At 48.0% G+C, this 57,002-nt stretch carries 64 protein-coding genes (1 of these 64 running past the window's edge); 31 read left to right on the plus strand and 33 right to left on the minus strand.

All coding sequences use genetic code 11. From position 1 onward, the window contains the following. Window positions 1–910 precede the first annotated feature (910 nt). Window positions 911–1,057 carry a hypothetical protein gene (locus BMX44_RS16675; RefSeq protein WP_177167616.1) on the plus strand — a complete coding sequence of 49 codons (147 nt, stop codon included), beginning with the start codon at window positions 911–913 and terminating at the stop codon, window positions 1,055–1,057. 210 nt (window positions 1,058–1,267) lie between these two features. Here BMX44_RS16675 and bamC read toward each other — a convergent pair whose 3' ends face one another. The 4 genes from bamC to lplT form a co-directional block, all read right to left on the minus strand. Beyond that, window positions 1,268–2,413, minus strand: coding sequence for an outer membrane protein assembly factor BamC (bamC, locus tag BMX44_RS00005; protein WP_090626792.1), 1,146 nt, complete (start codon window positions 2,411–2,413; stop codon window positions 1,268–1,270). A 1-nt stretch (window position 2,414) separates the two neighbouring features. After that, a complete protein-coding gene (dapA, locus tag BMX44_RS00010; RefSeq protein ID WP_090626794.1) occupies window positions 2,415–3,302 on the minus strand; it encodes a 4-hydroxy-tetrahydrodipicolinate synthase in 888 nt (295 codons plus the stop codon). Between the two features lie 166 nt (window positions 3,303–3,468). Then, window positions 3,469–6,054: an ATP-dependent chaperone ClpB gene (clpB, locus tag BMX44_RS00015; RefSeq protein WP_090626796.1), complete on the minus strand. Its 2,586-nt coding sequence runs from the start codon at window positions 6,052–6,054 to the stop codon at window positions 3,469–3,471. 124 nt (window positions 6,055–6,178) lie between these two features. Beyond that, window positions 6,179–7,447 carry a lysophospholipid transporter LplT gene (gene lplT, locus BMX44_RS00020; RefSeq protein WP_090627206.1) on the minus strand — a complete coding sequence of 423 codons (1,269 nt, stop codon included), beginning with the start codon at window positions 7,445–7,447 and terminating at the stop codon, window positions 6,179–6,181. A gap of 370 nt (window positions 7,448–7,817) precedes the next feature. Here lplT and alr point away from each other — a divergent pair, with 370 nt between their 5' ends. Then, the gene (gene alr, locus BMX44_RS00025; protein WP_090626798.1) at window positions 7,818–8,939 is read left to right on the plus strand and encodes an alanine racemase; all 1,122 of its coding nucleotides are present in this window, start codon (window positions 7,818–7,820) and stop codon (window positions 8,937–8,939) included. 1 nt (window position 8,940) lies between these two features. Here the strand turns inward: alr and BMX44_RS00030 are convergent, their stop codons facing one another. From BMX44_RS00030 to BMX44_RS00055, 6 genes are all read right to left on the minus strand, one after another. Then, the gene (locus BMX44_RS00030; protein ID WP_090626800.1) at window positions 8,941–9,735 is read right to left on the minus strand and encodes a peptidylprolyl isomerase; all 795 of its coding nucleotides are present in this window, start codon (window positions 9,733–9,735) and stop codon (window positions 8,941–8,943) included. An 81-nt stretch (window positions 9,736–9,816) separates the two neighbouring features. Continuing rightward, on the minus strand, window positions 9,817–10,119 hold the full coding sequence (locus tag BMX44_RS00035) for a YciI family protein (RefSeq protein ID WP_090626802.1): 303 nt from the start codon (window positions 10,117–10,119) through the stop codon (window positions 9,817–9,819). 8 nt (window positions 10,120–10,127) lie between these two features. After that, window positions 10,128–10,733: a septation protein A gene (locus BMX44_RS00040; protein ID WP_090626804.1), complete on the minus strand. Its 606-nt coding sequence runs from the start codon at window positions 10,731–10,733 to the stop codon at window positions 10,128–10,130. 66 nt (window positions 10,734–10,799) lie between these two features. Then, the gene (locus BMX44_RS00045) at window positions 10,800–11,951 is read right to left on the minus strand and encodes an NAD(P)/FAD-dependent oxidoreductase (RefSeq protein WP_090626806.1); all 1,152 of its coding nucleotides are present in this window, start codon (window positions 11,949–11,951) and stop codon (window positions 10,800–10,802) included. A gap of 3 nt (window positions 11,952–11,954) precedes the next feature. Further along, window positions 11,955–12,119 (minus strand): rubredoxin, encoded by a 165-nt coding sequence (locus tag BMX44_RS00050; RefSeq protein ID WP_090627208.1) that lies wholly within the window; start codon window positions 12,117–12,119, stop codon window positions 11,955–11,957. 246 nt (window positions 12,120–12,365) lie between these two features. Further along, window positions 12,366–13,109 carry an MlaA family lipoprotein gene (locus BMX44_RS00055; protein WP_090626807.1) on the minus strand — a complete coding sequence of 248 codons (744 nt, stop codon included), beginning with the start codon at window positions 13,107–13,109 and terminating at the stop codon, window positions 12,366–12,368. Window positions 13,110–13,390: 281 nt separating this feature from the next. Here BMX44_RS00055 and BMX44_RS00060 point away from each other — a divergent pair, with 281 nt between their 5' ends. The 6 genes from BMX44_RS00060 (at window position 13,391) to dapD (ending at window position 19,624) form a co-directional block, all read left to right on the plus strand. Beyond that, window positions 13,391–13,978 carry a BON domain-containing protein gene (locus BMX44_RS00060; protein ID WP_245738760.1) on the plus strand — a complete coding sequence of 196 codons (588 nt, stop codon included), beginning with the start codon at window positions 13,391–13,393 and terminating at the stop codon, window positions 13,976–13,978. 73 nt (window positions 13,979–14,051) lie between these two features. Further along, window positions 14,052–15,419: an FAD-binding oxidoreductase gene (locus tag BMX44_RS00065; protein ID WP_090626809.1), complete on the plus strand. Its 1,368-nt coding sequence runs from the start codon at window positions 14,052–14,054 to the stop codon at window positions 15,417–15,419. 295 nt (window positions 15,420–15,714) lie between these two features. Further along, complete coding sequence (locus BMX44_RS00070) at window positions 15,715–15,984, plus strand: DUF211 domain-containing protein (protein WP_090626812.1); 270 nt, start codon at window positions 15,715–15,717, stop codon at window positions 15,982–15,984. Window positions 15,985–15,999: 15 nt separating this feature from the next. Beyond that, a complete protein-coding gene (locus BMX44_RS00075; protein ID WP_090626814.1) occupies window positions 16,000–16,584 on the plus strand; it encodes a VIT1/CCC1 transporter family protein in 585 nt (194 codons plus the stop codon). Between the two features lie 966 nt (window positions 16,585–17,550). Then, window positions 17,551–18,756: a succinyldiaminopimelate transaminase gene (gene dapC / locus BMX44_RS00080; protein ID WP_090626816.1), complete on the plus strand. Its 1,206-nt coding sequence runs from the start codon at window positions 17,551–17,553 to the stop codon at window positions 18,754–18,756. Window positions 18,757–18,802: 46 nt separating this feature from the next. Further along, window positions 18,803–19,624 carry a 2,3,4,5-tetrahydropyridine-2,6-dicarboxylate N-succinyltransferase gene (gene dapD / locus BMX44_RS00085; RefSeq protein ID WP_090626818.1) on the plus strand — a complete coding sequence of 274 codons (822 nt, stop codon included), beginning with the start codon at window positions 18,803–18,805 and terminating at the stop codon, window positions 19,622–19,624. A 137-nt stretch (window positions 19,625–19,761) separates the two neighbouring features. Here dapD and BMX44_RS00090 read toward each other — a convergent pair whose 3' ends face one another. Beyond that, the gene (locus tag BMX44_RS00090; RefSeq protein WP_090626820.1) at window positions 19,762–20,097 is read right to left on the minus strand and encodes a BON domain-containing protein; all 336 of its coding nucleotides are present in this window, start codon (window positions 20,095–20,097) and stop codon (window positions 19,762–19,764) included. A gap of 103 nt (window positions 20,098–20,200) precedes the next feature. Between BMX44_RS00090 and BMX44_RS16680 the strand changes: the two genes are divergently transcribed. Then, a complete protein-coding gene (locus BMX44_RS16680; protein WP_177167617.1) occupies window positions 20,201–20,353 on the plus strand; it encodes a hypothetical protein in 153 nt (50 codons plus the stop codon). Window positions 20,354–20,440: 87 nt separating this feature from the next. Here the strand turns inward: BMX44_RS16680 and BMX44_RS16685 are convergent, their stop codons facing one another. After that, window positions 20,441–20,602 (minus strand): hypothetical protein, encoded by a 162-nt coding sequence (locus tag BMX44_RS16685; RefSeq protein ID WP_177167618.1) that lies wholly within the window; start codon window positions 20,600–20,602, stop codon window positions 20,441–20,443. 138 nt (window positions 20,603–20,740) lie between these two features. Continuing rightward, on the minus strand, window positions 20,741–21,673 hold the full coding sequence (gene miaA / locus BMX44_RS00095; RefSeq protein WP_218143899.1) for a tRNA (adenosine(37)-N6)-dimethylallyltransferase MiaA: 933 nt from the start codon (window positions 21,671–21,673) through the stop codon (window positions 20,741–20,743). A gap of 165 nt (window positions 21,674–21,838) precedes the next feature. On the opposite strand from miaA, the gene BMX44_RS00100 reads away from it, so the two are divergent. After that, window positions 21,839–22,033: a DNA gyrase inhibitor YacG gene (locus BMX44_RS00100; protein WP_090626822.1), complete on the plus strand. Its 195-nt coding sequence runs from the start codon at window positions 21,839–21,841 to the stop codon at window positions 22,031–22,033. A 36-nt stretch (window positions 22,034–22,069) separates the two neighbouring features. Here the strand turns inward: BMX44_RS00100 and BMX44_RS00105 are convergent, their stop codons facing one another. The 7 genes from BMX44_RS00105 to BMX44_RS00135 form a co-directional block, all read right to left on the minus strand. Then, entirely contained in the window at window positions 22,070–23,026 is a 957-nt protein-coding gene (locus BMX44_RS00105) for a Nudix family hydrolase (protein ID WP_090626825.1), read from the minus strand. A gap of 10 nt (window positions 23,027–23,036) precedes the next feature. Then, entirely contained in the window at window positions 23,037–23,927 is an 891-nt protein-coding gene (locus tag BMX44_RS00110) for an ATP-binding protein (protein ID WP_090626827.1), read from the minus strand. A 17-nt stretch (window positions 23,928–23,944) separates the two neighbouring features. Then, a complete protein-coding gene (gene argJ, locus BMX44_RS00115; RefSeq protein WP_090626830.1) occupies window positions 23,945–25,171 on the minus strand; it encodes a bifunctional glutamate N-acetyltransferase/amino-acid acetyltransferase ArgJ in 1,227 nt (408 codons plus the stop codon). Window positions 25,172–25,258: 87 nt separating this feature from the next. Beyond that, window positions 25,259–26,473 (minus strand): alpha/beta hydrolase, encoded by a 1,215-nt coding sequence (locus tag BMX44_RS00120; protein ID WP_090626832.1) that lies wholly within the window; start codon window positions 26,471–26,473, stop codon window positions 25,259–25,261. A 196-nt stretch (window positions 26,474–26,669) separates the two neighbouring features. Then, window positions 26,670–27,209, minus strand: a complete 540-nt coding sequence (locus BMX44_RS00125; RefSeq protein ID WP_218143886.1) for a macro domain-containing protein — start codon at window positions 27,207–27,209, stop codon at window positions 26,670–26,672. Between the two features lie 127 nt (window positions 27,210–27,336). Continuing rightward, window positions 27,337–27,606: a hypothetical protein gene (locus tag BMX44_RS00130; RefSeq protein ID WP_090626835.1), complete on the minus strand. Its 270-nt coding sequence runs from the start codon at window positions 27,604–27,606 to the stop codon at window positions 27,337–27,339. 204 nt (window positions 27,607–27,810) lie between these two features. Beyond that, window positions 27,811–28,596 (minus strand): hypothetical protein, encoded by a 786-nt coding sequence (locus tag BMX44_RS00135; RefSeq protein ID WP_090626838.1) that lies wholly within the window; start codon window positions 28,594–28,596, stop codon window positions 27,811–27,813. 224 nt (window positions 28,597–28,820) lie between these two features. On the opposite strand from BMX44_RS00135, the gene BMX44_RS00140 reads away from it, so the two are divergent. Together BMX44_RS00140 and BMX44_RS00145 are read left to right on the plus strand one after the other, a co-directional pair. Then, window positions 28,821–29,219: a hypothetical protein gene (locus BMX44_RS00140; protein WP_090626840.1), complete on the plus strand. Its 399-nt coding sequence runs from the start codon at window positions 28,821–28,823 to the stop codon at window positions 29,217–29,219. Between the two features lie 30 nt (window positions 29,220–29,249). Next, window positions 29,250–29,927 carry a thiopurine S-methyltransferase gene (locus tag BMX44_RS00145; protein WP_090626843.1) on the plus strand — a complete coding sequence of 226 codons (678 nt, stop codon included), beginning with the start codon at window positions 29,250–29,252 and terminating at the stop codon, window positions 29,925–29,927. A gap of 8 nt (window positions 29,928–29,935) precedes the next feature. Here BMX44_RS00145 and BMX44_RS00150 read toward each other — a convergent pair whose 3' ends face one another. Continuing rightward, window positions 29,936–30,841, minus strand: a complete 906-nt coding sequence (locus tag BMX44_RS00150) for an ROK family protein (protein ID WP_090626845.1) — start codon at window positions 30,839–30,841, stop codon at window positions 29,936–29,938. A 12-nt stretch (window positions 30,842–30,853) separates the two neighbouring features. Then, window positions 30,854–31,961 (minus strand): peptide chain release factor 2 gene (prfB, locus tag BMX44_RS00155; RefSeq protein WP_143056863.1). Its coding sequence is split into 2 segments (ribosomal slippage): window positions 30,854–31,879 and window positions 31,881–31,961, totalling 1,107 coding nucleotides; the frame shifts between segments, so codons are not numbered across the junction. A gap of 178 nt (window positions 31,962–32,139) precedes the next feature. Between prfB and ispD the strand changes: the two genes are divergently transcribed. The 6 genes from ispD (at window position 32,140) to BMX44_RS00185 (ending at window position 36,029) form a co-directional block, all read left to right on the plus strand. Further along, entirely contained in the window at window positions 32,140–32,844 is a 705-nt protein-coding gene (gene ispD / locus BMX44_RS00160; RefSeq protein WP_090626850.1) for a 2-C-methyl-D-erythritol 4-phosphate cytidylyltransferase, read from the plus strand. After that, entirely contained in the window at window positions 32,841–33,341 is a 501-nt protein-coding gene (gene ispF / locus BMX44_RS00165) for a 2-C-methyl-D-erythritol 2,4-cyclodiphosphate synthase (protein ID WP_090626853.1), read from the plus strand. Before ispD ends, ispF begins: the two co-directional genes overlap by 4 nt. A gap of 1 nt (window position 33,342) precedes the next feature. Continuing rightward, the gene (gene thpR, locus BMX44_RS00170) at window positions 33,343–33,912 is read left to right on the plus strand and encodes an RNA 2',3'-cyclic phosphodiesterase (protein WP_090626856.1); all 570 of its coding nucleotides are present in this window, start codon (window positions 33,343–33,345) and stop codon (window positions 33,910–33,912) included. A 14-nt stretch (window positions 33,913–33,926) separates the two neighbouring features. Beyond that, on the plus strand, window positions 33,927–34,733 hold the full coding sequence (tsaB, locus tag BMX44_RS00175; RefSeq protein ID WP_342708007.1) for a tRNA (adenosine(37)-N6)-threonylcarbamoyltransferase complex dimerization subunit type 1 TsaB: 807 nt from the start codon (window positions 33,927–33,929) through the stop codon (window positions 34,731–34,733). Further along, window positions 34,730–35,200 (plus strand): ribosomal protein S18-alanine N-acetyltransferase, encoded by a 471-nt coding sequence (gene rimI / locus BMX44_RS00180; protein ID WP_090626858.1) that lies wholly within the window; start codon window positions 34,730–34,732, stop codon window positions 35,198–35,200. Before tsaB ends, rimI begins: the two co-directional genes overlap by 4 nt. Before the next feature lie 148 nt (window positions 35,201–35,348). After that, entirely contained in the window at window positions 35,349–36,029 is a 681-nt protein-coding gene (locus tag BMX44_RS00185; RefSeq protein ID WP_090626861.1) for a uracil-DNA glycosylase, read from the plus strand. Window positions 36,030–36,314: 285 nt separating this feature from the next. On the opposite strand, the gene BMX44_RS00190 is transcribed toward BMX44_RS00185, so the two are convergent. The 3 genes from BMX44_RS00190 to BMX44_RS00200 form a co-directional block, all read right to left on the minus strand. Then, complete coding sequence (locus BMX44_RS00190; protein ID WP_143056852.1) at window positions 36,315–37,061, minus strand: hypothetical protein; 747 nt, start codon at window positions 37,059–37,061, stop codon at window positions 36,315–36,317. Window positions 37,062–37,228: 167 nt separating this feature from the next. Beyond that, the gene (locus BMX44_RS00195; RefSeq protein ID WP_090627216.1) at window positions 37,229–38,386 is read right to left on the minus strand and encodes an MFS transporter; all 1,158 of its coding nucleotides are present in this window, start codon (window positions 38,384–38,386) and stop codon (window positions 37,229–37,231) included. A 180-nt stretch (window positions 38,387–38,566) separates the two neighbouring features. Beyond that, window positions 38,567–39,166: a urate hydroxylase PuuD gene (locus BMX44_RS00200; protein ID WP_090626866.1), complete on the minus strand. Its 600-nt coding sequence runs from the start codon at window positions 39,164–39,166 to the stop codon at window positions 38,567–38,569. Between the two features lie 541 nt (window positions 39,167–39,707). On the opposite strand from BMX44_RS00200, the gene BMX44_RS00205 reads away from it, so the two are divergent. Together BMX44_RS00205 and BMX44_RS00210 are read left to right on the plus strand one after the other, a co-directional pair. Further along, window positions 39,708–40,352: a PEP-CTERM sorting domain-containing protein gene (locus BMX44_RS00205; RefSeq protein ID WP_090626868.1), complete on the plus strand. Its 645-nt coding sequence runs from the start codon at window positions 39,708–39,710 to the stop codon at window positions 40,350–40,352. 523 nt (window positions 40,353–40,875) lie between these two features. Beyond that, window positions 40,876–41,079, plus strand: a complete 204-nt coding sequence (locus tag BMX44_RS00210) for a hypothetical protein (RefSeq protein ID WP_090626869.1) — start codon at window positions 40,876–40,878, stop codon at window positions 41,077–41,079. A 304-nt stretch (window positions 41,080–41,383) separates the two neighbouring features. On the opposite strand, the gene BMX44_RS00215 is transcribed toward BMX44_RS00210, so the two are convergent. Next, window positions 41,384–42,730 carry a DUF2254 domain-containing protein gene (locus BMX44_RS00215; RefSeq protein WP_218143887.1) on the minus strand — a complete coding sequence of 449 codons (1,347 nt, stop codon included), beginning with the start codon at window positions 42,728–42,730 and terminating at the stop codon, window positions 41,384–41,386. Window positions 42,731–43,406: 676 nt separating this feature from the next. On the opposite strand from BMX44_RS00215, the gene rpsP reads away from it, so the two are divergent. From rpsP to rplS, 4 genes are read left to right on the plus strand one after another with little or no spacing between them, the layout of a single operon-like run. Further along, on the plus strand, window positions 43,407–43,682 hold the full coding sequence (rpsP, locus tag BMX44_RS00220) for a 30S ribosomal protein S16 (protein WP_090626875.1): 276 nt from the start codon (window positions 43,407–43,409) through the stop codon (window positions 43,680–43,682). After that, window positions 43,639–44,256: a ribosome maturation factor RimM gene (gene rimM, locus BMX44_RS00225; RefSeq protein WP_342708008.1), complete on the plus strand. Its 618-nt coding sequence runs from the start codon at window positions 43,639–43,641 to the stop codon at window positions 44,254–44,256. Before rpsP ends, rimM begins: the two co-directional genes overlap by 44 nt. 21 nt (window positions 44,257–44,277) lie before the next feature. Further along, a complete protein-coding gene (gene trmD, locus BMX44_RS00230) occupies window positions 44,278–45,048 on the plus strand; it encodes a tRNA (guanosine(37)-N1)-methyltransferase TrmD (protein WP_090626880.1) in 771 nt (256 codons plus the stop codon). 25 nt (window positions 45,049–45,073) lie between these two features. Then, window positions 45,074–45,448, plus strand: coding sequence for a 50S ribosomal protein L19 (rplS, locus tag BMX44_RS00235; RefSeq protein WP_090626882.1), 375 nt, complete (start codon window positions 45,074–45,076; stop codon window positions 45,446–45,448). Window positions 45,449–45,543: 95 nt separating this feature from the next. Here rplS and arsC read toward each other — a convergent pair whose 3' ends face one another. The 7 genes from arsC to BMX44_RS00270 all read right to left on the minus strand — a co-directional run bounded on the left by arsC (window position 45,544) and on the right by BMX44_RS00270 (window position 51,307). After that, window positions 45,544–45,891, minus strand: a complete 348-nt coding sequence (gene arsC / locus BMX44_RS00240; protein WP_090626885.1) for an arsenate reductase (glutaredoxin) — start codon at window positions 45,889–45,891, stop codon at window positions 45,544–45,546. A gap of 112 nt (window positions 45,892–46,003) precedes the next feature. Further along, the gene (locus BMX44_RS00245; RefSeq protein ID WP_245738761.1) at window positions 46,004–46,531 is read right to left on the minus strand and encodes an invasion associated locus B family protein; all 528 of its coding nucleotides are present in this window, start codon (window positions 46,529–46,531) and stop codon (window positions 46,004–46,006) included. A gap of 97 nt (window positions 46,532–46,628) precedes the next feature. Next, the gene (locus BMX44_RS00250) at window positions 46,629–46,886 is read right to left on the minus strand and encodes a DUF2024 family protein (protein WP_090626889.1); all 258 of its coding nucleotides are present in this window, start codon (window positions 46,884–46,886) and stop codon (window positions 46,629–46,631) included. A gap of 348 nt (window positions 46,887–47,234) precedes the next feature. Beyond that, window positions 47,235–47,924, minus strand: a complete 690-nt coding sequence (locus BMX44_RS00255) for an O-methyltransferase (RefSeq protein WP_090626891.1) — start codon at window positions 47,922–47,924, stop codon at window positions 47,235–47,237. After that, complete coding sequence (locus BMX44_RS00260; protein WP_245738762.1) at window positions 47,917–49,200, minus strand: O-antigen ligase family protein; 1,284 nt, start codon at window positions 49,198–49,200, stop codon at window positions 47,917–47,919. The genes BMX44_RS00255 and BMX44_RS00260 overlap by 8 nt, the downstream gene beginning before the upstream one ends. Before the next feature lie 34 nt (window positions 49,201–49,234). Further along, entirely contained in the window at window positions 49,235–49,996 is a 762-nt protein-coding gene (locus tag BMX44_RS00265) for an FkbM family methyltransferase (RefSeq protein WP_090626895.1), read from the minus strand. 18 nt (window positions 49,997–50,014) lie between these two features. After that, complete coding sequence (locus tag BMX44_RS00270; RefSeq protein WP_090626897.1) at window positions 50,015–51,307, minus strand: hypothetical protein; 1,293 nt, start codon at window positions 51,305–51,307, stop codon at window positions 50,015–50,017. 348 nt (window positions 51,308–51,655) lie between these two features. Between BMX44_RS00270 and BMX44_RS00275 the strand changes: the two genes are divergently transcribed. The 7 genes from BMX44_RS00275 to BMX44_RS00305 form a co-directional block, all read left to right on the plus strand. Beyond that, a complete protein-coding gene (locus BMX44_RS00275) occupies window positions 51,656–52,405 on the plus strand; it encodes a 3-deoxy-manno-octulosonate cytidylyltransferase (RefSeq protein ID WP_090626898.1) in 750 nt (249 codons plus the stop codon). A 17-nt stretch (window positions 52,406–52,422) separates the two neighbouring features. Then, complete coding sequence (locus BMX44_RS00280) at window positions 52,423–53,193, plus strand: HpcH/HpaI aldolase family protein (protein WP_090627218.1); 771 nt, start codon at window positions 52,423–52,425, stop codon at window positions 53,191–53,193. Beyond that, window positions 53,190–54,128 carry a phosphoglycerate dehydrogenase gene (locus tag BMX44_RS00285; protein WP_090626900.1) on the plus strand — a complete coding sequence of 313 codons (939 nt, stop codon included), beginning with the start codon at window positions 53,190–53,192 and terminating at the stop codon, window positions 54,126–54,128. Before BMX44_RS00280 ends, BMX44_RS00285 begins: the two co-directional genes overlap by 4 nt. Beyond that, on the plus strand, window positions 54,118–55,080 hold the full coding sequence (locus tag BMX44_RS00290) for an NAD-dependent epimerase/dehydratase family protein (RefSeq protein ID WP_090626902.1): 963 nt from the start codon (window positions 54,118–54,120) through the stop codon (window positions 55,078–55,080). Before BMX44_RS00285 ends, BMX44_RS00290 begins: the two co-directional genes overlap by 11 nt. Window positions 55,081–55,085: 5 nt before the next feature. Then, window positions 55,086–55,730 (plus strand): HAD family hydrolase, encoded by a 645-nt coding sequence (locus BMX44_RS00295; RefSeq protein WP_177167619.1) that lies wholly within the window; start codon window positions 55,086–55,088, stop codon window positions 55,728–55,730. Between the two features lie 10 nt (window positions 55,731–55,740). Continuing rightward, entirely contained in the window at window positions 55,741–56,433 is a 693-nt protein-coding gene (gene pgl, locus BMX44_RS00300) for a 6-phosphogluconolactonase (RefSeq protein ID WP_245738763.1), read from the plus strand. A gap of 214 nt (window positions 56,434–56,647) precedes the next feature. After that, on the plus strand, window positions 56,648–57,002 hold the 5' end (the start) of the coding sequence (locus tag BMX44_RS00305) for a hypothetical protein (RefSeq protein ID WP_090626904.1). Its footprint extends 458 nt past the window's final position; only the first 355 of its 813 coding nucleotides appear in the window; its start codon is at window positions 56,648–56,650; the stop codon falls past the right edge of the window.

The following is a 57,002-nucleotide window of genomic DNA, read 5'->3' on the forward strand; positions in this document are numbered from 1 at the left end:
TTTTCCTCTTTTTATTGGTTGATCTGCCGAGATCTATACCAACAGGTTACACCGCTTTCTCTTCCCTTGTCATACACCAGAAATAATCATAGCTCCCGAATTGCTCTGTTTATTGCATTACCCCATCCAGTGACGCACAACACTGCCAGGCCCGATTCAACCGCTTTTGCCTGTGTAAAACTCCTTTCTTCCAATTTCCACAGGCTTAATTCAAATCCCACCTTCCACTTCTCTTGTTGTCACTCCGCCCGTCTCATCCGTAATCATCCCCGAGTTTCAGATCAGCCGGTCAGGTTATTTGCCACATGACTGGACAGTAATATTTGAATCTGATAACTAGTTTATAGTCCCTTGATATTCGGAGGGCAATAGAGCTGTTTAACAAAATTAATTGGTAAAAATTCTGGAATAGGAGATTATAAGTATGAAATACTCTTTATTGATAGCTGCCTTACTGGCGATGTTTTTAGTGGGTTGTAGTGATCCCAAACCTGGACAATATCCTCCAGGATTCATGGATGAACGCGGTTCAGAACCCGAGTAATGATCTTTTGCTGGTAATATCGAGAAGCCGCTCTGTTTTATGGGCGGTTTCTCTTTTTAAATCATCAAACTCTGTTTCAAACCCTGCTTCTTGTTTGAAACGACACTTTGTTTGAAACGACACTTCGACCGGGCCAAATAAATCACAGAATGGGTAGTATCTTGTTACTAAAAGATTTATACTTATGCCAGCAGCATGACTATATCGTTCAGTTTTTCCTCACAATAAATATATTAAAAATAATAAGTAGGTTTGACTCCGAGTTGAGCAGTTGAGTTTGACACTGTTGACATTACTTGGAGCGATGGTATAAGCTGCTTCGTTTTCGGACTTTAATTTTTATACATAAAATAGGGAAATTCAATAATGAAACAAGCTTTTCTAGTTTTGGTATTAGCATCTTTCTTTTTAGCAGCATGTGGTGGTAGACCAGGTCAGGCGTTACCTGAACAAGAGAAAGAGAATTTTGAAAGAATTCTTCAAGAAGAAGCTGCAAAAAACAACAACGAATAAGTATCAGCAGTTTCACAAGGGAAGGACGTCATATTTATTTTATGATGTTTCCATAAAAAAACCGCCAAATGGCGGTTTTTTTATTTTTTATCATTCATTCTTCAATTGCCGGTTCCGGCAACTATTTCCCATTTTATATTCAAACCGCTTCTGTCTGGATGGACAGTTAACAACAGATATCGGAACGATTTATCCGGTTTTTAAAAAACCTTACTTAAGCTGCTCGTGCAGCAGTTTGAGAATACCTCCTGCAACTGCCGAACGAACCGGTGTATTATCCTCGTTTAAAATAGTCACCGTACTCGTACGGGTACCGGTTTCCTTGACCATTATATGGTATCTGGCAGCCCTGGCATCTTTATCGTCTTTACTCTTCCAGAACATGAGACCAGACAGCAACCCATCATCGTCTCCTTTTTTATAACTGTCATCTTCAGGATCCACATAACGAACAAAATAAATGCCATCCACGCGATTACGATCTTCCACCGTAAACCCGATTCGATCCAACGCCAGACCGACGCGCCGCCAAGAGCGGTCAAATGCCTCATTGACAACCAGTACATTTCCTTTCTCCTTGTCAATATAGGCTTTCTCCTGCACGTTACCACTCGTGCTGGCCAATTCCATTCTGGCGCGTTCTTCCTCGACGCCAAAACGCATCATTAAACGCGCCAGCATTTCAGCTTCCAAATCCGGATCTGCCGTACGCGGCTGCCAGATTGTACGGTTTGCGCCACTAGTCTCCAGAATTTCATCCATACCGCGATGACTGATATACACTTCTGTGGTTCCCATTTCGGTACGTTCAAGCCGCGTACGGAATTTGTCACGCTCAGCCGATGAATAGAAACTATCAAGAAATGTGGAGAGTATGTTTCTGATAAAATCCTGGGGGATTTTTGCCCGGTTTTCCGCCCAGTCTGTTTCCATGATGCCCGCTTCCGGTATCTCCAGTTTGATGAGAAAACCCAGTTCCTGCCAGAACTCTTTCACAATCGGCCAGACTGCTTCGGGTGGCTGCGGCACAACCAGCCAGCGCTGCGTGCCTGCACGCTCAATATGAACACTCTGCACCGATATCGGCAGCAATGAAGAAGTGCCAGTACCGGGCTGAGCAATACGCTCATTACTGTATGAAGAAAATGTTGCACTGCCGGAAGTCCCTCCGGGTATGGAATAACGCTCATCTGTTGAAGGCGCGATCAAATCAGGCGGAACTTCAAGCGGTGGCAATTTACTCGCAGATTTATAGTCAATCTGTTTTTGCTCCGGAAAAATAGTACACCCGGAAAATATTATTGAAAGCACCATTACCATTGCAACAAGATATGTGTGCCACCGTTTACCTGACATGTTACTCCTTTGGAATTTGAATCTGCGCCTGGCTCATCGCTTTGCGAACACGCTGATGATATTTTTCAGATAGCGGGGTCAAAGGCAGGCGAATACCAGCCTCCATACGCCCCATCTGCGCAACCGCCCATTTAACCGGAATCGGATTTGCCTCTACAAACAAATCGGTATGCAGACCCATGAGTGTGTTATTCAGCGCGCGTGCTGTTTTAAGATCTCCTTTTGCAGCAGCACTGCACATGGCATGCATTTGTGCCGGCGCAACATTAGCTGTGACGGATATCACGCCGTGGCCACCAAGCAGCATCAAAGCCAGCGCGGAAACATCGTCCCCACTCCATATCCTGAAATCTTCTGGCGAATTACGTATCAAATCACTTCCTCGCGCCATATCGCCGGTAGCATCTTTTATCCCGATAATATTCGGAATCCGCGCCAGTCTCATACAGGTGTCATTGGCAATATCGGCTACAGTTCTACCCGGTACATTATAAAGAATGTGCGGAATATCCACAGCTTCAGCAATGGCCTTGAAATGCTGATACAACCCTTCCTGCGTCGGCTTATTGTAATAAGGTGCCACGGAAAGGCAGGCATCAACCCCGGAATCCTTTGCGTAAACTGACAAGTCAATCGCTTCACGCGTTGAATTCGCGCCTGTCCCGGCAATGACTGGAATACGTCCGGCAGCATGATCCACTGCGGTGCGCATCAACAAATGGTGTTCTTCAAAATCGACCGTTGGAGACTCACCGGTCGTTCCAACGACAACAATGCCGTCCGTACCCTGATCAATATGGAAATCAATCAGAGCCCGAAAACGCTCCAAGTCTAATTTGCCATCCTCATGCATTGGTGTAACGAGGGCAACCAAACTACCTTTAAACATGATTACTTTTCCATGTGCAAATTGTGTATTTTACCTGAACTGAACATACAAAAGTGATACCCCCGTTTAAACAGCCCAAATTTTGGAGGCACAACATTCTACTCACGTCTCGATCGCAGGTCGCCAATCATCGCAAGGAATGAATCTTCATTGTGATTTTTACCCGTTAAGCTTTGGTAAATTCCATATTGCCATCTTTGTAAACAACCAGTACGTTATCTTTAGCGGCAAAACGACCTTCAAGAATTTCCTTGGCCAGTGGATTTTCTATCTGCGCCTGAATAGCCCGCTTGAGTGGTCGGGCTCCAAAAACGGGATCAAACCCAACTTGAGACAATTCGGCAAGCGCCTCATCGCTGACTTGCAAATGCATTTCCATCGCAGCCATTCTTTTTTCCAGATATTGAAGCTGTATCCGTGCAATAGATTGAATATGTTTTTCGCTCAATGCATGAAATACAACCACCTCATCAATACGATTGACAAACTCTGGACGAAAATGTGTTTTTACCTCTCCCATGACCGAGTCTTTGATCGTCTGATAATCCTGTCCGTGCATTTCCTGAATCATATGCGAGCCCAGATTGGAGGTCATCACAACAACGGTATTTTTAAAATCAACCGTACGCCCCTGGCCATCTGTCATCCGTCCGTCATCCAGCACCTGCAGCAGGACATTAAAAACATCCGGATGCGCTTTTTCGACTTCATCCAGTAAAATTACTGCGTAAGGTTTTCTGCGCACGATTTCAGTCAGGTAGCCGCCTTCTTCATATCCCACATATCCAGGAGGTGCGCCTATTAGTCTCGCGACAGAATGCTTTTCCATAAACTCGGACATATCCACACGAACCAGATGCTCTTCCGAGTCGAACAAAAAGCCGGCCAGTGCCTTGCACAATTCTGTTTTGCCGACACCGGTCGGCCCCAGGAACAAAAAAGAACCGTAAGGTCGGTTTGGATCGGCCAGGCCCGCGCGGGAACGGCGAATTGCATCCGCAACCAGCCGTACTGCCTCGTCCTGTCCGACAACGCGCTCATGAAGCTTCTCTTCCATGAGCAACAATTTCTCACGCTCCCCCTGCATCATTTTGGCGACCGGTATACCGGTCGCCCGCGATACAACTTCTGCAATTTCTTCAGCGCCGACCTGGGTTCGCAACAGTTTAGGTTTTTCTGTGTCAATTTTCTGTACCGGGCTTTCCTGCGATTTCAGTTGGGACTCCAATTGAGGCAAACGTCCATACTGCAACTCGGATACTTTTTGCCAGTCACCTTTGCGTGTTGCGGCTTCAATCTCCAGTTTGATTTTCTCAATTTCCTCTTTCACATGTTGTGAACCCTGAATATGCGATTTCTCCGCCTTCCAGATTTCTTCAAGATCAGCATATTCACGCTCCTTGAGTGCAATTTCTTCCTCCAGCAATTGCAAGCGCTTTCGTGAAGCCTCGTCCTGCTCTTTCTTAATTGCTTCACGTTCGATCTTAAGTTGAATCAAACGGCGATCGAGTTTGTCCATCGCTTCCGGTTTGGAGTCGATTTCCATACGAATCCGTGCAGCAGCTTCGTCGATCAAATCAATCGCTTTATCAGGTAAGAACCGATCTGTAATGTAGCGGTGAGATAATTCAGCAGCAGCGACGATAGCCGGATCGGTGATGTCTACACCATGATGCACTTCGTATTTTTCCTGTAACCCGCGCAAAATCGCGATTGTCGCTTCCACATTCGGCTCTTCAACCAGCACCTTCTGAAATCTTCTCTCCAGTGCGGCATCTTTTTCAATGTATTTACGATACTCATCCAGTGTCGTCGCACCCACGCAATGCAACTCACCGCGCGCCAGCGCCGGCTTGAGCATGTTACCGGCATCCATCGCGCCCTCCGCTTTGCCGGCACCAACCATGGTATGCAGTTCGTCGATAAACACAATCGTGTTACCCTCATCCTGCGCCAGTTCTTTCAGCACGGACTTCAGACGCTCCTCGAACTCACCTCGATATTTTGCTCCGGCAAGCAAGGCGGCCATATCCAGAGACAATACACGCTTGCTTTTCAGATTTTCAGGTACCTCACCATTAACAATACGTTGTGCAAGACCTTCAACAATAGCAGTTTTGCCAACACCGGGTTCACCAATCAAAACGGGATTGTTTTTGGTTCGCCGTTGTAAAACCTGAATAGCACGCCGAATTTCATCGTCACGCCCAATAACCGGATCAAGCTTTCCTTGTCGTGCGCGCTCGGTCAGATCCAGCGTATATTTCTTCAAAGCTTCACGGCTGCTTTCAGCTTCTGCACTGTCAATCTGCTCGCCACCGCGCACAGCGGCTACCGCCTGTTCCAATGCTTCATAGGTAGCACCAAATTCCTTTAGCAGTGCAGCTGTTTCACTCTTGTCTTTCAACAATGCAAGCAGAAACATCTCTGAGGCAACAAACTGATCTCCACGTTTCTGTGCTTCCCTGTCCGCCATATTAAGTAGATTGGCGAGATTCCGCGACAGGTTGACTTCTCCACCCGTACCTTCAACCTTGGGCAGTCGTTGAATGTCGCGCTTTACGGCCTCACGCAACGGCGTAACATTGGCGCCACTCCGCTGCAATAACGACACAGTCGCGCCATCTTCCTGTTGTAATAAGGCGAGCAATAAGTGTCCGGGTTCAATATAGGCATGATCCTGCCCGACAGCGATACTTTGCGCATCGGCCAAAGCCTGCTGAAATTTCGTGGTTAATTTATCAAAACGCATTCATATCTCCCAAAAAGGTCACTGATCACTACGTGGGGGAGTCGAGTCAATATTTCAAGCTGACTTCCATGTTAAATGAACGACCGGTCAGTGCAGATTGAATGCAGTACTGAATGTAGCAACTTCAGTGTCTGTGAATCTTTCTTGTACCAATCAAATGCAGTGAATCCTCCTTGCTCTGGTTATACTTATGCCATTTGCGCACCAGGGCCATGATGATCGACATGAACAAACCAAATAACACAATGACCACATAGATATGCACCTCATAATAAATCAGCAGCGCATACAGCGACAGCATCATGAGTATGCTCAGATTTTCATTGAAATTCTGTACTGCGATTGAATGGCCCGCACCCATTAATATGTAGCCCCGATGCTGTAACAATGCATTCATGGGAACCACAAAAAAACCGGCCATACCGCCAATTACGATCAAAAATATCACCGCCAGCCAAAAGTTATGTACTAAAGCCATCAACATTACCACGAGGCCAGTAGCAAATCCGAGTGGAATGACAGACAAAGATTGCTTTAGTGAAACTGTGCGTGCTGCCATTACAGCGCCTATCGCAATACCAAGTGCGACGATGCCTTGTAATTGGGCCGCTTTGCTCAGCGGATAATCAAGCGCCGTTTCAGCCCATTTTATTACGATAAACTGCAGCGTTGCGCCTGCACCCCAAAATAGCGTCGTCACTGCCAGAGAAATCTGTCCAAGCTTATCCACCCATAGTAATTTCACACAATGAGAAAATTCATGAATGAGATACAGCGGGTTTTTCTGGGGCATACGATGATCAATACCGGTATTTGGAATAAACAAGTTAAAAATCGCGGCAATCACGTAAATTGCAGCCACCACGAAAATACTCATTTCCGTATCGGAATGTATAAAAGAAAGCTGAATAGCAAGCAGCATCTGGGATACAGCAGGCGTGATTAGAATTCCTCCCAACATGGTACCCAGCACTATTGAAGCAACTGTCAATCCCTCGATCCAGCCATTAGCAATCACCAGTTTTTCGGGAGGCAACAGTTCCGTCAATATGCCGTATTTTGCAGGTGAATAGGCCGCCGCACCCAATCCAACAACGGCATACGCGGCCAGGGCAGAAAACTGATGCATAGCAAAAAACAAGAGAGTACAGCCTAATACCTTGATGGTATTGCTGATAAACATTACCCTGCCTTTTGGCATTGAGTCAGCAAATGCACCCACGAATGGAGCAAGAATCACGTAAAACAGCACAAAAACGAATTTGAGTAGTGGTGTCAGAAAAGCCGGTGCATGCAATTCAATCAGTAATGCTATGGCCACAACAAGCAGCGCATTGTCAGCAAGAGAAGAGAAAAACTGCGCAGCCATAATGGTGTAAAAACCGCGATTCAAACGTCCCACCTCTCAGAATGTTATTGTTTTTTTGATACGCAATAGTTAATCAGTAATGGGGTTATACCATGAAACGCGAGAAATACACCACTCCCGCTCAAAATTGAAAAATGTTCCCAATTGACTGCAAATATAATAAGAAACGTCGATTTATCTGATAAAAGCAGGTACGAAACAAGTCAATTTACATTATCATAGTAGGCTTTTGTGTCACGGTCATTGCAAATAAATTCACACCAATCAACAGGCCATGCGACATGTGTACATTAGCCTCTTTAAAACACCACAACAAGCCAGGATCGGTATTTTCGCATTGATTGACGTAAATCCATCGTAATAGACATACTTTTTTCTGCAGCTAACAAACCCGATGCAACGTCCCATTAAAGCTTATATCGATCTGCCCGCATTAACACACAATCTATTGGTAACGCGTCACTATGTACCCGACGCAAAAATTATGGCTATCATCAAAGCCAATGCTTACGGGCACGGATTATTGCATACAGCGCACGCGTTAAGGAACGCGGACGGTTTTGGATTGCTCGAACTGGAAGCTGCAATTTGTCTGCGTGAGGCCGGTTTTCGACATCCTATTTTGTTGCTGGAAGGTTTTTTTTCGACACGCGAACTGGCATTACTGGAAAAGTACAGGTTGAGTACAGTCATACACCATGATGAACAGCTTGCTATGCTTTCAGGCTGCAACCATCGGGAATTGGATATTTTTTTAAAAATCAATACCGGCATGAACCGCCTGGGCATTGCATCTGAACGGTTCCCGTCCGTCATCAAGCAGTTATCAGGCAACCCGGCCGTTTCGCAGGTCACGCTGATGACGCATTTTGCAACCGCGGACGGCACTACTGATAACACACAGTTTCACAAACAGTTACAGGTTTTTGATCAAATCACCGGATCGACCCCAATGCCCTGTACACTCGCCAATTCAGCCGCGACTATCCGTTACCCGGAAGCACACCGTGATTGGGTCCGTCCGGGTCTGATGTTGTATGGCGCCTCTCCATTTGCTGCTCACAGGGGGGTGGATTTCAAATTGAAACCGGTGATGTCCCTAACCAGCAAAATCATTGCCATACAGCATTTAAAACAAGGCGATATTGTGGGCTATGGCGGCAGTTTCCAAACTGACAGACCAATGTGTATTGGAATTGTTGCCTGTGGTTATGCGGACGGATATCCACGGCATGCGCCAACAGGCACGCCGGTACTGGTTAACGGTTACAGAAGCCGTTTAATTGGCAAAGTTTCGATGGACATGCTCGCCGTTGATTTGACAGAATTACCCAACATACCGATCAACAGCACAGTGACACTTTGGGGAAACGGATTGCCCGTTGAAGATATTGCGCGCGCAGCTGATACCATCAGCTATGAACTGCTTTGCGCGCTGCCAACGCGGGTTGAACTGGAGATTCTGCAAGAAGAGTCTCAGAGCAGCACCACCCGCATTTGTGTAGAATCAAAATAGTTTATTCAACTTTGGCTTTGCTGCGCAACTCCTGCACATATGCAGCAAATTCGCGTTGCAAAACGCGTTGCCGAATGTTCTCCTTAACTTCATCGAAAGCCGGGACATCCATCGGTCGCGTATCGATCAGTTGTATAACGTGCCAGCCGAAATTGGTATGAACAGGGTTGTCTGTGAGCTTTCCTTTTTCCAGTTTAGCCAAAGCTTCTGAAAAAGGACGAACGTAAGCAGCAGCCGGACTCCAGTTCAGCTCCCCACCATTGACTTTGCTACCGTCATCAATGGATTTTTCTGCGGCAATTTTGGCAAAATCACCACCTTTTTTTAAATTTGCAATGATGTCGCGGGCTTCACTTTCATTTTCCACAAGTATATGGCGCGCCTTGTATTCCTTGTCACCCATTTGTACTTTCAACATATCATACTCGCGTTTCAGCGTGTCTTCACCTACCGCGTTGTTTTTGATGTAGTCAGCCTGAAGCGCGCGAATCAAAGCTGCCTGCCTTGCAATTTCAATTTGAGATACCACTTCAGGGTCTCTGTCCAGCCCTTTTTTGATCGCCTCCTGCGTCAGTATCTCTTCCGTTATCAAATTCTCTCTTAGCGCCTTTCTCAATTCCGGCCCGTCCTCCTGTCCCTGGGCACCGCTTGCCTTGACCATCAAATCAAGTCGCGATTGCGGAATCGCTACACCATTGACAGTAGCCATTGTCGAAGCAGACTGGGCATGAGCCGTCATGACCATGAAACCAAAAGAACCAACAATTAAATATTGCGACAATCTAGTCAAACGCATGAAATTTCCTTTCTGAAAAATTTGGATAGTATGGCGGCGGTAAGTATACGCTTCAATGTAACAAATACCAATGTAGCGGCGTCATTTCGGAAAAACTTTTTTAAAGGGTTTCACCGTTACGGCCTGATAAACACCTGCACTAACGTAAGGATCGGTATCAGCCCAATCTTTCGCTGCCTGCAACGACTCGAATTCAGCAACAATAAGGCTGCCGGAAAAACCGGCCGGACCCGGGTCAACTGAATCGATTGCTGGAAACGGTCCAGCCAGCAGCAATCGTCCTTTCTCCTGTAACTGTTGCAACCGTTCCAAATGTGCAGCACGTGCAGTCTTCCTGCGTTCGAGACTGTCAGGCACATCTTCCGCATAAATTACATAAAACATATCAGTCCTTACTTATCCTGTTCTCGATTTTCACCAGCTTCAGCGATACCTTTTTGGGTTGTATGTAAATCAGCCTTTACAAAATCTACGGAGCGCAGATACTTGTTTAGCAGCACAACCTGCAGTACAACAAAAAGCAACATCAATCCCATTACGCCAAACAGCTTGAATGTCACCCAGGTATCCACTGAAAAACCATATGCGACATATAGGTTAACACACCCCATAAACACGAAAAAAACAATCCAGCTTAAATTAAGTTTCTGCCACACCTGGGACGGCAGTACCAGCTGTTTTTCCAGCAATGCTTGAATAAGATTTTTGGAAAAAAACTGATTAGACACCAACAGTATCGATGCAAACAACCAATAAAGTACTGACGGCTTCCACTTAATAAACGTTTCATCCTGGAATGCCAGCGTCGCACCTCCAAACAACATTATAACGATCAAATTGATCCATAACATGTTATCTATCCGGTGATGACGGTATCTCACCCAACCGATTTGCATAACCGTTGCAAGCATAGCCACGCCGGTAGCGATATAGATATCATATGCCTTAAACGCTACAAAAAAAAGAATAACCGGGAATAAGTCGAAAAAAAATTTCATCGTCACACAACACTGGCGCACAGCCCATCGGATTATAAAAAACCGGTTGCGCGCCACGCCTTTTCATCAGTTTAAAATCGGAGGCAACTTCGTGGCCAATTCGTTTTTCATTGCAGTCGCTTGGCCCAGAAGCGCAAAACCAAGCAGATTTCCGGAATTATTCTGAAATACCGCTTTCACACCTTCTCCATTCGACTCGACGCGCCATTCGCCGGCATGACCCGACTCGGGGGGTGCAACAACCGTAGGACAGGCAGGTGTTTTCACTAGAACCGGCATAGCAGGGTAAACAACTGGTGTTGGCTTCCCGGCCAATGTTGCCGCCAGTGCCCGGGCTGCATGCGTGATTGGCATCACAAAAGGCAGCACCTTGCCTTCCACCTCGGCACAATCGCCCAGCGCAAATATGTTCTCATCGCTGGTCTGCAACAGTTGATTGACAACTATACCGCGATTGACAAGCAATCCGGCTTTCTTGGCCAGATTAATACGCGGCGTTAATCCGACAGAGGACAGTACAATATCGGTGTCGACTTTCTCGCCATTCGTCAGCTTCAGTTGCATCATTGTGTCGGATTGATCCACTGATTCCACCGTCATATTGAAATGAAAATTAACGCCGACAGCTTCCAGTTTCTTTTGCAAATAAGCGCCTGCTTCTGGCGGCAACAGCCGCCCGAGCGGTTGAGGCGAAATATCAATTACGTCGACCTGGTAGCCTGTCGCTGAAAGATCATTGGCAAATTCGCAACCAATCAGTCCTGCGCCAATGATAGCGACCCGCTTTTTATCTGCCAGTACGTCACGAAAGTATTTGTAATCATCAACATCATTGATTGTAAGAATTTTTGATACGCCACTTCCCTGCAACGGCAATCTTACCTGGTCCGCACCGATGGCCATCACAAGTGCGCTGTATGACAATCGCTCCCCATTTGACAATTCAATCGATTGATTGCTGGTGTCTACGGCCTCAACCCGAGTGTGTGAATGAATGGTAATATCAAGTTGCGCCGCCATTTTCTCGGCATCACCATTGATAATCGATTCCGGTGTTTTTCCAGTGGACAGTGCATTGGACAGCATTGGCTTGGAATAAAAACCACCATGATCAGCTGTTATCATCACAACGGCTTTGTCAGTCGTCAACCGCCGCAATTCCCGCGCCACCGCATAACCTGCAAGCCCGCTACCGACAATGACTATTGGCTGCGACATGACTTATATCTCCACCATCTCAAAATCAGCCTTATTCACCCCGCATTCCGGACAACTCCAGCTTTCCGGAATATCTTCCCAGCGCGTACCGGCTGCTATGCCGTGCGCGGGATCACCCAATAACTCGTCGTAAATAAATCCACAAATATTACATTGATATTTCTTCATCTGATAATACTGACCCGTCTGATTCTCTGGTAACACATAGCCCATAGATTTTTCAGCAGAAGAATTACTGTGAGCCGTTAGTTTAAACGGGATTAACATGTATTTAAGAAAAAAAACGCGAATCAATTAATCCTGTACTAAAAAACAACGCATCTCAAAACAGAGTGTTCCGAGCATACATTGTCATTAGCGATTCATAAGTTGAATAAAAAGGAAATAACTGCCAGAAAACATCAACCCATTTGCTTATTCAGCCAACTCAACATCTTCGTTATTCACCAGACTGTCTCGACGCTGCAGGTAAGCGTCGCGCACAAACTCATATTTATCCAGCGCAGCCTCTTCCAGCGTTTTATCCACATCCAGCAATTGCGCGCGCGCATCAAGCGCCATACCCATTGCTACCGGGGTCCGGATTGCAGCATCAAGGGTATTGATACTGTCAAGATAAACAATTGTTGTGACAGGATGCGCGACCAGACTGTCGACGCCAATGCCCACTGCATCTCTCACTGTACTCGGACCTAAAAAAGGAATGACAATGTATGGCCCCGTAGCAATACCATAATGACCCATTGTCTGGCCGAAATCCTCATTGCGCTTACTGATATTAAGATCGCTGGCTTCACTGATATCGCTGGCAATATCAATCGCACCAAACAGACCAAACGTGGTATTGATAACGAAACGCGTCGCACTCGCTGCAGCGCTTTCAAAATTCAGCTGCAAAATCGAGTTGGCCGTAACAACGACATCGTTTGCGTTTGAAAATGCATTGCCGACAACCAGACGAATTGGCTCAGGTACAAACCTTACATAATTTCTTGCTACCGGTTCGATGACGTTGTCATCGACTATCTCGTTGAACTCAAAAACAGCCCGGTTCATCGATTCTAATGGATCCTGCGGATTCTGTGTTGATGCGCAGCCAGATAGAAAACCGCCAAACGACAGCAGTAGAATAATTTTAGAATTTACAAGATATTTCATAGATTGAATTTATTTTTTTGATGTTTATTTCGCATGTTGCCATATTTACATATCAGGTTCAATAAAATATCAGTCAATTTCTTTTACACTGATAAACTAATACCATCAGGGTAATATCGACATGTACAGCTCATACTTCAATGTAACCGGCAGGCTGATCATCTGGGCACTCAGCACCAGCCACGCCAACACGATTGAATATAACCGACAGCGTCGAAATAAAGGCTGTAAATAATTCACTTAGAATACTATTAAACACCGAACATATCAGGAGACAAGCCATGCGGCCTATTTTCAATCAGTCATGTTTATCGATGATTTTCCCACTATTGCTGCTGACAGGCTGCGCGCCGATGGTTGCTGTAGGTGTTGGAGCCGGTGCCGGAACGGGCGCCATGGTAGCGGAAGACCGAAGAACCAGCGGCATTTTCATCGAAGATGAATCAATTGAGCTGAAAGGTTCAAAACGCCTGTATGAACAATTTGGCAACCAGGCTCACATCAACGTCACCAGCTTCAACCGAATCGTTCTGCTCACCGGCGAGGTGCCAACAGAAGCCATGAAAGAGGAAGCCAGCAAGCTGGTCAGAAGTATTGAAAACGTTCGCAATGTTATCAACGAAATCACCATTGGCGAAAAAAGCTCGCTAGGTTCGCGCAGCAACGATACATTTATCACATCAAAAGTCAAAAGCCGCTTTCTTGCATCGGGAAAATTTCAAATCAACCATATCAAAATCATAACTGAAAAAGGCGTTGTATTTTTACTCGGGGTTGTTAAACGGGCAGAAGCTGACAACGCCACAGAAATTGCGCGCTCGACATCGGGTGTTGTCAAAGTTGTTAAAGCGTTCGAGTATCTTGACTAAACGCAAGCATCTGTATCATTTTCAGTTGTCGATCATGAAATTGTTTATTTTATTGCAATAAATACCATTCTCTATGTTACCCGCTGAACTGGTATCCGCCTTAAACAATCTGTTGCCGCCAGATCGGTTGTACACCGATCCCGTAGAGTGCTACACCTACGCCTACGACAATAGCCGCAAAATATTTCCCCCGCATGCTGTCGCATTTCCGTTGACCACCGATGAAGTTCAAGCAATTGTAATATTATGCAATCAGCACAAAACGCCTGTGGTTCCGCGTGGACGCGGCACCGGCACATCCGGGGGAAGCCTGCCCGAACAGGGCGGTATAGCTCTGTCACTTGAGCGCATGCTAAATATTTTGTCTGTCGATGCAGCCAATCGCGTTATTGTTGCAGAACCCGGTGTGCTAAACCAGGCAGTCCAGGATGCCGCCAAACTTCACGGTTTTTTCTGGCCACCCGATCCCTCCAGCGCAACGTATTCCAGTATTGGCGGCAATATCGCTACCGGTGCAGGCGGGCCACATGCAGTAAAATATGGTACAACACGCGATCATGTTTTGGGCCTGAAAGCCGTAACTGGCGCAGGGGAAATCATTAAAACCGGTTGCTATACAACCAAGGGAGTCGTCGGATATGATTTGACACGCCTGTTAATAGGCTCTGAAGGTACACTGGCCGTCATCACGGAAGCGACACTAAAGCTTACCGCACTGCCAACCATGGTTGCTGGTATAACCGCGTATTTCAGTGACTCAGCCAGCTGCGCCGTTGCGATCAAACAAATTATGGCATTACCGCAACTACCCAGTGCGCTTGAATTTCTCGACGCCGGTTCGTTGAATCTGATCCGAAATCACCATCCCAAAATGCTGCCGAACGACGCTAATGCCATGCTGATGATCGAAGCAGACGGCACAGAGAATGAAATCAACGCAACTGTCTCTTCCATCCTGAAGGCCTGCAAAACAGACGGATTAATTGCAGCCAGCCAGGCCGAGAACATTGCGGCACTCTGGAAGGCGCGCAAAGCTCTGTCGCCGCTGTTGCGCGAAATTGCTCCCAAAAAAATCAATGAGGATGTCGTGGTTCCGGTAAGTTCTTTACCCGATTTCCTCAATTCACTCGAACAACTGAGCAGGCAGTATCAACTTGCCAACGTCAATTTTGGTCATGCCGGCAACGGTAATATTCATGTCAATCTGCTGATTGATCCAGACAACACAGAAGAAGCAGCCCGTGCTGAGGCGTGTTTGGACAGAATTTTCGATCTGGTAATTCGGCTGAACGGCACCTTATCGGGCGAACATGGCATCGGTAGCGAAAAACGAGCATTTATTCAGAAGGAAATCGATCAGCCAACGCTTTCACTTATGAAAAACATCAAATTGCTGTTTGATCCCAGCAATATCCTGAACCCCGGGAAACTCTTTCCATAATGGCACTTGTATTTTGCTTTCAGTTAAAAATCTGTTATTAATTGAAAAACAGTCATTTATGCAACAGAATCATTGTCATATGCTTTTCCTTATGGGTATGATTCCAGTTCACATTATGTTCAGCCAGTTTTCCGCATGCAGCTGGTTAGATTGCTTACCTGCCATGCGCCGAATGATCGGGTAAAATAACAGGCCTATTACTTAATAAGGCACTTGGCAAGAATCTGGAATTTTATATACCATGCAGTAATTGTCTGGCTGAAACACAACAGTATCTTTAAAAATCTATGTAACCATGGTTAGAGTCAAACATTTAATACTCGACGTACTGAAACCGCATCAGCCAAATGGACTGGCATTTGCCAGTGCCTTAGCAGAAAGATGCTCTAACTGCCATATTAAATATACGGTTGTGGAAGTGGATGAAAAAACAGAATCAATTATCCTTTCCATCGCTGGCGAAAATATTCGATTTGAAATTATCGAAGAAGCTATCAACACCATGGGGGCATCCATTCACAGTATTGATGAAGTTGAAGTCATTGGGTCAGACCCTGTGGCCTGATTATTCTTATCCTCCATGCGACTGATCAATCAGTTTTCATTTCTTTCAAAAATAACACGATCACACCTCATCGCAAGACGTTATTTTATCGTCAACGGTTTTGATGGTGCGCTCGCCATGTTAGGTCTTTTAATGGGATTTCATGTCAGCAATCAAACCGATTTGACTACCGTCATCAATGTTTGTCTGGGTGCGGCCGTTGCGCTGGGCATGAGTGGCATAACAAGCGCCTATATCAGCGAGGCTGCAGAAAAGCAGCAGGAGCTGAAAAACCTGGAAGAGGCCATGTTGTCGAATCTGAGTCAAACAGCACATGGTCGGGCAGCCAGAATCATGCCCTTAGTAGTTGCCGCCACCAATGGCTTAACACCATTTATCATAGCAATTATCATCATGCTGCCACTGATAATTGCTCACTGGATACCCGGACTTGTCGAGAACCCTCTGGAAATTGCCACCCTGCTCGCCTTCCTATTAATTTTTCTGCTTGGCGTTTTTCTCGGGCGGATTAGCGGCCATCTCTGGCTCTGGTCGGGAATTAAAACGTTACTTGTTGCCTTGATAACCACCCTGATCATTTATTTGTTAAGGCCACTTTAAATTGAGACCGGCAACTGCAACAATACAGTCGAAAGAAGCAACAGAGTCAGAATCAGACTCAGCCAGTGTCATCGTTTGCCACCATTACATCACTGATGTCGGCTTTCTCGTGTATTTACATAAATAAACAAATATCCGTTTGACCGAAACGCATCTGCGTCCTGAAAAGATCGCGCCCATATTTTTTGTGCAAATGATTTGATTCACAGTCTATCCAGGATCTTTTGGTGTCAATAACGACGTCCCAACCAACAAGCATGTGTTTTCGACCTAATTCTGCTTACGGCTGGCTTTATCCTTACTTGAAATAAACGTTAATGATAATTGTTTTTGTTTACAAATAAAGTAATTGTCCTGTATAATGCACTATCATTCTTTGCAGCCTTATCTGACGAAGCACTGCCACACCGATCAGCGCATTACCAGTACAGCACAACCGAATGATTGGATTTATTCAAGTTATACAGGGAAGTTAGCCGGCATATCACATCTCTAAATCGATTGCGGTATGCCGGTTTTTTTTACGCTTTATACACTTTGCAGCATTTACTCTATTCCAGCAAGTAAACTGAATGAAACTGGTGCAGAACTGCATACTTCAGCCAACAAAAACATAACGTGATGTAAATAAACATGTTTTAACAAAGGGGACAGAGCAGGAAAAATTTTTACTCGCCTCGCTGCTAATCTCCACCTGGAAGAACGGATTGATAGTTTGCGCTACCGAAGGCTTTTGCAAGGCCTTGCTTCCGGTTTAACCACCGAAGCAATTCCCGGAATAAAAAACTATACATCGAACCGGTTATTTCAAATATCGGAATGACGAACTGATTGCATGTTTGGATTGGCCATTCATGCACATACGCCTTATAATCAGGCAACAACAGGCAAAGTTACCGGTGTAGTCTACAACTCGGAATTGACCTTCCACACAAAACAGAATAATAGCGATAAATCCGCAACAACATGAATTCAAATCTTGATCTTCTGCAGCCCTATCCGTTCCAGAAACTACGTAAACTGTTTGAAAACCTCACACATAAAGCCGACTTAAGTCCAATCAATCTGCATATAGGTGAACCCAAACATGCAACACCGGATTTCATACGTCAGGCCATGGTCGACCATTTACACAGACTGTCAAATTATCCCACGACACAGGGCATGCCGGAATTACGTCAAAGCATCGCAGACTGGATCGTACGCCGTTTTAATGTGCCCGCAATCAATCCAGACACCGAAATTATTCCCGTAAACGGCAGCCGCGAAGCTTTGTTTTCTTTTGCTCAGGCTGTTATCGACACAGCTGCAACACCCGCACCTTATGTTGTGTGCCCAAATCCTTTTTACCAGATATACGAAGGCGCTGCACTTCTTGGCGGCGCCTCGCCACAGTATATCAATACTACCGCAGACAATGCTTTCAAGCTGGATTTTTCCCAACTTCACAATACTGCCTGGTCACGCACACAACTGATTTATGTCTGCAATCCGAACAACCCGACGGGTAGCGTCATGTCTCTGGATGAATGGCGTCAGCTGTTTGAGATATCAGACCGCTACGGCTGCATCATTGCTGCCGATGAGTGTTATTCTGAAATATATTTCAACGAAAACAGCCCGCCACTGGGCGCACTCACTGCTGCACATCAATTGGGACGCGCAGGATTTCCACGATTGGTGGTATTCAACAGTCTGTCAAAACGATCGAATGTACCGGGGCTACGTTCCGGTTTTGTTGCAGGCGACGCGCAAATTCTGGAAAAATATTTACTGTATCGTACCTATCATGGCTGCGCCATGAATCCTGCAGCACAGGCAGCCAGTATCGCTGCGTGGAGTGATGAAACTCACGTTGCAGAAAACCGGTGCTTATACACCCGGAAATTTTCCGAAGCAACGACAAGGTTGTCCGGTGCAACGGCTGCGCAAATGCCTGATGCGGGCTTTTATCTGTGGTACAAAACGCCGATCAGCGATACTGATTTCACCATGCAGCTGCGCCGCGACTATAATGTCACCGTGCTGCCGGGCAGTTATCTGGGCCGTGAAGTACACGGTGTCAATCCGGGTAAAAACTACGTGCGTATCGCGCTTGTAGCTCCGCTGGTTGAATGTATCGAAGCAATCGATCGAATCAAAAGCCTGCTGAACGATTTGAGCCGGGCTTAAATTCAGCAATCAAGAAAATTCTTACTAACAAAACCTAGGAAAAACTATGAAAGAACTGCAAACCACGATTGAAGAAGCATTTGACCGTCGCGCCGAAATCACACCGCGTAATGTCGGTGCCAACCTGAAAGAATCGATCGCGCAGGTATTGAATATGCTTGATAGCGGTAAACTGCGCGTTGCTGAAAAAAGCAATGGTGAATGGATCACTCATCAATGGATCAAAAAAGCCGTACTGCTGTCCTTCCGCATTGAAGACAACAGTTTTATTAAAGGCGGTTTTTCCAATTATTACGACAAAGTACCGTCAAAATTTGCTGATTATAGTTCGCGTGATTTTCGCGACGGCGGGTTCCGTGTTGTTCCACCGGCGGCAGTTCGTAAAGGCGCATTTATCGCCAGCAACGTGGTGCTAATGCCATCATACGTTAATATCGGTGCCTATGTTGATGAAGGCACGATGGTAGACACCTGGGCCACTGTCGGCTCATGCGCACAAATCGGTAAAAATGTACATTTATCCGGCGGCGTTGGTATAGGCGGTGTGTTGGAACCCGTCCAGGCCAATCCGACAATTATTGAAGATAACTGCTTTATCGGCGCACGTTCTGAAATTGTTGAAGGTGTTATTGTCGGTGAAAACTCGGTTATTTCAATGGGTGTATATATCGGCCAGAGCACTAAAATCTATCATCGCGAAACAGGCGAGGTCACCTATGGACACATCCCACCCGGCTCGGTCGTCGTTTCCGGCAGCCTGCCTTCAGCTAATAAGGAATACAACCTTTATTGTGCAGTAATCGTTAAACAGGTCGACGCCAAAACACGCTCTAAAACTGGAATTAATGAATTGCTGCGCGGGATTTAGCTCTTCACAATTTATCTTAAGTCAGCAATATCGCTGAAGTATCAATCGATTCGGTCATTCCCTGCTGAAACGCCCCTGCCAAATACCGGACAGGGGTTTTTTTCTTATCCGCCGCCTTTACGATCAACAATTCCCGGTTATCTGACGTTCAACTGGTTATCGACATCTTTGACGCCGTCAACCATCCAGGACAGCATATTGATTTTGGTAATTTGATGCTTATTTGCCACTGTTCCAGTCAGCAGTACGTTACCATCGTCGACTTTGAGTTCGACCTCGCTGCCTTCCAGGTCGGGGTCCGTATTGAGTGCATAGGAAATTTTAGCGTAAATGGTTGAATCATCATAGGTAATGCCAGACGGCTTTTCGACCCATGATTCATGCGTTCTTTCTGCATAATTTTCGCATCCACTCAGGCCGAATACCAATATGAACGCAACGATGGAAATTGTTAATGTATCACGACAAAACATAAATTCGCTTCCTATCAAGTTCTCAACAAAATGTTATTGCTCAACGGGTCTTATAATTCATTCTGAGGCGCAGTTCAACTGTTCTCATGTTTTTCAGTACGGCATGAATCCTACGCCCGATTATCCGCAAGATCGTCTATCAATCATAACCTTGCTGTATTATCGCCAACAAGACCATACTATATCAGTCAACTGGCATAAAACCGGAAAGCAGCGCATTATCCAGAAAACCCGCGGCATTGCTGCGGCGGGTTAAATAGGGTTGACAGTTTTTACAGATGAAGCAGAAAACATGACCAATAACATTCGTATGTTGTATTTCCCGTCATCTTAACATTCAGCGTTACTCATCATCTGATTCTCTTGGGCTGGTATCAAAATCAGCATCATCATAAGCAGATGGTGTCGGCTTATCCATCAGATGACCGTCAGGTGTTCTTCTCGGCTCACCGCATGCACTTAAGGCAAAAACTGCAATAACGAGTGCCAAAAAAGAATACTTCATACTTAATCTCCTTTTAAAATTATTTAAAAACCAAATAAGGTAAATGCTATCCCGCTACTTTTTGAAAATCTCACGAAATTGCGTCTTGCATCTTGACAATAATCAAAAAACAGCAATGTTTGCAACCTTCTCGCTTTGTCACTGCTTTGTTTCACTGACGATATGCGCAGCTTGTAAAAACCTGCAAACCTGAAGATGCACGTCATCTGCCAGGCAATCAAAAGCAATGATTTCATGTCCACGCATTATACTGCGTAACCAGGTCAGTTGTCGCTTGGCAAGTTGCCTCGTGGCAGCGATACCCTTGTCACGCAACGTCTCATGGTTGATTTTTTTCTCGAGAAACAGCCATGCCTGCCGGTAGCCAACACAACGCATCGATGGTAGATCCGGATTTAGCTCGAATTGCTGACGCAACAACGACAGTTCATCAATCAGCCCCCTTTGCAGCATACCTTCAAATCGCTCCGCAATCCGTTGATGCAACTGGCTGCGATCAGCAGGTAATAGTGCAAGCTTGATCAACCGAAAAGGCAATTCAGTATTCCGAGGCGCCTTGAGAATTTCCGACATAGGGCGGCCCGTGATCATACAGACCTCCAGCGCACGTTGTATACGCTGGCTGTCCGCAGGTTGAATCCGTGCAGCACTTTCGGCATCAATCGTGGCGAGCTTTTTGTGTAATGCTGGCCAACCGGAGATCTTTGCCTCGTTCTCAATTGCTGCACGCAGTTGGCTGTCGGCTTCCGGCAGCGTCGAAAGTCCATCCAGCAGTGCCTGAAAATACAACATGGTTCCGCCAGCCAATAGCGGAATCTTGCCACGCCGGACAATATCCTGCATCACGTCCAGTACATCCTGCCTGAACTGTGCAGCGGAATACTGTTCAACCGGATCTATCAGGTCAATTAAATGATGCGGTGTTTGAATCAGTATCTTCCGGTCTGGCTTGGCTGTACCGATGTTCATATACCGGTAAACCTGCGCGGAATCAACGCTGACAATTTCAACCGGAAACCGTTCTGCGATCTCCAGTGCTACCCGGCTTTTCCCACTCGCGGTCGGCCCCATCAATACAACAGCAATGGGCATTCGATTGTGCATATCCTGTTTGCGCAGAACGGCAGTATCGGCAGGCAATTTGTTGACTTTATCTCCAGGCATACAATGTGTCATCAATCAGTTCGGGCAACGCAATTTGAACTATCCTGTGAATATAACTTAGAATAACCAACTATGAAACAACGTACCGTCAATTGCCCGCAATGTGGTAAATCCGTGATCTGGAGCCAGGCAAACAGGTTTCGTCCTTTCTGCTCAGAACGCTGCAAGACGATGGATCTTGCACAATGGGCGCAGGAGTCCTATCGAATTCCGGAACCAGAACAATCTACAACCGAGAATGATGAGCCCGTTCCAAATAAAAATTGACAGAATTTCAGTCATTCTGGAACTGTAATACAACGTTCACAAACGGCCGGTTCCGCGTATCATGGCCACGCCATGCGCTCCCAGTTCACGGGCGATGGCCAGATCATCCGGCTCCATGCCACCCAGGGCATAAACCGGAAGCGGATAGTCACGGATAAGGTCAGCAAATTTCCGCCATCCCATTGGCGTTGCATCGGCGTGACTCGACGTTTGTAATACCGGTCCCAGCACTACAAAATCAACCCCAAGCGATGAAGCCTGGTACAATTCCTCGCTATTATGACAGGAAGCGCCACACCAGCCGTCTTCCGCTGCGGGGCGCCTGGACAGGGCCAAAAGCTGTGGCGCGGTCAGATGAATGCCGTCCGTTCCACACGTATCAGGCAAAATCGTATCGCTGTTTCGTAAAACATACGCTCCCGTCCCGTGCGCGAGCGATATAATTTTTTCTGCAAACGCCTGCAGCGCACCCTTTTCCATCGTTTTTTCCCTGATCTGTATCAGGCGAACTCCATGCTGCAGCGCCATTTCAACCTGTTGTAAGGCGGCCGGAACACCAAGTTCCGTCGCCCGTGTAATCGCATAAACCGGAGGTAGTATCAACGCACGTAACACCGGTGCATTTGCAGGCAACATCGGCGAAACCGTGATCTGATCCGGCTGTTGCCATGCCAGCTGTTGATGCTCCCGTGCCTGCGGCATTCCCTGCCACTGGATAACGCGGAAAAAATGCAAACAAACAGTGGCATGGGAATACGTAAAGTTACGCGTAATCCAGGGCTCTGCATGCAGAATCTGGATACCGAGTTCTTCCTGCAGCTCCCGGTCCAACGCATGCAACGGCGACTCTCCCGGTTCTATCTTGCCGCCTGGGAATTCCCAGTAGCCGGCGTAGGGTTTTCCTTCGGGACGGCATGTCAGCAGGAAACGGCCATCCGGCTGCGTAATTACGGCAGCGGCGACACCTACAATCTCAAATGATTCTCGCGTCATGATGAATCAGTCACTTGCCGGATTGATTGGACAACCGGCCTAAGGCACGTTGCCGCCCTGCAAAATCGCACGCAAACTGCCATGCGACCCGGCCACTGCGCGAACCTCGCCCGAGTGCCCATTGCAATGCCGCCCGGCGTAGTTCATCATTCATCTCTGTAAAACCGAAACCGGCCAGCCAGCAGCGCACAATTTCAAGATACTGATCCTGATCAAATGGGTAAAACGATACCCATAAACCGAAACGTTCCGACAAAGAAATTTTCTCTTCGATTGTTTCGCTGGGATGCACTTCTTCTCCCACATGACGCGTATCGAGATTATCGCGCATATATTCCGGCACCATATGCCGGCGATTGGATGTAGCATAAATCAGCACATTATCCGAGACCGTCGCAACCGAACCATCCAGCACCACCTTCAAGGCCTTGTAGCCGGGCTCATCACGCTCAAAAGTAAGATCGTCACAGAATACGATAAACCGTTCCGGACGCTGCGCTATTTGTTCCACAATGTCATGCAAATCCACCAGATGATCTTTTTCCACCTCAATCAGGCGCAGCCCGTTACCGGCATACTGATTCAGCACCGCCTTGATCAAAGATGACTTACCGGTGCCGCGCGCGCCGGTGAGCAGTACGTTATTTGCCGAATAACCCTGCACAAACTGATGAGTGTTCTGATCAACAAGCTTTTTTTGGTTATCAACACCACGCAAGTCCTTCAGCGTTATCTGGTGCGGATGTGATACCGGTTGAATAAAACCGCTGTTGTGCCGACGACGCCAACGAAAAGCAGTACTTGACGACCAGTCAGGCTCAGGCGGCGGTACAGGCAAAAAATTTTCAAGACGATCAAGCAGCGCCTCCGCACGATCGCAGAGCTTTTTCAATTCTTCCATAGTTATTGCACCAGCGATCAGCTGCGGTAGTCGGAGTTGATCTTCACGTAATCGTATGAAAGGTCACACGTCCAGACAGTTGACGACGCGGTGCCACGGTTCAACACAATCCGCACGGTAATTTCGGATTGATTCATGACGGACTGACCGTCCTCTTCCCGATAGGTTGATGCACGCGCACCATTTTCGGCCACCAGAACATTCCCGAGATACAGTTCAACGCCGCTGATATCGAGATCTTCGATTCCAGCATTGCCAATTGCCGCCAGTATTCTGCCCAGATTGGGATCGGACGCAAAGAAAGCGGTTTTAACGAGCGGTGAATGTGCAACGGCATATGCTGCAAGCCTGCACTCGGTTTCGTTGTAACCGGAATCAACCTGCACGGTAATAAATTTGGTCGCTCCTTCGCCATCTCGTACGATCATTTGTGCCAGCGATACTGCCACATCAGTTACAGCATCCCTGAGTTGTTGAAATTCGGCGCTGTTTCGTTCATCGATTTCGGCGTGACCGGCACAACCGGTTGCCATCAGCATAAATGCATCATTTGTCGATGTATCGCCATCCACCGTAATACAATTAAAAGAACGGTCTGCTGCATAACGCACAACCTCCTGCAGCAGCGCGTGACTGATGTTGGCGTCGGTGGCAACAAAACCAAGCATGGTTGCCATATTTGGCCTGATCATACCCGAACCTTTGGCAATGCCTGTAATGGTTACCGTCTTGCCATTCAGTGTAATTTGTCTGGACGCGCCTTTGGGCACGATATCCGTCGTCATTATCGCCCGTGCCGCGTCGAACCAGTTATCCTCCCTGAGGTCCGTCACGGCAGCCGGTAGTCCGTTAACCAGTTTGTCAACTGGTAATGGCTCCATAATCACACCGGTAGAAAATGGGAGCACCTGTTTCGTTTCACAGTCAAGCAGTCCGGCAAGCGCCGTGCACGTTGCGCGGGCATGCTTCAACCCTGTTTCACCGGTACCGGCATTGGCGTTGCCGGTATTCACCACCAGCGCCCTAACCGTTGACAAGGCCAGATGCGCCTTCGCCACGATCACCGGCGCGGCACAAAAACGGTTATGTGTAAAAACACCGGCTACCCGGGTACCTTCATCCAGTTTAAAAACCAGCAAGTCTTTGCGGTGCTGTTTTTTTATACCTGCTTCAGCGATGCCCAGCGAAACACCCGGTACCGGCAATAAATGTTCTGGAACTAATGCAGTGATATTTACGGGCATAGTAGTTCAGTCTGTCGAATAAAAACATTATGCTACCTTATCTTTTGCAGCTATTCACAAAAATTGATCATTACACTTAACCGGCGTTCACTCTTCTTCCTGCTGGAGCGATTGAATTCGCCCGGCAAGCCATTGATCGATATCATGCAACAGTCTGCTTCTTAACGGCTCTGTCAAAAATAAATGCTGATGGTAACGCGACTGCTGTAATGCCTGGTATGCATTATCGGGATGATTGTGCACTGTTGCATCGATAAAATTTTTGCTGCCCCAGGCCGGCGTGATAGGGTCATGCATGGAAAATATCAAATAATATGGCAAGAAAAACCTGTCCATGTGGCGGCGAAACTGCACAATTTCATTTTCAATTCCTTTAACGTAACGCAGCAGACTGCGTCGGATAATCCATCCATCAGATCGCAAACGGGCCCTTTCCTGCGCGCTGTCGGTCAGATATTCGACGACCCAGTCGGGTGATGCTGGCGTGGCAAATCGGCGTATACCCGGCCAGGAAAGCACTTCAAATGCTCCGTCCAGAATCGGCACAGTCAGCAAGGACACAAGCTGATTGAAAAGCAATACAGGTAACGGTTCATCGTGTGGATGCAAAAAATGTGTTTCGGCATGAAACGACAACCTGATCAACGGATTGGCCAGCCAACCCCGCCACCCTGGCACTTCGCTGACGGCGAAACCAGGTCCAAGAAGCACAACACCGGCTATACGGTCGACCGATTCATCGGCACCGTACCGCTGCAGCGCATATGAAACCGTTACCAGCGCGCCGAGACTATGTGCAACAATAAATACCGGTTTTTTCGATTTATCCTGGGCATCGCAGATCTGCACCGTTTTCTTGATTGCGCGATCCAGGTCGCGGCGTAGTGGTTCAAGATCGTCAAGCGCGACCTGCGCCAGATACGCTTCACTCACATCCTGTTTGTCAGCACCGTCAGCCAGTTTTGCATCTGCCTGATGCAACACCGGATTGGACAGACCGTGCGCAGAAAAGTCAAACCCGGCGACCATATACTGCCGCGAAAAGAAACGTGCAACATCCTCATAACGACCGATATATTCGTTCATGCCGTGCACGAGCAATAAACAGCCCACAGGCGGTCTTTCTTCCGTAGGCGTCATGACACGCAGCAACAGCGAATCTGAAGCAACCGCGTTTCCAGTGCCGGGTAATTCTGTGATCGAATATTCTTCTCCCCAGCGCGGATACGGCTTGTCGACATATTGCGGCTGCACGCATCCCGACAATACTCCCAGCATAAGTAACAGGCATATTCGATGCATAGCGGCTTGTTCCTGATATCGGGACTTCACCCGTCACTTCAGTTCGCCAACGCGTTTATCAGCATTCTGGTTTTGCTCACCATCCGGTCCTGATCCTGCAACAGATTGCAACAGAAACATTTTATCAGCGGTTTAATAACCGGACCGATACCGGTCGCCCGCCAGTCCGGTTCCCGGGAACATTTGAATTACAAACTCAGGCTTTGGTAGAAGCACTGAGTGTTTCTGCAAAAACCTGAAGATCAACATCGCTGAACAAAACAAAACGGATATGATTGACCCTGGCAAGGTCGGGTAGAACGTCCAGCACTGTTTTCAATGCAATCTTAGCTGCAGACTGCAGCGGAAACCCAAAGACACCTGTTGAAATTGCAGGAAAAGCTATGGATTCAACGTCATTTTCTTCAGCCAGCTTCAGGGCATTGCGAAAACATGATGCTAGCAATTCATCAGAAGGCTCGTCAACACCATAAACCGGTCCCAGACAATGTATGACATGACGATTCGGCAGCCGGTGCGCGCCGGTAATGATTGCCTGTCCAGGCCGGATTGGCGCAAACTCCCTGCATTCCGCTGCAAGTCCGGGGCCCGCGCCCCGGTGAATGGCACCGGCAACGCCACCGCCAGTTCGAAGTTGGGCATTCGACGCATTAACAATTGCTGCCATGTCAGGCTGCTCGGCAATGTTTCCCTGAATGCATTCAATCAGAATGCCATTTGATTTGAATTGAGTCACCGTACTATCGCATTTATTTCAACTGAAACCATATTGTTCAACTGACAACAATTGTATTCCTTTAACAGCCTGTTAAGCAAAACCCGTCCAATTGGCGAACTTCGATACCACGCGTTTAAAATAAAACCTACATGCCGCTCAATTGCTTAAATTCTGCATATTGTTTGAGCAACGGAATCATTTTCGATAAATGCCAAATTTCAAGCACGATACCGGTAGCCAACATGGTGTACACAACATCGTGATTATTCAAAAACGGATGAAATGCATCGCCTTTCGCGACAACAAGGCCATAAATCCCCAGCCCCAGAAACACTGTGGGGATTACACCGATAATCTGCATACGGACAATATTGTTTTGCATCTCTATCCCTTCATTCTCTTTACGCGTTCTCATCTTATTTACTGGTCTCCAGGTCTGGTAGAAAAAATTCCTGCTATGAGCGGATCTTGAAAACCATTTGTCAGACTGCCAATAGGCCGAGACAAAAAAACAGATGAAAACACAGTTCATGCGTGAGATGCGTAATTACACCTGCTTTTTAGACCGTAGTGCCAACGGGCACCCGGGCAGTTTCTCAACGATCCTCAGTATTCAGGATTATTGCTTATACGGCGCATTGAGCGTTCCCTTGACATCACCCGCTGCTGAAAAAATCAGAATCACATTATGGTACCGGGCCTGCAAGGGCATATAAATGTATTCGCTTTTATCGCCTCCCGATCGTGCCAGGAAGGTATCGAGTTCCTGCCGCATCTGTGCATTGCGCGCAACGATTTCGTCAATATCAAGTTGATTCACAAATATTTCATCCCGGTTTTTCCTGAACGGACGGTAAAGCTGAAACTGTTCAAACGGCGCCAGCTTTTTTTCAGTACTCAGGGTGAGCAGTTCATGAAGTTCCTCAATACTGACCGGCCGCCTGGCATGAATCAGCACAGGTGTCTTCGCACCGTATTGCGTCAGTTGCTCCAGATCGATATTCTGCTGACGATACGCTTTGGCAGGCATGCTGAAGAACTCACCGTCCCAGTGAACGATGGCAACCGGACGTTCATCGTGCACTGTATAAATGCCCCAGACAAGCACACTGGCCTGTATCAGCGCAATCGTTCCAAGATCAAACCGGATCTCCCGTTTCGATTTTTCCGGATTAAAAATAATCAGTGTCATCAGCGGACCGAGCACCAGATCGATCAACGCAACAATCCGTATACCCTGCCAGCCCCCATCGGCGGTGAAATACGGCAGGGGATACCATTTGAATATAATAAAATATGCGAGTATCAGAAAAACAATGCCGCTGATAGCCAGATGAATGCCGGCCGCCTTGAATTTGGATTTGATTAAAGAAGTATGTTTTGCAATAGTTATTGCCGCTTCCATGAATACCTCACTGCTTATGTGTAACTGAAGTAGATCAAATTTATCTGAAAAATTAGCTTATTTGCACCCAGCAAAACTGAAGAAAGCCTCTTACAGACGCTGAAAAATACTGTCGCGGCCTGCATACAGACAGTTTTGCAACAATCTGTTCAGTAACAGCGCACGAATTTTATGCTTTAATAGTGCAGATGCCATCTTACAATATTGATAAATTGAGATATGCCATGAAAAAACAACTAACAGCATTATTTATTCTCGCTTTGATTCCTGTTGCCGGCTATACGCAACAGACAGGTGTCAGTCCGGAACACATGCAGCAACTCATGCAGCAGGCACGGCAAATGCAGGCCTGCATGACCCGGATTGACCAGAATGCACTTGCGGCCCTGGGACAGCGTGCGCAAACCGTGGAAGCCGAAATCAAATCCCTGTGCCAGTCTGGCAGACTGGACGAGGCAATGGACGTGGCTGTAACATTTGGACAGGAAATGGCCAACGACGAAAATATCCGGATCGCCCGGGAATGCGGCGAAATGGCACAACAAATGTTACCTGACTTCAAATTTCCAACCAGCAAGGCCGAGGCAAAAAGCAGCCATATATGCGATGTGTACGCACAATAAAGTCGTCAATCGCCCAATCCGGCTATTGACATGACCCAGTCGTACTGGCTCGATCGATGGGAGCGTAATGAAACCGGCTTTCATCTGGAGACATTCAATCCGTATCTGGTCGAATTCTGGTCAGCACTGCGCCTTACTGCCGGCAGTTCGGTATTCGTGCCGCTTTGTGGAAAAACACGCGACATGGTCTGGCTGCGTGATCAGGGTCATGACGTACTGGGTGTTGAATTAAGCGCACTCGCAGTGCAGGCCTTTTATCATGAGAATGCGCTCGTACCAGCCCTGACACAACTTCCCAATGGCCATTTCAATCATTATTCCGCAGCAAACATTAACATTCTGCACGGTGATTTTTTTGATCTGAACAGAACCGATTTGACCGGCATTCGCGCTGTGTATGACCGTGCATCGCTGGTTGCACTACCACCGGACATACGCAGACGGTATATCAACCACATGTTCGACATTCTGCCGCCCGCCACCCAGATTCTGCTGATCGGCTTTGACTATCCGCAGGCTGAAATGCAGGGCCCACCCTATGCGGTGCCACCCGAAGAAGTAACTGCGCTGTACCAGCCGGATGCCGACGTGCGCCTGCTGGCACAGATCGACGTGCTTGCAGACAATCCGCGTTTTCAACAGCGCGGACTGACCCGGCTAGTGGAAAGCGTTTATCTATTGACCCTGCATCATCCAGAACGACACTGAACAGAAACTCAGCAAGCCGGATCGATTTCATGCGGACGCCACAATTGCGCGGCGCCGCGCACGCCGGAGCTGTCACCGTGTATGTTCCTCAGTACGGGCGTAGTGAATTCGTCATTGAACACATAGTACGCGACGCGCTCTCGCCCTTCGGTATAGAGCCTGTCCACATTCGACAGGCCGCCGCCGAGCACAATCACATCAGGGTCAAGGATATTGACCACCGTCGCCAGCGCGCGGCCAAAGCGGTCAAAAAACCGCCGCATTGCAGTCTCAGCCAGGACATTCCCCTGCGCCGCCAATGCAACGATATCACCGGCAGCCAGAGCCGAATCTCCACCAGAACGATGAAAATCAGCCGCCAGGCCTGGACCTGAAATCAGCGTCTCCACACAACCGTGATGACCGCAATAGCACGCGGGACCGTCCCGTTCGAGTATATTATGTCCCCACTCTCCGCCAATATGCTGGCGGCCCGCATGCAACTGCCCATTGAACACCACACCACCACCCACGCCGGTACCCATGATCACGCCAAACACCACGTTATGGCCTTCTCCTGCGCCGTCAAGCGCTTCACTCAGCGCAAAACAGTTGGCATCATTGGCGATACGCAACGGACGGTTTAGCAATGCCCGTAAGTCTTCCAGCAATGGCTGTCCGTTCAGGCATACGGTATTGGAATTTTTCATGCAACCTGTGACCGCAGAAATCGCCCCGGGCGTACCAATACCAATTGAGCAACGCCTGCCAGCCTCTGCTTCCAGCGTACCGGTCAGTTGCGCCACTGCATTCAAAATCACCCGATAACCTTCAGCCTGCGGTGTGGCCACACGTTTTCTCAGCAATTCCCTGCCGTTATTATCCAGCACCACGCCTTCGATTTTGGTGCCACCCAGATCGATACCGATACGCATTTTCCAGTGCTTTTATTTCACGCCTTCCTTCAGGCTCGCCATAATAAACTGGTTGAGATCGCCGTCGAGGACAGCCTGGGTATTACCGGTCTCGACATGAGTGCGCAGATCCTTGATGCGCGACTGGTCGAGCACATAGGAACGGATCTGGTGACCCCAGCCGATATCGGTTTTGGCGTCTTCGATGTTTTGCTTTTCTTCGTTGCGCTTGCGCAGTTCGGCCTCGAATAACCGGGATTTCAGCATTGACATCGCCTCTGCCCTGTTCTTGTGCTGTGAACGGCTGCTCTGGCACTGCACGACAATGTTGGTCGGCACGTGCGTCACGCGCACGGCGGAATCGGTCTTGTTGATGTGCTGTCCGCCTGCGCCCGAGGCGCGGAACGTGTCGACACGCAAATCCGCCGGATTGATATCCACCTCAAATGATTCATCGACTTCGGGGTAAACAAAAATACTGGCGAATGACGTATGGCGGCGATTGCCTGAATCAAAAGGGGATTTTCTGACCAATCGGTGCACGCCGGTCTCTGTCCTTAAATAACCGTACGCATGTTCTCCGGTAATTTTTAAGGTAGCGCTTTTAATGCCGGCAATATCGCCGGGCGATTCTTCGAGCACTTCCACCTGCAACCCCTGCCGCTCGCAATACCGCAAGTACATGCGTTCCAGCATTGCCGCCCAGTCCTGCGCTTCGGTACCGCCCGAGCCGGACTGCACATCCAGAAAGCAGTTGCTGGGATCCATAGGATCAGAAAACATCCGGCGGAATTCCAGCTTGGAAACAGTTTCCTCGACGGTTTCAATATCGTCGACGATACTGTCCAGCGCGGCATCATCGGATTCTTCTTTTGCCAGCGCAAACAATTCACCGGTATCACTGAGTTGTTGGTCCAGCGTCTCGAGCGTCAGCACCACGGCTTCGAGCGACTTCTTATCCCGACTCACCTGTTCCGCCTGCTTGGCGTCATTCCAGATAGCCGGGTCTTCGAGCAAACGGTTTAACTCGACAAGTTTTGTTTTCTTGCTGTCGTAGTCAAAGATACCTCCGCAAGTCACGGGTGCGCGTATTGAGCATCTCAAGCTGTTCATCCATTGCATTGATTTGTTCTGTTTCCATCAGTCTCTCTGCCTCCTGTATCGATAGATCAAACGCATATTGTAATCCGAAATGCATGACAATCCGATTTTGGTTCATCGATAAAACCTCATAAGGGTTACCGGCAAACACAATTATTGATTAGAATACACGGCATACAAAACTTACCGAAGCCCTGTTTTTAATCATCATACTTACAATGCCGAATTATTATGCGCTTATTCCGGCAGCCGGTTACGGTGCGCGAATGGGCAATCAGTTGCCCAAGCAATACCTGACACTGGCCGGCCATCCCATGATTTATCACGCAACTCGCACATTCTGCGAATCACCCCAGATCAAACACGTCTTTATCGTGCTTTCACCACAGGACCCCGAATGGAAAAAATATGACTGGGACGTGTTTTCCGACAAGCTGAGCGTTTTCTACTGCGGTGGTGAAACGCGCGCGGAAAGCGTATTCAACGGACTGAACACCGCAGCCAGGCACTTTGCCATTGAGTCGCCCGACTGGATTCTGGTGCACGATGCCGCCCGGCCTTTACTGACGCAGCACCAGCTCAGCCAACTGATTGACGAGCTCGCCGACGACGCAATCGGCGGCCTGCTCGCAGTACCTGTCGCCGACACGCTCAAGCGCAGCGGAGCTGACACCCGCGTACTGCAGACCGAATCGCGGGAACATCTCTGGCAGGCGCAGACACCGCAGATGTTCCGCTATTCGATGCTTTTGGAAGCATTGAACAATGTGCCGGAACTAAGCATTACCGATGACGCCAGCGCCATTGAAGCCATGGGCCACCATCCCAGGCTGGTGCACAACAAATCCGAGAATTTCAAAATCACCTACCCGCAGGATCTCGCGCTCGCCGAGCTCATCATGCAACAAAGGAACCAGCAATGAATAATGGCATACGAATTGGACAAGGCTCAGATATACACCAGCTCGCCGAGAACCGTAAACTGATCATCGGCGGCGTCACCATTCCCCACGAAAAAGGACTGCTGGGGCACTCGGACGCAGACGTGCTGCTGCACGCAATTTGCGACGCTTTACTGGGAGCGGCCGCGCTTGGCGATATCGGCAGGCATTTTTCGGATACCGATGCTCGATACAAAAATATCGACAGCCGCGAATTATTGCGCGCCGTACGGCAATTATTGGAAACACACGGTTACGGAATCGTCAATATCGATGCCACGATCACTGCACAGGCCCCCAAAATGGCGCCGCATATTCCGGCAATGATTGCCAATATTGCTCTGGATCTGGCAATAGCTGAAAATTGCGTCAATATCAAGGCCAAGACTGCAGAGCAACTCGGTCCGATCGGGCGCAAGGAAGGCATCATGGCTGATGCCGTATGTCTGATTCAGCAGACCGCAACATCAAACAGATAGTGTGACTAAAAACAGCAGCAACGCGAAAATCCACGTTGGTAACAGTCAACCAAGTGAGGCACGGTTATTTTTCGCCATTCAGCCTGCCGGAAAAATCCGGACAATACTGGGTGACATGGCGCAAAAACTGGCTGAGCAGTCCGGCGGGCGCCACATCAGGCCGGAAAATATTCATCTGACATTATTATTCCTGGGACGTACGCCCACAGAAAAAATTCCGGCACTCGTTGCAGCCGTCAGCGACATTTCTGCTGAACCTTTTGATCTGGTCATTCGGAAAACCCGATTCTGGAAACGCAACCGAATAATTTTTGCGGCGGCCGAAACATATCCGCCGGCGCTATTCACACTGGCAGACGCAATCAGGACCGCGACCCGCAACGCCGGGTTTGAATCTGACGACCGCGCATACAAGCCGCACATGACACTGGTTAGAAAAGCCGCGAAACACAAACCCGCAGATTTCGACAAACCGATTGCATGGCCGATCACGCACTGGCTGCTCATGCAATCGGAACAATGCAAACTGGGGGTGCGCTACAAAACGCTTCATCAATGGAGGCTCGGCTGACAGGATGTTAAAATGTGCATGCTAACAGCCGCACAATTGGCATCGTAACCGGCAATAACCGGTATTCAGCTCGCCGCGAACGAAGATCCGGGATTGCTTCAGGTATTGCGCAACCACATTTTATTTTTCGATACGACATTAGTTTTACATTGAAAATACTGGCTTTTGACACCTCTACAGAATACTGTTCGGCAGCGCTCTTTATTGACGGAGAAATCTCGCAGACCGAGACACTGGCTGTTCGCCGTCATTCCGAACTATTATTGCCGATGGTCCAGGCAATACTGGCGGATGCCGGCCTCAGGCTGGGAAAAATCGACGGACTCGCATTTGGTGCCGGACCGGGCTCCTTTACAGGACTCAGAATAGCCTGTGGCGTTGCGCAGGGACTGGCTTTTGCCACCGGGTTGCCAGTCATCGGCATCAGCACACTGGAAGCAGTCGCTCAGCAGGAACTGCATGACAACATTGTCGTGGCAATGGATGCGCGGATGGGCGAGATTTATCACGCCGCCTTTGTCAGGGAAGCAGACCACTGGCAGGTTGCCAGCAAGCCGGTATTATGCCAGCCGCAACATGCGCCCGGCGTATCCGGTTCGCAGTGGATCGGTTGCGGCAGCGGGTTTGATATCTACGCCAACGCACTATCGGAACGTTATGGTCAGCAACTGACCCATATCCAATATGGATGCTATCCGCATGCCCGTGAAATCGCCGCGCTTGCCGCCACCAGAGACATCAGCGACTTCCATGCTGATCCGTCGTTAGCAGCCCCGATATATATCCGCAACAAAGTAGCCCTCAAGGAATCCGAACGATGAATTCAGTGGTGTCCCAGCTTCCGCTCGATCCGGTTATCAGGAAAATGCGCGAATCCGATCTGCGCCATATCATCCTGATCGAACGTGAAATTTTTCTGTTTCCATGGTCTCTGGAAAATTTTGCCGATTCTATTCGCGCGGGTTATCTTTGCAGCGTTATGGAAGCCAGCAACACGCTGCTTGGATACAGCATTTTGCTGCTCGGCCCGGATGAGGCGCATGTGCTGACGCTTGGTATCGGCGCGCAATGGCAGAAAAAAGGTCTGGGCGAGAAAATGCTGAGATACCTGATACAGCAGTCGGGCGAGAATAATGCCAAATCGGTGCTTCTGGACGTGCGTGAGTCCAATCATGGCGCAGCCAGGCTTTACAAACAGCTCGGCTTTAAACAAATCGCCACACGCAAGGGCTACTATCCGGCCATGTGCGGACGCGAGGATGCATTGGTTATGCGCTTGATGCTATGAAGGCGCCTCTAAAATCCATACTTCGTTACAATACTTCGTTGCTCACAAAAAATGTTTCCTTACATATCTATCATATGCTGCGCCAACATTTTTTGCTCGCGCCTTGTCTTGTTTAAAACTATGAATTTTTAAAGGTGCCCTGGATACAATGAATACACGGCGCAAAGCCATTCTCAAAGAACTCGGCCTGACGCCGTTATGGCATCTCAGAGCTGAAACCAAAACCGCAATCCAGCCGGAACAATCCGCGCGCCCGATGGTTGAAGTCGCAGATATGGACTGGGAGCAACTGACAACAACCGTAGCCGACTGCACTGCCTGCCCGTTACGGCAAACCTGCACCCAAACGGTTTTTGGGGTAGGTGACAAAACCGCGGACTGGCTCTATATCGGCGAGGGTCCCGGCGCGCGCGAAGACGCGCTGGGCGAACCGTTTGTCGGCCAGGCCGGAAAACTGCTGGACAACATGCTGGCCGCCATCCGGCTCAAACGCGGTGAAAATGTGTATATCACCAACATCGTCAAATGCCGTCCCCCCGATAACCGGAACCCCAGCGAAGACGAAGCCAGACAATGCGCGCCCTATCTCGTCCGGCAGATTGCGCTGATCAAGCCCAGGCTTATCGTTGCGCTGGGTAAAGTGGCCGCACAGAATCTTCTGAACAGCACCGACACCATTGCCAACCTGCGCGGCAAAATCCACGACTATCACGGAATCCCTCTGATCGTCACCTATCACCCGGCGTATCTGCTGCGCGCGCTGCCCGAAAAAGCCAAGGCATGGAAAGACCTGTGCATGGCCAGGGCGTTCATGGAATCGCTATCCTAAGTAACGGTCTGATACCTTAAGAAAGGCTTTATGGCCACCAGGCTCTGCCGCATGGTGGCCGCGAGAATTCTAAAGACGCATTATTTGTCTTTTGTAACAATGAGAGATTGTGTTTGTAGAATTTGAATATAAACCAGAATCTATGCTTTGCTACGCTTACATTTATAGAGAAAAACCTGTTTTTTTTGCCTAAATACCGCAATGAGAAAACCTCAAATAAACGGGCTATATTTTTGAGCGCTAAAGAGAAGCCGCAACTTTTTGGGTCCGCTCTCAATTGCATTGTTAGGCGAATTTCTCTTTTTCAGCACTGGCATCAGAGCACACCTCTTTTAGATTTATTAGCGTTTCGAGAAGTAGGTTTTTTATAAAAATTGCCTCGGAAACATGCACTTGGAGAGTGCGATAAAGAATAGATGCTTGTGACAACTTTCTGAGACTCATTTGTAACTTGTGTTTGTAGTCATCCGTTAGGTATTGACCCCAAAGTATGATTTCTGATTCCATTTTCTTTACGACATGAGGGAGAATCACATCATATAAGACCTTATAACGGGGCCAATCTTTTTCAGTTAAATCTAACACTTCAACCATCGCCACCATGGATCCCCATATTTCACCGGTGGAATAATTTTCAACTAGTTTCCATCCATTAGGAACCAAGCTTAAAAATTGATTTTTCCAAAGATGCGGGAGAAGACCAATTTCTTCAATAGTTGTCGTAACGATATCAATGTGCGTTGATTCTTCGGGAGTTTGCCAATAATTATGAAGTTCTTCGCGAAATGCCTTTATCTCTTTTAGCAAGAAAGACTTCGATTGACTCGTTGTGGAGTCATACTCATCATGATGATCCATGCACAAAAATGCTAAATTATCGAGTTTGTTATTCTCTCTGTTTTTATCCAGATGTGCTATTTGCCCTCGCTTAATTTCGAGATCCCCGTTCAATCCATAGCAAATACAACACCGTCTTCGACTAGCTGTCAAAACATCTGTCTGAATATTTTCACTGATTCTAGTTCGTGTCATTTTTTCGCCTAATACCCCAATATGCACATTATCTTATCTCATTGATTTTTATAATAATGTACCCTTTCTGCTTTCATCACAGCAAACGTTATACTAATCACAGACGAATTCGAACAAAAACCCGGTGCAACACTGTTTTCTGTACACCGGACTGGAAAAATAAGGGTCTATTTGTAACCCTGGTACTTTATCATTTTCACCTTCCAGGCCACCAGTATCATTCCCAGCAGCGCGGATACCGCACTGATCGTAAAGGTAGTCTCTGCACCCAGATTGTCCCATGCACTACCGCTTAGGATTGCACCCAGGGTCCCCCCCAGTCCATACGAAACGCTGGTATAAATCGTCTGGCCCTTTGCCTGATGCCGCCCCTGGAAGAAATGATGCACCAGCATCATCGCTGCCACATGGTGTGCACCATAAGTTGCCGCATGCAGCACCTGCGCACATACAATCACCGCCACCCATTCAACGCCCCAGCCGATCATCAGAAAGCGCAGCACTGCGCACGCAAAACTGAACATCAGGATTAATCTCAGACTAAAACGCCGCATCATCCAGGGCATCAGAAAAAACACTCCGATTTCACAGATCACCCCGATTGCCCAGAGCCAACCGACAAAGCCCTTGTCATAACCGTGCTCTACCAGATAGATTGAGAAGAATGTGTAATAAACACCGTGCGCAAAAATCATCAACAAACTGGAAAACAGAAACGCCAGCACTTCCGGGCGCTGACACAGCTGTCGCACTGATTCCTGGTCCACACTCTCGCCGATTACCTCGGATTCCGGAACGCTGCGCGAAAAAACCAGTATTCCCAGTTTTAATGCCAGCACCACCCATAACAGCCAGACAATTCCAACCCTATCCAGCAGATAACCAACGCCAACAACCGCCAGAATAAACCCCACCGAACCCCAGGACCGAATTTGGCCATACCGGTCGGTTTTATCCCTCAGGTGCGACAATGTCACTGCTTCTATCAACGGCAACGCCGCACTCCAGCAAAAGCTCATCAGCAGCATCGCCAGAAAAATCCAGGCAAAAGAGTGGCCGAAGAAAAATCCAATGAAACTGACAAAACCGCCCAGTGCGGCGAACTGCACCACCAACATACGCCGGCCGGTATGATCCGCCAGCCAGCCCCAGACGGCAGGTGCAAATATCCGCGTCACCAGTAACAGCGACATCAAAATGCCAATCTGCACCGCACTAAAGGTTAGCGATTGAAGATACAGGGTCCAGTACGGCACGAACGCGCCAATCACTGCAAAATGAAAAAAATAGAAACCTGACAGTCGCCAGTAAGGTAAGGAATGCATCAGATTTTGTGAATGCAAAGGGTTCGGGTCTGAAAAACATCAGGATAGAAAAAACGAATGCCCGGTCGATCAGGAAGCAATAACAATCAAAAGGGCCTGACTCTATTCATGGCCCTGCTGACTGGTCTTTCCGCGACATAATGGAAACGCGACCCAATTATCGTTTCCCTCTCACGACGATCAAAAGAACGTTAACCCATGGCCGTATCCAACCATGCAAAGCAGCATCGGGACCGATAAGGCGGTATTGGTGCGTGATGCCAGCAGCGCGGTTTTTTTAGCACTTGCAATGACCTCGACACTATGTTCTTTACCGTCAAGACCCAGAATTTTCTTCTGGTTTGGCCAGATCAGCACCCAGACGTTGAATAACATGATAGTACCCAGCCAGGAGCCCAGACCAATGACTGCCATGCCGTTTGTCAGCATAAACGCGTCCACAATACCCTGCATACCGCCGCCAATCTGGGCCAGCGCGCTAAGACCGGTTAGCCATGTTACTGCAGCAGCCATACGGAACCATAACAGCGCTCTTGGCGCGATGTATTTATTGATTGCGGCAGGTTGCGGACCGTCAGGGTTCGCCAGTGCATCGCTAACACCAGGGACCTGAACGAAATTAAAATAATACAGCAGACCGATCCAGCAGACACCCGCCAACACATGCAGCCAGACCGTTGTATTTAACCCGGCCAGACCATTACCAAACCCGAAAGCAAGCGCAATTGCAAGAATAAAACCGACAACAATGGTACCTTTGACTGATAATAATGGATTCATAGTTATTCCTTGATCGAATATTATTTGAGGTGCTAAAGATAGGGGATTTGCGCATTCAGCACAATACCCAGTTGCATGTGCACAATCAATGAAAAAGGGTCGAATCTGCTTCTAAAATTTTATCTTTGCACTCACCAATTCTGTCAAATGAGCAATGCAGTTTGTCTGTATAAGGCAAAAATGGGCGAGGTTTATACGAGACAAAATTATTATTTATTCTTAATAAACAGACTTGACCCTATTATGAAGCGAAAAATGCTTTATTTAACTTAAATCTGCAGGATCAAGTGTCGATTTTTTTACAGGTTGCGTTTCTGCCACAGTATTGGTTCAAATAAATTAAATAAGATCATTCGGTTGAGATTTTGGCACAGGATTTGCCTTATATTCTTTAAACAAACCAATTGTTGCACAGAGCGATATGAAGCATGATGAAGAAAACGCTGCTTGTCTCCATCGCCCTTTCAGACTTATATTTCGGTGATGCAGTATTTGTGCTCATTTTGTAAATTAGAATATATAAAAAAAGGAAATTTAACCAATGAAAAGATTATCAATTCTAAACGCTATTTTTGTTATTCCCGCCATTTTAATTGGAACCAGTTCCTATGCCGGACTTATAACCGGAGCTACTGCAATTACGGCCAATACTATAGGTACTCTCAATGGGTCAGAACTGAATATGATCAACCAGTCGGGATTATCTGCTGGCTATTTGAGCGGTGTAACCGATTTCGATACATACATCGCCACGGCCCCTACTCACCCGACTAACGATCCCGGCAATGCCTGGGCAGGCTTGGATAGCCCGACTGGACCCGTTTTCGGTTATATTGATTTCGATTTGGGCGCTACCCACGAGGTTGAAACATTTGCACTTTGGACGCAATCGAATGACCGGGCAATTAACGATTTCAAAATCTATGTTGATGGTGTTTTAGGTGGCACTTTTAATGGTGTAATAGGCAATGCACCAGATATAAGTGTACAAACCTTTGATCTGTTAAATGGTCTGGTTGGCGGCTCTGTGCGTCTGGAGGTTCTTTCCAATCATGGTGGTCCTAATGTAAATATTGGTGAAGTCGCTTTTGAAACCGCTGCTGTTCCCGAGCCCTCTATCCTTTTTCTGATGGGCATGGGGCTGGCCGGCTTAGGATTTACCTATCGCCGGAAGCTGCAAGCCTGATTTCAGGTTGTTAAATCGACGCAAAAAGCAAATCTTTCGGAAAAGGGTCGAATCTGTTTTTAAACTTTATCTATATATTCACCGATTCTGTCAAATGAGTATTGCAGCTTATCTGTATTAATCAGACATGGATGGGATATAAACAAAAAAACATTGTTGTTTATTATAAATAAACAGATTTGACCATTATTCCTAACATCCGCTTCAGTCCAACTATCCGGAACAACTACGCTTGAATTAAAAGCGGATAACTTATTTGCAAAAAAAACCAGACAATTTTATTTATCACAGACAGTGATTTTTGTCACAGAAGTGCAAATAGTTTATTGATAAACTATGGCAACGTTGTCAGTTACCTACAGCTAACAATGGGATGCTTCTGGTTAAACACAAAATGCTTCAAATTAATGTACCTGTTTAGATCCAAACAAAGCATTTGTTTTAACCATGATTTACTGGCCTATATTTTTTAAGGAATTTATTTTATTTCTTACCATAAACAATAAACTAGGAGGAACTTCTAATGATTTCATTAATTATAAGAGGTAGAGCGGCATGGGTTGCTAGTATTATCCTAGGAATATTTCTCTTAATTTTTGGTATATTGGGAACAACGGGGGTAATTTCTGCGCTAGCAAGCTCTGGAGTTATTATGAATATTGCCGGAGCTTTATTTATTATTTTTGGAATAGTGTTTCTGATCACCTCTTACGTTATCAAAGAATAAGCTCATCAAGGAATAGTGCTGACATCTCGCTTCAGAGAGGATTCTTAGCAACTATCCTTTACATCAAATAATTTTTGGCAGTCTGGATAAGTTTTTTTATGAATTAACCAACTGCCAAAAGCATTTAACTGCAGAAAAAAGTCAATAAAGGGGCGAATCTGTTTTTAAATTTTATCTATAAATCAGACATGAATGGGATATAAACAAGAAAACATTATTGTTTATTATTGATGAACAGACCTGACCATTATTTGACCATTATTCTTTCAACGAATCATCGCCACCTCGGGATCAACGTATTAACCTAGCCGCCACATCCAGAGCTGTCGGCTGCAGCGTCTTGTCGAGCATCACACTCTACCTCTCTCAGGCTAAATTCTGTCACGGCGCGCAAAATCTCCAGATCATCTTTTAATTTCAAACCTAATTCCGCATGCCGAAAAGCGTACTTGGCGTGTGCAACAGCTGTTTCCCGCATTTCGTCGTGACCAAGACGTGCTAGACAATAAAAAGCCTTCTGCAACCGTACGGTAACTTCCAATATGGTTGCGCCATCCCTAGAAATCGCATTAAACGCATCATCAAACATATCATCCAGCGAGAGTTCAGGAATGGCCACACGATCAAACTCTACACGTTCATTGGAGGATTCGACCCGAGTCTCTGCCCAAAGCGCGAACAAACGCACTTGGGTTCCAATGATATCAATGGCCGTCCCAGGATCGTTGACGGAAGGTGAAAGAGCTCGGCTGGCAATTTCGGAAAGTACGACCAGACCAAAGCGAGGGTCTTCATCAAAAGTACGTTCTCCCCTGATTCGAAAAGCTTGTATAATTTTATTTGAAGAGATTTCATCATCTGATTGGTCCTTTCCTTGAATATAGGCCAGTGGATCAACTGGAGTGGAAAATGATCCTGGAAGGACAGCGACAACAATTCTGCAATTCATTCGCTCAGCTATGGTTTGTAACTTCGCGATGTCTATATGCTGCACATACCCGACTACTTTGGAGCAAACCGGGATTCCCGAATTCGGAGTTACCGTCTTAACAGCGCCCAGAGTGGGAAGCTGGGCGGCACTTCGTAGCGCTGCCGCGGTCACCTCCTCAACTTTGTCAATTGTCGTCCCAAGCCGACCCAATCTTGCGATGCGGTCAACCCAACGCACAAAACTGAGAATGACGATCGCAAATGCAAAGGTAGTGAAAAGAAACAACAAGAACCTGCCATCCGTTTCGAAAAAATCATTAAGGAGGGCTGTCAGACTGACGATGCTAAATATGAACACGCCAATGAATGTCGACAGTGCATTTTGAGAAACATCATCAGCAATAACCAGGGAAAATGTGCGCGGGGTGGCAGTGTTGCTTGCTGATTGGTACGCCGACAACATCGCTCCCACCGCAAGCGCAGCCATCACCAGCATGCTGGTCGCAGTAACCGTCAGCAGCTTTTTTAGGGACTCCAGGCTGATGTCAGGAAACGAATATTCCGGCAGGTCGAGACGATCTGCCAGGCCAGCCACGAACACAGCAATCACTGAAAGTATGCAAGTCGCCAGTGGTTTTATCCAAAGGCGTTCACGAAGCCGATTTAGATAAAACCGGAGATGATTGCGCATAACCCCGACCGTCGCCGGTTCTTGACTCATGTTACCAAGCGAAGATTAGACATTCGACATGACGCAAACTACGGCGTCCCTGACACACTTCGTTGCATGCTATCTCCTTATTTTTTTAGGGTAGCGCGTTGCTTAGCCTTCATCATACCAAACCCTGCCGCGGCCTTATCCTTATGTAAAGGAATACCGACGTTTGTCTGATCCTAACACCCTTTTCAGTTATATTGCAATCTGCCTGAATAGGGGTCAAATCTATTTTTTCATAATTTTATCTACACATGCACCGATTCTGTCAAATAAGTATTGCAGTTATTCTGTAATACTCAAACATAAACATGGACGGGATATATATGCCTGAATAGGGGTCAAATCTATTTTTTCATAATTTTATCTACACATGCACCGATTCTGTCAAATAAGTATTGCAGTTATTCTGTAATACTCAAACATAAACATGGACGGGATATATAAACAAGAACAAGAAAACATTATTGTTTATTATTAATGAACGTATCCTTATTAACATCGTAAAATCCAAAACAAAAACAATACTTGCCTTCATGCCGAAAGTGCATGTAAAATCTACGGTTACCACAAAATCAGCTTTTGCTGTGTATGTGTGGATTGATAAAAGAAATTCAGTTGAAATTCAATTTTAAGGTTAAAAGGTTAAAGCTTTCAGGCAAACGCTAACAGACAAAAAAATATGGTCATAATACGATTGGCACGCGGTGGTGCAAAAAAACGTCCTTTTTACAATATGGTAGTAGCTAATTCCCTGCGCGCTCGCGATGGCAAGTTTATAGAGCGTGTCGGTTTCTACAACCCGAGAGCGACAGGCGGCGAGGAAACCTTGCGTATTCATCTGGATAGAGTCAACTACTGGCAATCCAAAGGTGCACAGGTGTCCAGCACTGTTAAACGATTATTGAAACAGTTTGCAGCAACAAGCAAGGAAGCATCGCCAGATAACGCATCCTGACATAACCCAAGCGTCCATGATTGTCATGGGTCATGTGGTGAATGCGTTTGGCATACAGGGCTGGATAAGAGTTTATCCCTATACAGAAAATGTCGATGGGCTTCTTGATTACTCATCATGGTGGCTCGGAAAAAACAAAACCGGCGATACAGTCAGCAGCGACTGGATTGAAATGCAGCTTGTATCCGGGCGTGTCAACGGCACACTGCTGGATGCCAAATTAAAAGGATGCAATGACCGGGATCAGGCGCTTCAGTATAAAGGTTTGAAAATTGCTATTCCACGAAACCAGTTGCCTGATTTACCGGATAGTGGAGAAGCAGGCTATTACTGGTCTGATTTGATCGGCGCCGCGGTCGTTAATTTAGATGGCGAAAAATTGGGTACTGTTGCAGGATTGTTTGAAACTGGTGCAAATGATGTGCTGCGCGTACAGAGTACTTTACAGGATGCTGCACGAGATACAGCGTCGGACGCTAAGGAACTGCTGATTCCATTTATTGAATCAACGGTTATAAAAAAAGTGGACTTGAAATGCCACGAAATCCTGGTGGACTGGAAACCGGATTATTAAGCTGGCTATTGAGATAAGCGCATGCCGTATGAATGCGATGTAGTCACGCTGTTTCCGGAAATGTTTGATGCCGTCACGCAGTATGGCGTGACTGGAAGAGCGAACAGAAACAGTATCTTTCGGCTGAAAATCTGGAATCCGCGCGATTTCAGCGATAACAGCCACCGTACAGTTGATGACAGTCCGTATGGTGGCGGGCCTGGAATGGTGATGATGGCAAAACCGCTTGAAGAAGCCATCATCAGTGCCCGGAAACGGCAGCAAATGCTCGGTATTGAAAAAACGGAGGTCATTTATATGACGCCTCAGGGGCGACGGCTCGATCACCGTGAAGTCAAACGGCTGAGCCTTTCGCCCGGTATCATTTTGCTCTGCGGGCGATACGAGGGTATTGATGAACGCGTCATTCACCGCCAGGTAGATACTGAAGTTTCAATTGGCGATTATGTATTATCGGGTGGTGAATTGGCCGCTATGGTTGTCATAGACAGCGTCGTCAGACTGATTCCGGGAACACTTGGCGAACCCGAATCGGCGGCTCAGGAATCGTTCGTCAATGGGCTTTTGGATTATCCCCATTACACACGGCCCGAGCAGTATTGCGAAAGTAGCGTGCCGGATGTTTTGTTATCCGGCAATCATGCGCTGATACGCCGCTGGCGCTTGCAGCAGGCTTTGGGAAAAACATGGCTGAAACGCCCGGATTTGCTTAAGCTGAAAGAAAAAAAGGGAATAACGGAAGAAGAAAAAACGCTTCTGGAAGAATTTAAAAAAAATTGCAAGATCAAGTAAATATTTTGCCTTGAAGGAAACTATTATGAACATTATCGATCAATTGGAAGCTGAAGAAATCAGTCGCTTGAACAAGGAAATACCCAGTTTTGCGCCCGGCGACACGGTCGTTGTAAACGTGAATGTAGTCGAGGGAGAGCGGAAACGTGTACAGGCTTATGAAGGTATTGTGATTGCAAAACGCAACCGTGGCCTGAATTCGGCATTTACCGTACGCAAGATTTCCAGTGGCGAAGGCGTTGAACGAACATTCCAGACATATTCACCACTGATCGCAAGCATTGAAATCAAACGCCGCGGCGATGTGCGTCGTGCAAAGCTCTATTATCTGAGAGAACGTTCAGGCAAATCTGCGCGCATACGCGAAAAACTGCCCGCACGTGTAAACAAACAGTATTAACCGGCAACTATTGCTACTTTAGGCGCATTTGCCTTTACTACTAAAAAACCGCATATTTTCAATTCTATATGCGGTTTTTTTTGAAATATCAGCAGCTACAGCAAATCCTTGACATTTTCGGGAGGCCGGCATATTCTGGCCTTGTCGCCTTTGACGACTATTGGTCGCTGCATCAAGTCCGGGTTGTTAACCATACACCGAATCAGCTCGTCTTCCGAGATCGTATTCAAATCCAGATCACGCGCCGCAGATTCGTCCTTGCGCAAGACGTCCTGCGCTGACAACCCGAGTTTTTTGATTAATTCGCGTAACTTCTCAACAGTTAACGGTGTTTCGTAATAATTAACGGACTCGTAATCCTGACCGCTCTCGTTCAGTATTGCCAGTGTCCCCCGGCATTTACTGCAGGTCGGTTTTTGATAAATGGTGATTTTGTCGCTCATGCTGCCTGCCTTCCCTCTTCGTACAACGCCGTGGACTGTTGCGGTGCCCGGCACCAAAAACAGCTACTCCGGCACAACTAATCAATACTGATACCGTGTATCGTATCAATACTTAATTCATTCCGCACTCGTCGGAAATCGATTTGTACGCAGCTGACGATCCCTTCAATCCAAATGTATCTATTGTCTGTGTACCACGTGATGACACACCTTCGACGATCAGGGTATTACCCCGTCTGATTGCATCTGCCAGCTTATTATCGGTTCCCTGGTCAGGCGCCCAGGCAGAATCATCCTGGGTAAACAATTTAAACGTCTGGTTATTGGCCTTAACAGTCACCTCGCTGCCTGCCTTATAAGTGTAGCCCGCGATATAGCTGAAAACATTTTTACTCCCTTCAGCCGGACGATGCGTTATCAATGCAAAAATATCACCACGCTTCGTATAGTCACCTTGGTCTTTTTTTGGCTGACTGACCATATAGCATACCTTGCCGTTGTTTTCCATAAACGTATACGCTGTCCAGTCCCCATGTTGTCCAAGCAAAACAGGCTCCGATGCCTGTGCTGAACCCGCCGCGTTTACCAGTAAAACCATAACCGTGGTGAAAAAAAGCCTGCGCAATTGTCGACACTTCATAATGAAAAACCTTGAGATTGTATAAAAATACCGTGTTTCAGTAAATTAACTGAACCTTTAAAAACAAGCCGATCCGTTTGAACCGGCTAAAAGCAAATTATGAACAGCCTTCCATTTTGTAAATGTAATAACCATCTTTGTTGATGGCATCAGTGACTTCCGGCGGCGCACTCTGGCTATGACAGAAACTGCATTCTTTACTGGTAACAACAGCATCTCCTTCGCCTATGGATGTCAGCCATTCTTTCGCATATTCAATGGCTTTCTGATCATCTTTAACTGCCGTAAAAACATCGAAATGCATAATATGTCCGTCTTTAGCTTTCACATAGGTATCATAAACATGAATCTGCATAGTTTTCCTTAATCATTAAGATTGAATACGAATTACCGCAAAGCCGTATCAGACCGATACAAAAATAGCCATGCGTTTCCAAACGGTGATTACTATAACAATTAATCCGGCAAACCGCCATGATAATGATCGGATTTTCCCGGATTAAACGAAAATGAAAACAGGCCATTCACTATGGCCCGAATATTGGAACGCCGACCACAACCGGATGCCGAGCGCTACTTGCACCCCCGCCCGGCCGATCGCCGCGAAAGACGGCAGCGGGCGGGCATTCAAGCATTTAACCCGGGTTATTTCATCAGGGTCCACCTACTACTTTATCTCAAGATATTATGAACAGCGCTTCCATTAAAACATTTTCCTGCGTGCGACGATAACGCCGTCACGTGTTGGATTAATAAACGCATCAAACTCGGGATCATTGAAAATCATCTGGTTATGCTCGACAATCGCCTCGGTCCAGCCCAATGCTACATCGGTATAGGTTTCTGAGGCGACACGGCCATGCCACAACACATTGTCTGCGATATACAACCCGCCCGGACGGATACGATCGCGCGCCAGTTGCCAGACCTCGGGATACCACCCTTTATCGACGTCGTTGTAGCAGATATCGAAAAGACCATCGGTCTGGACAAAAATTTCCTGAGCCATTCCCACATTGAATTCAATCCGTTCCCACAAACCGGCTGACGACAGGTATTGATGAGCACGGTCTCTGTTTTCACTGCTGCCGTCACTGCAGATAACGCGACCATCCTGGCCAACGGCACGTGCGAACCAGTAGGCGGAATAACCGTAACCGCTTCCGAACTCGAACACCTGCCTGGCGCCAATCATTCTGGCCTGCATTTCCAGAAAAATACCGACAAGTCTGTTTACGATCGGAAACCGTTTTTGTTCAGCCAGTGCTTCCATTTCCAATAAAACAGGGTGATCCGTATTGCCGACTAGTGCACGCATATAACTGTCTATCGCCGGATGCACGGGAATGATTTCACTGGAATTGTCTGATGTCGGTGTCAGTATTTCAGTCATTCTTGTCTCCTTTGCTAGTATTTTCGTTCTTTGGGCTTGGGTTCGATTGTCGTTTGTTGCCACCTGTAATGCCGGAGCAGTTCGGTTTCACACGCTGCCAGCAAACAGCGATCGCTGTAATCACCAGCAGCAGTATCGGTATCCGGCCAAAAATCAGAAAGGTTTCCGTCATTCCGGACAACACAACAAAGCTTATCATACAGACGCCCGCCAGAATCAACCCATGTTGCCTGAAGGTCCGTTGCCATGCCCACAATAAAAACAGCAATGCCCCCAGCCCCAAAACGCCCAGTTGCATGCCGATTTCAATCCAGTCATTGTGAAAATGCGAGGTTTTTTGGAACGCCGGAAGATTCTGATACAGACCCTGCTTGTACTGCACAACCGTCCGATCAAAAAAATGCTCGGGCATCCCGGTGCCTTGCCCCAGAATAGGTTTCTTCGCAATACCATAAAGCCCCACATCCCACAACGCGATACGGTACCCGATGCTACTGTTGAAATGTCCTTGCTGTATGTGTTCTAAATCTGCGCCTGCCTGCGCCCATCGTTCCTGAATCACCGGACTGGTATAGGCAAACAGCAGCAGCATCAGCAACACCGGTACCGCAATCACCGCAAATCTGCTCAAGGAGATTCTGATATATACAATCAGCATAATAACCAGTGTCGCCAGCGTCGCCAGCAAAAACCCCCGCGCACTTTGATGAAACTGAAGATACAACAATCCCAGCGCACAGACTGCCAGACAGAACCGGACCATCGTACTGCGGCAAAGACAGGCAAAATAACATGCCACGATGCAGCCCACACCCAGCAGGGCTGAAAAAGACAGATAAGACATGTTGAATACAGGTATGCCCTGCCTGTTTTCCACCTGCCACTGATACAAACCAGTAAGCAGCACCAGGCAATACCCCGCAATCACGGCACCAGCAACCCACGGCAGCCTTCGTTCGTTCAGCAGCGCCAGAAACGGCACATAAACCAGCAACAGAAAATATTTTGTCCACTTGTGCCGCCCAACAAGCGGCGCTTCGCTCCAGAGCAGGCCCAAAAGCAGGAGCGCGCACAACACAAAAATCGCCTGAACCAGCGGTTCTGCGATCATTTGTTTGAATGTCGCCGCCTGGTCATCAATCAGCCATGCCAGTACAAGTAATACGACCAGGAATTTATACAGAACACTGAACCATAGGCCCGCAGCAAAGCAGACGAGCACAGCTCTAACCAGCATTTCCCGCTGATGTGCAGTTAAATGTTGAAGTCCCGGCACAACTGTTCAGCCAGCGTATAAAAGATAATCTGACTCAGGGTCGCTCAAAGATAAAGCAGGTTTCCCCCCAGTTTTGAGTCGTTTTATGTTTTACCTGAAATCCTGCCGCACTCATGAGTTGCACTGCCTCTTCCTGTTCATTTGCCGTACCCAGCTCTATGATGACCGACACCAGTTGCGGATTCCTAAGCACTTTTTCGGCACCTCTCAAAATGGAAATTTCGATACCATCGACATCGATTTTCATATAATTTGGATACGGAAATCCCCACAAACCGCATAAATCATCCAGCGTGACCCCAAACATTCCCTGTATGTGTGTTGCAGGAATTTTCATATTCCGAACATCTTCCCGTCCAAACTGGGAACGATTTCCTCCAGGAATAAATTTTGGAATATAAAGTTTGGAAAACTCGGTTTTACCAGAAACCGCGACACAATAAGCAGCTATTTGATCAGCAAGACCATTGATATAGACATTCTTGTTGAGCGAATAATAATTATTGCTTTGAGGCTCGAACGCAAATATTTGAACAGATTGACCGTACTTTTTTGCAGGATACAAAGAATACTGGCCGATATTCGCGCCAATATCGAAATAACAGGTGTCCGGCTTGAATTGATCCAGCCAGTCCAGCGTATCGGGCTCCTTGATGGAATAATTTCTGGCCCGCTTGAGTACCCGCCAGTGATCGACCGCAATCCTGATCGGCTGACCCCGCACGGTGGTACGGGTAAAACCACCGATTAACTGATAAAACGCGATCACAATGTTTTTAAAAAAATTCACCAGCATCGATGCCTCCACTTCTGCTTACTGAGTCTGTTCATGCCGTTCGATTTCGGTGGCGGACTCCTCAAGTAATGTCACATAATGCTGCAGAACATTTTTGTCCGGCACATCGAGCATCGCGCTGAAAAAACGCTGACGGTGCTCCTCAACATAAAAATCATCGCAGCCATGGGTTAAAAAGTGATTGATTTTTTCATATACATCATCGCGGCACCTGAGTTCCGTTTCGGGCAGGTAATACGCCACGGTCGAGCGTCCGGCAATCAGATAATCCGCTGCAAGCACGGGTTTTTTGGTCCTGACGGCTTCGAAAACCACGGAAGTCGCCAGATCAATGATGACATCCGCCCAGTCCATCAAATGCGCCGAGTGAGCATGGTCATCAGCGATATGGATATTCGGCAGCTGCGTAACTGACTTGTCCCTGGTCAACGACTGTTTCCAGCCACTGCGGGTATGCGGTTTGATAATGATTTCCGTTCCCGGAAATTCCGCGATGAGGTGTACGACCTCTGCAACCTCTTCCCAGAACGTTGTAAAGTTTGCCTTGCGCAGAAACAGCACGACTTTCAATCTGCTGTCAGAACGCTCTATAGGTGACGTCGGCAATATTTCCGGCAATTTTACCAGCCACTCCTCGCAGAAGCGCGGCGAACCCAGTACAGCAATTTTTTTCTTTTCGAGAAAAGGGCGGAAACGCTTTGCACATAATTCATTGGGAACGACCAGACGATCAAAAATGTCCGCATTGGAAAATACGGTATCGGGGCCAACCCGTCGTTCTCCACGACGAATCAGTTGATTCACATGAGGGCTGTCGCCGTGCGGCAGCGAAACCACGCTTAGCGCCCTGGCGTGCGCCATTTCAATAAGGATATTGATCCACTCGACACTGATAACAGAATTCCGCTCGACCCAGTCAAAGGTAATCACGCCCCCGCGAGCATCTTCGAAACAATAGTTCAGCAAAGCCCCGGTCGCCCGCCGCCACAGCTGCTCGCGACGCGTTTGATCGTAGCGTTTCGCAATCCGTCGGGCGAGCGCTCCCAGCAAGGGAATGCGCCTGACGTTACCGGTCAGCATGTACGTCTGCAATCGCCAGCGGATAAATTGAGGCCAGCCCAGCACTTCCCTGATATGCGCGACGCGCACGCCGGCAAGCTGTTTGAGAAACTGAATACGATAATCTCGCCGGAATTTTGTTGAACCGATCAGCACGACGTCACACGCATGCCCCGATACCGCCCATTTGTAAATCACCGGCGTAATATGGTCAATATCGTTATAATGGCGAAGAAAAAAAAGGACTTTCATTCCCTGGGAATGACTGATGATGAATAGAAGATGACAATCATGTCTAATAAATGCCCTATATTTACAGATGCCTTATATTTGCAGATGAGACACCGGACGTCTCCAACCACGAGCACTGTCAACACCCGGCCAGTGAAAACCGCACCAATTTTACACGTGCATCCCGCTCTTTGCCACATAACTGTCGTAATCCAGCAACTGGAGGCCTATACTTCTGCTGTTATCTCCGGATTCACAGGATTACATTTGCCCAGACCTGCAGATAAACCGGATAATAACACTTGCATTCAAACAGCAAATCTTTAACCGCTAATCCAATCAACATCATTATCTTTTTTACAATCACGCATGAAAACTATCGCCGTCATTCCCGCACGCATGGGTTCAACACGCTTTCCAGGCAAACCCGTCGCATCGCTTCTTGACCGCCCCATGATTGAACATATCTATAAACGCGTAGCGCTTAGCAAAACGCTTGACGCCACCTATATCGCCACCTGCGACGAGGAGATCCGCAAAGTCGCGGAAGATTTCGGTGCCAGAGTCATTATGACCGCCGATACACATGAACGCGCCAGTGATCGCGTGGCCGAGGCAGTTGTCGATCTGGATGCCGAACTGGTTGTCATGGTGCAAGGCGATGAACCAATGACGCATCCGGACATGATCGATGCCGCAGTTCAACCGTTCGAGCAGGACCCCGAGCTTGGCTGCGTCAATCTGGTACGCCGTATCGAGCAGGAGTCCGACTTTCGTGATCCCAACACGATAAAGGTCGTGATGGATCAGGCCAACAACGCGCTGTTCATGTCACGCCAGCCGATACCGACTCTGGCCAAATCCGGTTTCGAACAGACTATCGCCTATAAACAGGTCTGTATTATTCCATTCCGTCGCGCATTATTGTTTCAATACACGCAACTGCAACCTACGCCACTGGAACAGCTCGAATCGGTCGATATGATGCGCCTGCTCGAACACGGTTACACTGTCAGAATGGTCCCGACCGAATTCAACACCCAGGCCGTTGACACCGAAGCGGATCTGGCACGCGTAGCCAAACTGATGGCAGACGATCCGCTGTTATCGCGTTATTGATACCTGATCTGAAACCCATGCAACTCAAAACAAAGCTCTTACAATCTCAGACAACAATCGGCTCCTGGATCACGCTGGGCCACACGGCGATCGCCGAAATCATGGCTTCCGCCGGCTTTGACTGGCTGGTGCTGGACATGGAGCACAGCGTGCTGGAACTGAACGAAGTGCAGACAATCATACAGGTGCTCGACAGCCGGAGCTGTCCCGCCATCGTACGACTGACCTCGAATCATCCCGATCAGATCAAACGCGTCATGGACGCTGGTGCAACTGGCGTAATGGTGCCGATGATTAAATCCGCCGTGGATGCGCAAGCAGCGGTTGATGGCGTGTACTATCCGCCGCATGGCAGACGCGGTGTCGGTCTCGCACGTGCACAGGGTTTTGGCGCCAGTTTTCCAGCTTACCGGCAATGGTTGGAGCAGAACGCGGTGATCGTTGCCATGATTGAGCATGTTGACGCCGTTCATGCCATCGATCATATTTTAAGTGTCGAAGGTATCGATGCCTATATTATCGGTCCCTATGACCTGTCAGGCTCCATGGGCCGCCCCGGCGAACTGGACCACCCCGAAGTTCAGGAAGCCATTACCCATATCCGTGAAGCAGGACAACGCGCCCACAAGCCCGGCGGCATCCATGTCATTGAGCCTGATCCTGAAGCGCTGCAACAACGCATCGAATCAGGTTTTAATTTTCTCGGTTACAGTCTGGACATCCGCATTCTGGATTCCATCTGTCGCAATCATTTACAACTGATCCGCACCTCGATGCAGCAATTATGAATACTTTTGTCATTTCCACTTCCTCATTCGATACCGAGAATAACGCCGTCATTCACCGCCTCGTCAACGCGGGTCTGCAACTTGTCATGAATCCGTACGGCCGCAGGCTGACAGAGGACGAAGCCGCAGCACTGCTCAAAAACGATGTAGTCGGTATGATAGCCGGGGTCGAGCCGCTCACAGCACGTGTGTTTCAATCAGCAAAAAATCTGAAAGTTGTTTCGCGCTGCGGGACCGGTATGGACAGTGTCGACCTCACTGCAGCCGAAAGCCATGGCATCACCGTACTCAACACCCCCGAAGCGCCCGCACAGGCTGTCGCTGAACTCACGCTTGGACTCATGCTTGCCGCATTGCGGCGTATCTGTCTGACAGACCGGCAAGTCCGTGCTAACGAGTGGCCACGCACGCAAGGCGGGCTGCTCGCGGCGCAAACCGTCGGATTGATCGGACTGGGTCATATTGGAAGACGCGTCGCCCATCTCTGCCAGGCTTTTGAAGCGACTGTCATCGCGCACGATCCGCATGTCACACAAACACCATCCGGCGTCGCAAACGTGCCGATGGTGCAGCTGCTTGGAACGGCTGATATCATCAGCCTGCACACGCCTTACACTCCTGAACTGCATCACCTGATTGATGACCAGGCGCTGGCACGCATGAAACACGGCGCCATTGTCATCAACGCTGCCCGCGGCGGTCTGGTCGACGAAAACGCACTTAAAGACGCGTTGGACAGTGGCAAACTGAGTGCAGCTGCACTGGATGCATTTGAGCAGGAACCATACCAGGGCGCGTTAATCAAAAACGACAACCTTGTATTGTCATCGCATGTTGGCTCTCTGGCCAGAGAAGCGCGTCAGCGCATGGAACTGGAGGCCGCAGAAAACCTGCTGAATGGACTTATCAAAACAGGCATCATTCATGACGCATAACACCATTTCGAAGGACCTACCGTTTTCCAGCCAGACTGTCATTGTTTTCGGTGCCAGCGGTTTTCTCGGCAGCCATGTCGCCGACGCACTCTCGGCCGCCGGTTATCGGGTGCGGTTGTTTGACCGCAGCGCTTCGCCTTTCCTGAGACAGGGTCAGGAAATGATCACCGGCGACATCATGGATATTCAGCAGGTCATTGATGCCGTCAAGGGCGCAGACATCGTGTACAACTTTGCTGCCATCGCTGATATTGATGAAGCGCATAACAAGCCCGTTGAAACCGCCACCATCAATGTGCTTGGCAATACTCATGTACTTGAAGCCGCGCGGCTTGCCAACGTCCGGCGTTTCGTTTTCGCCAGCAGTGTTTATGTTTACTCGGAGTCCGGCTCGTTTTATCGTGCCAGCAAACAGGCATCCGAGCGCTTCACAGAAACTTATCACGAGCGTTACGGACTCGAATACAATATTCTGCGTTATGGTTCGCTGTACGGACGGCGCAGCGACCGGCGCAACGGCATTTACCGCATGCTGCATGAGGCCATCACGCACCATTCGATCACCTACAAGGGCAGCGGCAATGCCATACGTGAGTACATCCATGTCGAAGACGCCGCGCGCATGAGCGTACAGATCCTCGCGCCGGAATTTGCCAACCGGCATTTGATCCTGACAGGACAGGAGAAACTGCGCATTCGGGATGTCATGACCATGATTTCAGAGATCATGCCATGGCCGGTCGAGCTGCGTTTCGATGAAGCCAGCACCGTGCACCACTATGAAATTACACCCTATGCATTTCAGCCGCGCGTCGGACGCAAACTGGTGCTCAACGAGCATGTCGATCTCGGCCAGGGATTGCTGGACTGCATCCGTGAAATCCACCAGGTGCTGGAGCATGCGGATGAAAACGACGACGCCACGCCATCGACTTCCGACAACCGGGCCTGACAATCATGATTGCCATTACAAATTTTGAAGCGATTATCTTTGACTTTGACGGCGTCATCGCCGAATCCGGCGAAATCAAGACACAGGCGTTTGCCGAGCTGTACCGCCCATACGGCGAAGCAGTCGTCACCGAAGTCGTCAGATACCATACTGCAAACGGCGGTTTGTCGCGATACAACAAATTCCGCCACTTTCAGCAGCAGCTGCTGCACAAAGACCCGCTGACATCCGAAGAAGAAAAAGAACTGGACCTGCGCTTCTCCGAACTGGTCGTGGAGGCTGTAGTGGCAGCTGACGCCGTACCTGGCGCCTATGAGCTGATTCACCAGCAGAATGACCGGATTCCATTATTTGTCGCTTCGGGCACGCCTGAGGTTGAACTCAAAGTAATCGTCGAACGACGTGGCCTGACGCCTTACTTCAAACAGATACGTGGTGCGCCCAAGCTCAAACCGGTGCTGATCGCTGAAATTCTGTCCGACCACGCGCTGGATCCAAACCGTGTATTGATGATCGGAGACGCCCTGGCCGACTATGAGGGTGCGCAGGCAAACAAAACCGCATTTCTGGGGCGCGTGCGTCCCGGCGATGACAATCCTTTCCCACCCGGTACGCCGATAGTGCCGGATTTACGCGCACTTGTGATCTGAATTACCGCGCGTGCAGAAAATACAGCGAAATACCTATACAACCACTGATGCACTCGCCGAAGGCTTTGCCAATTATGCAGCCGAGGTTCTGCGCACCGCACTGACCCGGCAGCAAACGGCCAGTCTCGTCGTTCCCGGCGGCAGCACCCCGCGCGCCTACCTGCCCGCCCTTGCCGCCCAAACCCTGCCGTGGCACCGCATTGCCATCACCCTAAGCGATGAACGCTGGGTCGATACCGGATTACATGACTCGAATGAACATCTGGTCAGAGCGTGTTTGCTCAAGCGTTTGAATGTACAGCCGCATTTTACCGGTCTCAAAACCCCGCACGACACACCTGCAGCGGCGATTCCGGAAATTGAGCAGCGCCTGAAAACGCTGCCTCAACCGTTTACATTGACCGTATTGGGGCTCGGCGAAGACGGCCATATCGCTTCACTGTTTCCGGGACTGGAACTACACAAAACGACTGGAGTATCGACCAGTCGCTGCATTGCTGTCTCTCCGCCGCTGGCTCCGTCGCACCGCATAAGTCTGTCACTTGATGCGCTGGCCAACAGTGCGCAAATTGCACTGGTCGTCACAGGTAAATCCAAGCGACAACTACTCGACAGGATTGAGAATGTTGCCGATCCGGCGATACCGTTGGTCTGGCTATTGCAGCGTGCACGAACGCCGGTAGCGGTTTTTGAGACGAATTGATTACAGAATAAAAAGACTCACAACGTCGGACAAAGGCAATCATGGGAGTTTTCTGCACGAACGTTGCAATATCATGTAATTACGTATAAAAATGTAAATTACATTTATTCAGATTGTAGTTTCTTCAAGCTGAATGAAATAGTTTATTATGCTAAGGTTCATATATTCTTCATAACTCATTACTAAAAAACTTTTTGACTGCAGCAAATCGGTCATGCATGCTTTTGCAAATAAATCCAGGCTTGTTCAACAACTCGCATCAGCCAGGTCAAAAACGCTGAACAGGACGTATATCGGACAACGGCGTGACATTCGCTCATTTCTACACACACACCGCAGAATCGATAACCCGGTTAAAACCGAGCCAAATGGAGCAGGTTCAACGCGCGGTCTGAGTCCGGAAGCGGACAACGGCGAAATTATTCGCGGTCGTACGACCGGAGAAATTATCGGTGACATTGGACGGCCTATCGGCACGGCACTGGGAAATGTGGCTGCATCAACCGCAAGCATGCTGACAGGAATCAGTATTACCACCACTACCAATCAAGGACCCACCTGGAACAATC

The sequence above is a fragment of the Nitrosomonas marina genome (assembly GCF_900110145.1).
GTDB lineage: Bacteria > Pseudomonadota > Gammaproteobacteria > Burkholderiales > Nitrosomonadaceae > Nitrosomonas > Nitrosomonas marina.

Bases quoted from the DNA above. Each gene is read 5' to 3' on its own strand.
- BMX44_RS16675 (WP_177167616.1), top strand. From the start codon at position 911: ATGAAACAAGCTTTTCTAGTTTTGGTATTAGCATCTTTCTTTTTAGCA.
- bamC (WP_090626792.1), bottom strand. From the start codon at position 2,413: ATGTCAGGTAAACGGTGGCACACATATCTTGTTGCAATGGTAATGGTG.
- dapA (WP_090626794.1), bottom strand. From the start codon at position 3,302: ATGTTTAAAGGTAGTTTGGTTGCCCTCGTTACACCAATGCATGAGGAT.
- clpB (WP_090626796.1), bottom strand. From the start codon at position 6,054: ATGCGTTTTGATAAATTAACCACGAAATTTCAGCAGGCTTTGGCCGAT.
- alr (WP_090626798.1), top strand. From the start codon at position 7,818: ATGCAACGTCCCATTAAAGCTTATATCGATCTGCCCGCATTAACACAC.
- BMX44_RS00030 (WP_090626800.1), bottom strand. From the start codon at position 9,735: ATGCGTTTGACTAGATTGTCGCAATATTTAATTGTTGGTTCTTTTGGT.
- BMX44_RS00035 (WP_090626802.1), bottom strand. From the start codon at position 10,119: ATGTTTTATGTAATTTATGCGGAAGATGTGCCTGACAGTCTCGAACGC.
- BMX44_RS00040 (WP_090626804.1), bottom strand. From the start codon at position 10,733: ATGAAATTTTTTTTCGACTTATTCCCGGTTATTCTTTTTTTTGTAGCG.
- BMX44_RS00045 (WP_090626806.1), bottom strand. From the start codon at position 11,951: ATGTCGCAGCCAATAGTCATTGTCGGTAGCGGGCTTGCAGGTTATGCG.
- BMX44_RS00050 (WP_090627208.1), bottom strand. From the start codon at position 12,119: ATGAAGAAATATCAATGTAATATTTGTGGATTTATTTACGACGAGTTA.
- BMX44_RS00055 (WP_090626807.1), bottom strand. From the start codon at position 13,109: ATGAAATATCTTGTAAATTCTAAAATTATTCTACTGCTGTCGTTTGGC.
- BMX44_RS00060 (WP_245738760.1), top strand. From the start codon at position 13,391: ATGCGGCCTATTTTCAATCAGTCATGTTTATCGATGATTTTCCCACTA.
- BMX44_RS00065 (WP_090626809.1), top strand. From the start codon at position 14,052: ATGTTACCCGCTGAACTGGTATCCGCCTTAAACAATCTGTTGCCGCCA.
- BMX44_RS00070 (WP_090626812.1), top strand. From the start codon at position 15,715: ATGGTTAGAGTCAAACATTTAATACTCGACGTACTGAAACCGCATCAG.
- BMX44_RS00075 (WP_090626814.1), top strand. From the start codon at position 16,000: ATGCGACTGATCAATCAGTTTTCATTTCTTTCAAAAATAACACGATCA.
- dapC (WP_090626816.1), top strand. From the start codon at position 17,551: ATGAATTCAAATCTTGATCTTCTGCAGCCCTATCCGTTCCAGAAACTA.
- dapD (WP_090626818.1), top strand. From the start codon at position 18,803: ATGAAAGAACTGCAAACCACGATTGAAGAAGCATTTGACCGTCGCGCC.
- BMX44_RS00090 (WP_090626820.1), bottom strand. From the start codon at position 20,097: ATGTTTTGTCGTGATACATTAACAATTTCCATCGTTGCGTTCATATTG.
- BMX44_RS16680 (WP_177167617.1), top strand. From the start codon at position 20,201: ATGAATCCTACGCCCGATTATCCGCAAGATCGTCTATCAATCATAACC.
- BMX44_RS16685 (WP_177167618.1), bottom strand. From the start codon at position 20,602: ATGAAGTATTCTTTTTTGGCACTCGTTATTGCAGTTTTTGCCTTAAGT.
- miaA (WP_218143899.1), bottom strand. From the start codon at position 21,673: ATGGGGCCGACCGCGAGTGGGAAAAGCCGGGTAGCACTGGAGATCGCA.
- BMX44_RS00100 (WP_090626822.1), top strand. From the start codon at position 21,839: ATGAAACAACGTACCGTCAATTGCCCGCAATGTGGTAAATCCGTGATC.
- BMX44_RS00105 (WP_090626825.1), bottom strand. From the start codon at position 23,026: ATGACGCGAGAATCATTTGAGATTGTAGGTGTCGCCGCTGCCGTAATT.
- BMX44_RS00110 (WP_090626827.1), bottom strand. From the start codon at position 23,927: ATGGAAGAATTGAAAAAGCTCTGCGATCGTGCGGAGGCGCTGCTTGAT.
- argJ (WP_090626830.1), bottom strand. From the start codon at position 25,171: ATGCCCGTAAATATCACTGCATTAGTTCCAGAACATTTATTGCCGGTA.
- BMX44_RS00120 (WP_090626832.1), bottom strand. From the start codon at position 26,473: ATGCATCGAATATGCCTGTTACTTATGCTGGGAGTATTGTCGGGATGC.
- BMX44_RS00130 (WP_090626835.1), bottom strand. From the start codon at position 27,606: ATGAGAACGCGTAAAGAGAATGAAGGGATAGAGATGCAAAACAATATT.
- BMX44_RS00135 (WP_090626838.1), bottom strand. From the start codon at position 28,596: ATGGAAGCGGCAATAACTATTGCAAAACATACTTCTTTAATCAAATCC.
- BMX44_RS00140 (WP_090626840.1), top strand. From the start codon at position 28,821: ATGAAAAAACAACTAACAGCATTATTTATTCTCGCTTTGATTCCTGTT.
- BMX44_RS00145 (WP_090626843.1), top strand. From the start codon at position 29,250: ATGACCCAGTCGTACTGGCTCGATCGATGGGAGCGTAATGAAACCGGC.
- BMX44_RS00150 (WP_090626845.1), bottom strand. From the start codon at position 30,841: ATGCGTATCGGTATCGATCTGGGTGGCACCAAAATCGAAGGCGTGGTG.
- ispD (WP_090626850.1), top strand. From the start codon at position 32,140: ATGCCGAATTATTATGCGCTTATTCCGGCAGCCGGTTACGGTGCGCGA.
- ispF (WP_090626853.1), top strand. From the start codon at position 32,841: ATGAATAATGGCATACGAATTGGACAAGGCTCAGATATACACCAGCTC.
- rimI (WP_090626858.1), top strand. From the start codon at position 34,730: ATGAATTCAGTGGTGTCCCAGCTTCCGCTCGATCCGGTTATCAGGAAA.
- BMX44_RS00185 (WP_090626861.1), top strand. From the start codon at position 35,349: ATGAATACACGGCGCAAAGCCATTCTCAAAGAACTCGGCCTGACGCCG.
- BMX44_RS00190 (WP_143056852.1), bottom strand. From the start codon at position 37,061: ATGACACGAACTAGAATCAGTGAAAATATTCAGACAGATGTTTTGACA.
- BMX44_RS00195 (WP_090627216.1), bottom strand. From the start codon at position 38,386: ATGCATTCCTTACCTTACTGGCGACTGTCAGGTTTCTATTTTTTTCAT.
- BMX44_RS00200 (WP_090626866.1), bottom strand. From the start codon at position 39,166: ATGAATCCATTATTATCAGTCAAAGGTACCATTGTTGTCGGTTTTATT.
- BMX44_RS00205 (WP_090626868.1), top strand. From the start codon at position 39,708: ATGAAAAGATTATCAATTCTAAACGCTATTTTTGTTATTCCCGCCATT.
- BMX44_RS00210 (WP_090626869.1), top strand. From the start codon at position 40,876: ATGATTTCATTAATTATAAGAGGTAGAGCGGCATGGGTTGCTAGTATT.
- BMX44_RS00215 (WP_218143887.1), bottom strand. From the start codon at position 42,730: ATGAGTCAAGAACCGGCGACGGTCGGGGTTATGCGCAATCATCTCCGG.
- rpsP (WP_090626875.1), top strand. From the start codon at position 43,407: ATGGTCATAATACGATTGGCACGCGGTGGTGCAAAAAAACGTCCTTTT.
- trmD (WP_090626880.1), top strand. From the start codon at position 44,278: ATGCCGTATGAATGCGATGTAGTCACGCTGTTTCCGGAAATGTTTGAT.
- rplS (WP_090626882.1), top strand. From the start codon at position 45,074: ATGAACATTATCGATCAATTGGAAGCTGAAGAAATCAGTCGCTTGAAC.
- arsC (WP_090626885.1), bottom strand. From the start codon at position 45,891: ATGAGCGACAAAATCACCATTTATCAAAAACCGACCTGCAGTAAATGC.
- BMX44_RS00245 (WP_245738761.1), bottom strand. From the start codon at position 46,531: ATGAAGTGTCGACAATTGCGCAGGCTTTTTTTCACCACGGTTATGGTT.
- BMX44_RS00250 (WP_090626889.1), bottom strand. From the start codon at position 46,886: ATGCAGATTCATGTTTATGATACCTATGTGAAAGCTAAAGACGGACAT.
- BMX44_RS00255 (WP_090626891.1), bottom strand. From the start codon at position 47,924: ATGACTGAAATACTGACACCGACATCAGACAATTCCAGTGAAATCATT.
- BMX44_RS00265 (WP_090626895.1), bottom strand. From the start codon at position 49,996: ATGCTGGTGAATTTTTTTAAAAACATTGTGATCGCGTTTTATCAGTTA.
- BMX44_RS00270 (WP_090626897.1), bottom strand. From the start codon at position 51,307: ATGAAAGTCCTTTTTTTTCTTCGCCATTATAACGATATTGACCATATT.
- BMX44_RS00275 (WP_090626898.1), top strand. From the start codon at position 51,656: ATGAAAACTATCGCCGTCATTCCCGCACGCATGGGTTCAACACGCTTT.
- BMX44_RS00280 (WP_090627218.1), top strand. From the start codon at position 52,423: ATGCAACTCAAAACAAAGCTCTTACAATCTCAGACAACAATCGGCTCC.
- BMX44_RS00285 (WP_090626900.1), top strand. From the start codon at position 53,190: ATGAATACTTTTGTCATTTCCACTTCCTCATTCGATACCGAGAATAAC.
- BMX44_RS00290 (WP_090626902.1), top strand. From the start codon at position 54,118: ATGACGCATAACACCATTTCGAAGGACCTACCGTTTTCCAGCCAGACT.
- BMX44_RS00295 (WP_177167619.1), top strand. From the start codon at position 55,086: ATGATTGCCATTACAAATTTTGAAGCGATTATCTTTGACTTTGACGGC.